At 67.4% G+C, this 56761-nt stretch carries 49 protein-coding genes and 1 pseudogene (2 of these 50 cut by a window edge); 31 read left to right on the top strand and 19 right to left on the bottom strand.

Annotation, left to right across the window (positions count from 1 at the left end; translation table 11 throughout):
- The 3 genes in view from glcF to glcD are tightly spaced (at most 23 nt apart) and all read right to left on the bottom strand, a layout consistent with a single transcriptional unit that may run on beyond the window.
- Positions 1 to 1039, bottom strand: the 5' portion of a protein-coding gene (glcF, locus tag LGM89_RS30380; protein WP_226274880.1) for a glycolate oxidase subunit GlcF. Its footprint begins 182 nt before the window's first position; 1039 of the gene's 1221 nt are visible here — the first part of the coding sequence; the start codon lies at positions 1037 to 1039; the stop codon falls past the left edge of the window.
- 23 nt (positions 1040 to 1062) lie between these two features.
- Entirely contained in the window at positions 1063 to 2139 is a 1077-nt protein-coding gene (glcE, locus tag LGM89_RS30375; protein WP_226274879.1) for a glycolate oxidase subunit GlcE, read from the bottom strand.
- Positions 2139 to 3638 (bottom strand): glycolate oxidase subunit GlcD, encoded by a 1500-nt coding sequence (gene glcD, locus LGM89_RS30370; protein ID WP_226274878.1) that lies wholly within the window; start codon positions 3636 to 3638, stop codon positions 2139 to 2141. Before glcD ends, glcE begins: the two co-directional genes overlap by 1 nt.
- 222 nt (positions 3639 to 3860) lie before the next feature.
- On the opposite strand from glcD, the gene glcC reads away from it, so the two are divergent.
- From glcC to LGM89_RS30355, 3 genes and pseudogenes are all read left to right on the top strand, one after another.
- Positions 3861 to 4631, top strand: a complete 771-nt coding sequence (gene glcC / locus LGM89_RS30365; protein ID WP_226274903.1) for a transcriptional regulator GlcC — start codon at positions 3861 to 3863, stop codon at positions 4629 to 4631.
- Between the two features lie 274 nt (positions 4632 to 4905).
- Positions 4906 to 5355, top strand: a pseudogene (locus tag LGM89_RS30360) (DUF6306 domain-containing protein); the annotation flags it as partial.
- Between the two features lie 181 nt (positions 5356 to 5536).
- Positions 5537 to 6607, top strand: a complete 1071-nt coding sequence (locus tag LGM89_RS30355; protein ID WP_226274876.1) for a S1 family peptidase — start codon at positions 5537 to 5539, stop codon at positions 6605 to 6607.
- 331 nt (positions 6608 to 6938) lie between these two features.
- Here LGM89_RS30355 and LGM89_RS30350 read toward each other — a convergent pair whose 3' ends face one another.
- The 6 genes from LGM89_RS30350 to LGM89_RS30325 all read right to left on the bottom strand — a co-directional run bounded on the left by LGM89_RS30350 (position 6939) and on the right by LGM89_RS30325 (position 14638).
- Complete coding sequence (locus LGM89_RS30350; protein ID WP_226274875.1) at positions 6939 to 7898, bottom strand: hypothetical protein; 960 nt, start codon at positions 7896 to 7898, stop codon at positions 6939 to 6941.
- Between the two features lie 396 nt (positions 7899 to 8294).
- Positions 8295 to 9146, bottom strand: a complete 852-nt coding sequence (locus tag LGM89_RS30345) for a carbohydrate ABC transporter permease (protein ID WP_226274874.1) — start codon at positions 9144 to 9146, stop codon at positions 8295 to 8297.
- A gap of 17 nt (positions 9147 to 9163) precedes the next feature.
- Positions 9164 to 10117 (bottom strand): carbohydrate ABC transporter permease, encoded by a 954-nt coding sequence (locus LGM89_RS30340; RefSeq protein ID WP_226274873.1) that lies wholly within the window; start codon positions 10115 to 10117, stop codon positions 9164 to 9166.
- Positions 10118 to 10171: 54 nt separating this feature from the next.
- Positions 10172 to 11431, bottom strand: a complete 1260-nt coding sequence (locus LGM89_RS30335; RefSeq protein WP_226274872.1) for an ABC transporter substrate-binding protein — start codon at positions 11429 to 11431, stop codon at positions 10172 to 10174.
- A 63-nt stretch (positions 11432 to 11494) separates the two neighbouring features.
- Complete coding sequence (locus LGM89_RS30330; RefSeq protein ID WP_226274871.1) at positions 11495 to 13480, bottom strand: beta-galactosidase; 1986 nt, start codon at positions 13478 to 13480, stop codon at positions 11495 to 11497.
- A gap of 9 nt (positions 13481 to 13489) precedes the next feature.
- A complete protein-coding gene (locus LGM89_RS30325; RefSeq protein WP_226274870.1) occupies positions 13490 to 14638 on the bottom strand; it encodes an ABC transporter ATP-binding protein in 1149 nt (382 codons plus the stop codon).
- Between the two features lie 189 nt (positions 14639 to 14827).
- Here LGM89_RS30325 and LGM89_RS30320 point away from each other — a divergent pair, with 189 nt between their 5' ends.
- On the top strand, positions 14828 to 15868 hold the full coding sequence (locus LGM89_RS30320) for a LacI family DNA-binding transcriptional regulator (protein WP_226207210.1): 1041 nt from the start codon (positions 14828 to 14830) through the stop codon (positions 15866 to 15868).
- 183 nt (positions 15869 to 16051) lie between these two features.
- Here the strand turns inward: LGM89_RS30320 and LGM89_RS30315 are convergent, their stop codons facing one another.
- A complete protein-coding gene (locus LGM89_RS30315) occupies positions 16052 to 16693 on the bottom strand; it encodes a GntR family transcriptional regulator (RefSeq protein ID WP_226274869.1) in 642 nt (213 codons plus the stop codon).
- A gap of 131 nt (positions 16694 to 16824) precedes the next feature.
- Here LGM89_RS30315 and LGM89_RS30310 point away from each other — a divergent pair, with 131 nt between their 5' ends.
- Complete coding sequence (locus tag LGM89_RS30310; protein ID WP_226274868.1) at positions 16825 to 17301, top strand: OsmC family protein; 477 nt, start codon at positions 16825 to 16827, stop codon at positions 17299 to 17301.
- A 24-nt stretch (positions 17302 to 17325) separates the two neighbouring features.
- Here LGM89_RS30310 and LGM89_RS30305 read toward each other — a convergent pair whose 3' ends face one another.
- Positions 17326 to 18276: a LysR substrate-binding domain-containing protein gene (locus LGM89_RS30305; protein ID WP_226274867.1), complete on the bottom strand. Its 951-nt coding sequence runs from the start codon at positions 18274 to 18276 to the stop codon at positions 17326 to 17328.
- 114 nt (positions 18277 to 18390) lie between these two features.
- On the opposite strand from LGM89_RS30305, the gene LGM89_RS30300 reads away from it, so the two are divergent.
- From LGM89_RS30300 to LGM89_RS30235, 14 genes are all read left to right on the top strand, one after another.
- Positions 18391 to 20142, top strand: a complete 1752-nt coding sequence (locus LGM89_RS30300) for an IlvD/Edd family dehydratase (RefSeq protein ID WP_069252773.1) — start codon at positions 18391 to 18393, stop codon at positions 20140 to 20142.
- Positions 20143 to 20245: 103 nt separating this feature from the next.
- Positions 20246 to 21175: a dihydrodipicolinate synthase family protein gene (locus tag LGM89_RS30295; RefSeq protein ID WP_226274866.1), complete on the top strand. Its 930-nt coding sequence runs from the start codon at positions 20246 to 20248 to the stop codon at positions 21173 to 21175.
- Between the two features lie 36 nt (positions 21176 to 21211).
- Entirely contained in the window at positions 21212 to 22141 is a 930-nt protein-coding gene (locus LGM89_RS30290) for a Gfo/Idh/MocA family protein (RefSeq protein WP_089495952.1), read from the top strand.
- Positions 22142 to 22215: 74 nt separating this feature from the next.
- Entirely contained in the window at positions 22216 to 23229 is a 1014-nt protein-coding gene (locus LGM89_RS30285; protein WP_089495953.1) for an arabinose ABC transporter substrate-binding protein, read from the top strand.
- A gap of 20 nt (positions 23230 to 23249) precedes the next feature.
- Entirely contained in the window at positions 23250 to 24794 is a 1545-nt protein-coding gene (araG, locus tag LGM89_RS30280) for an L-arabinose ABC transporter ATP-binding protein AraG (RefSeq protein ID WP_226274865.1), read from the top strand.
- Between the two features lie 32 nt (positions 24795 to 24826).
- Positions 24827 to 25846, top strand: coding sequence for an L-arabinose ABC transporter permease AraH (gene araH / locus LGM89_RS30275; protein WP_089428760.1), 1020 nt, complete (start codon positions 24827 to 24829; stop codon positions 25844 to 25846).
- 51 nt (positions 25847 to 25897) lie between these two features.
- Positions 25898 to 26800, top strand: coding sequence for an SMP-30/gluconolactonase/LRE family protein (locus tag LGM89_RS30270; protein ID WP_226274864.1), 903 nt, complete (start codon positions 25898 to 25900; stop codon positions 26798 to 26800).
- A 171-nt stretch (positions 26801 to 26971) separates the two neighbouring features.
- A complete protein-coding gene (locus tag LGM89_RS30265; RefSeq protein WP_226274863.1) occupies positions 26972 to 27475 on the top strand; it encodes a MarR family winged helix-turn-helix transcriptional regulator in 504 nt (167 codons plus the stop codon).
- 235 nt (positions 27476 to 27710) lie between these two features.
- The gene (locus tag LGM89_RS30260; protein WP_226274862.1) at positions 27711 to 28541 is read left to right on the top strand and encodes a p-hydroxycinnamoyl CoA hydratase/lyase; all 831 of its coding nucleotides are present in this window, start codon (positions 27711 to 27713) and stop codon (positions 28539 to 28541) included.
- Positions 28542 to 28612: 71 nt separating this feature from the next.
- Entirely contained in the window at positions 28613 to 30061 is a 1449-nt protein-coding gene (locus LGM89_RS30255) for an aldehyde dehydrogenase (RefSeq protein WP_226274861.1), read from the top strand.
- The gene (locus tag LGM89_RS30250) at positions 30058 to 31971 is read left to right on the top strand and encodes a feruloyl-CoA synthase (RefSeq protein WP_413227487.1); all 1914 of its coding nucleotides are present in this window, start codon (positions 30058 to 30060) and stop codon (positions 31969 to 31971) included. The genes LGM89_RS30255 and LGM89_RS30250 overlap by 4 nt, the downstream gene beginning before the upstream one ends.
- 211 nt (positions 31972 to 32182) lie before the next feature.
- Positions 32183 to 33388, top strand: coding sequence for a 3-(3-hydroxy-phenyl)propionate transporter MhpT (mhpT, locus tag LGM89_RS30245; protein ID WP_089495959.1), 1206 nt, complete (start codon positions 32183 to 32185; stop codon positions 33386 to 33388).
- 63 nt (positions 33389 to 33451) lie between these two features.
- On the top strand, positions 33452 to 34600 hold the full coding sequence (locus LGM89_RS30240; protein WP_226274859.1) for a porin: 1149 nt from the start codon (positions 33452 to 33454) through the stop codon (positions 34598 to 34600).
- A 33-nt stretch (positions 34601 to 34633) separates the two neighbouring features.
- Entirely contained in the window at positions 34634 to 36358 is a 1725-nt protein-coding gene (locus tag LGM89_RS30235) for a tannase/feruloyl esterase family alpha/beta hydrolase (RefSeq protein ID WP_226274858.1), read from the top strand.
- A gap of 71 nt (positions 36359 to 36429) precedes the next feature.
- Here the strand turns inward: LGM89_RS30235 and LGM89_RS30230 are convergent, their stop codons facing one another.
- Positions 36430 to 36906, bottom strand: a complete 477-nt coding sequence (locus LGM89_RS30230) for an Lrp/AsnC family transcriptional regulator (RefSeq protein ID WP_226274857.1) — start codon at positions 36904 to 36906, stop codon at positions 36430 to 36432.
- Positions 36907 to 37064: 158 nt separating this feature from the next.
- On the opposite strand from LGM89_RS30230, the gene LGM89_RS30225 reads away from it, so the two are divergent.
- Positions 37065 to 38297 carry a diaminopropionate ammonia-lyase gene (locus LGM89_RS30225; protein ID WP_226274856.1) on the top strand — a complete coding sequence of 411 codons (1233 nt, stop codon included), beginning with the start codon at positions 37065 to 37067 and terminating at the stop codon, positions 38295 to 38297.
- 49 nt (positions 38298 to 38346) lie between these two features.
- Positions 38347 to 39522 carry a M20 aminoacylase family protein gene (locus LGM89_RS30220; RefSeq protein ID WP_226274855.1) on the top strand — a complete coding sequence of 392 codons (1176 nt, stop codon included), beginning with the start codon at positions 38347 to 38349 and terminating at the stop codon, positions 39520 to 39522.
- A gap of 150 nt (positions 39523 to 39672) precedes the next feature.
- On the opposite strand, the gene LGM89_RS30215 is transcribed toward LGM89_RS30220, so the two are convergent.
- Positions 39673 to 41031, bottom strand: coding sequence for an aspartate aminotransferase family protein (locus tag LGM89_RS30215; protein ID WP_226274854.1), 1359 nt, complete (start codon positions 41029 to 41031; stop codon positions 39673 to 39675).
- Positions 41032 to 41561: 530 nt separating this feature from the next.
- Between LGM89_RS30215 and LGM89_RS30210 the strand changes: the two genes are divergently transcribed.
- A complete protein-coding gene (locus tag LGM89_RS30210; protein WP_089495965.1) occupies positions 41562 to 42134 on the top strand; it encodes a hypothetical protein in 573 nt (190 codons plus the stop codon).
- Between the two features lie 250 nt (positions 42135 to 42384).
- Here the strand turns inward: LGM89_RS30210 and LGM89_RS30205 are convergent, their stop codons facing one another.
- On the bottom strand, positions 42385 to 42894 hold the full coding sequence (locus LGM89_RS30205; RefSeq protein ID WP_226274853.1) for a GNAT family N-acetyltransferase: 510 nt from the start codon (positions 42892 to 42894) through the stop codon (positions 42385 to 42387).
- A gap of 135 nt (positions 42895 to 43029) precedes the next feature.
- Complete coding sequence (locus tag LGM89_RS30200) at positions 43030 to 43665, bottom strand: helix-turn-helix domain-containing protein (protein WP_047902159.1); 636 nt, start codon at positions 43663 to 43665, stop codon at positions 43030 to 43032.
- Positions 43666 to 43961: 296 nt separating this feature from the next.
- Between LGM89_RS30200 and LGM89_RS30195 the strand changes: the two genes are divergently transcribed.
- The 3 genes from LGM89_RS30195 to LGM89_RS30185 all read left to right on the top strand — a co-directional run bounded on the left by LGM89_RS30195 (position 43962) and on the right by LGM89_RS30185 (position 47095).
- Positions 43962 to 44315: a RidA family protein gene (locus LGM89_RS30195; protein WP_089475899.1), complete on the top strand. Its 354-nt coding sequence runs from the start codon at positions 43962 to 43964 to the stop codon at positions 44313 to 44315.
- A 31-nt stretch (positions 44316 to 44346) separates the two neighbouring features.
- Positions 44347 to 45597, top strand: coding sequence for an NAD(P)/FAD-dependent oxidoreductase (locus LGM89_RS30190; protein ID WP_226274852.1), 1251 nt, complete (start codon positions 44347 to 44349; stop codon positions 45595 to 45597).
- Between the two features lie 106 nt (positions 45598 to 45703).
- Entirely contained in the window at positions 45704 to 47095 is a 1392-nt protein-coding gene (locus tag LGM89_RS30185; protein WP_089433510.1) for an amino acid permease, read from the top strand.
- Positions 47096 to 47316: 221 nt separating this feature from the next.
- Here the strand turns inward: LGM89_RS30185 and LGM89_RS30180 are convergent, their stop codons facing one another.
- On the bottom strand, positions 47317 to 47964 hold the full coding sequence (locus LGM89_RS30180; RefSeq protein WP_089428777.1) for a glycine zipper 2TM domain-containing protein: 648 nt from the start codon (positions 47962 to 47964) through the stop codon (positions 47317 to 47319).
- A 464-nt stretch (positions 47965 to 48428) separates the two neighbouring features.
- Between LGM89_RS30180 and LGM89_RS30175 the strand changes: the two genes are divergently transcribed.
- The 3 genes from LGM89_RS30175 to LGM89_RS30165 all read left to right on the top strand — a co-directional run bounded on the left by LGM89_RS30175 (position 48429) and on the right by LGM89_RS30165 (position 51439).
- Positions 48429 to 49628, top strand: coding sequence for an amidohydrolase family protein (locus LGM89_RS30175; protein ID WP_226274851.1), 1200 nt, complete (start codon positions 48429 to 48431; stop codon positions 49626 to 49628).
- A gap of 85 nt (positions 49629 to 49713) precedes the next feature.
- Complete coding sequence (locus LGM89_RS30170; RefSeq protein WP_226274902.1) at positions 49714 to 50898, top strand: amidohydrolase family protein; 1185 nt, start codon at positions 49714 to 49716, stop codon at positions 50896 to 50898.
- Between the two features lie 67 nt (positions 50899 to 50965).
- Positions 50966 to 51439, top strand: coding sequence for a nuclear transport factor 2 family protein (locus LGM89_RS30165; protein WP_226274850.1), 474 nt, complete (start codon positions 50966 to 50968; stop codon positions 51437 to 51439).
- Positions 51440 to 51538: 99 nt separating this feature from the next.
- Here the strand turns inward: LGM89_RS30165 and LGM89_RS30160 are convergent, their stop codons facing one another.
- Positions 51539 to 52399, bottom strand: coding sequence for a LysR family transcriptional regulator (locus tag LGM89_RS30160; protein WP_069252751.1), 861 nt, complete (start codon positions 52397 to 52399; stop codon positions 51539 to 51541).
- Between the two features lie 522 nt (positions 52400 to 52921).
- Between LGM89_RS30160 and LGM89_RS30155 the strand changes: the two genes are divergently transcribed.
- The gene (locus tag LGM89_RS30155) at positions 52922 to 53725 is read left to right on the top strand and encodes an ABC transporter substrate-binding protein (protein WP_226274849.1); all 804 of its coding nucleotides are present in this window, start codon (positions 52922 to 52924) and stop codon (positions 53723 to 53725) included.
- Positions 53726 to 53764: 39 nt separating this feature from the next.
- A complete protein-coding gene (locus tag LGM89_RS30150; RefSeq protein ID WP_089441378.1) occupies positions 53765 to 54613 on the top strand; it encodes a phytanoyl-CoA dioxygenase family protein in 849 nt (282 codons plus the stop codon).
- 82 nt (positions 54614 to 54695) lie between these two features.
- Here LGM89_RS30150 and hutC read toward each other — a convergent pair whose 3' ends face one another.
- Both hutC and LGM89_RS30140 read right to left on the bottom strand, forming a co-directional pair.
- Positions 54696 to 55433: a histidine utilization repressor gene (hutC, locus tag LGM89_RS30145; protein WP_069252748.1), complete on the bottom strand. Its 738-nt coding sequence runs from the start codon at positions 55431 to 55433 to the stop codon at positions 54696 to 54698.
- 30 nt (positions 55434 to 55463) lie between these two features.
- Positions 55464 to 56006 (bottom strand): helix-turn-helix domain-containing protein, encoded by a 543-nt coding sequence (locus LGM89_RS30140; protein ID WP_226274848.1) that lies wholly within the window; start codon positions 56004 to 56006, stop codon positions 55464 to 55466.
- A gap of 134 nt (positions 56007 to 56140) precedes the next feature.
- Between LGM89_RS30140 and LGM89_RS30135 the strand changes: the two genes are divergently transcribed.
- Positions 56141 to 56761, top strand: partial view of an aldolase gene (locus tag LGM89_RS30135; RefSeq protein ID WP_226274847.1) — the 5' portion only. Its footprint extends 162 nt past the window's final position; the window shows 621 of its 783 coding nt (coding positions 1-621); its start codon is at positions 56141 to 56143; its stop codon lies beyond the right edge, outside the window.

The following is a 56761-nucleotide window of genomic DNA, read 5'->3' as shown; positions in this document are numbered from 1 at the left end:
ACGTGCCGGCCGAGCCGCAGCACAGATGGCCGTCGGCGACATTCGTCAGATCGAAGCCGAGCCGCGTCAGGATGCGCTCGACCGCGCCGCCGAGGCGCTGCGCGTGCTGCAGCGTGCACGGGCAATGCACCGCGATGCGGCGTGGCGTCGACCCGGCCAGCGTGTCGAGCGGCTCGGCCGCGATCACTTCGGCCAGATCGCGCGCGAGCGCGCTGACGCGTTGCGCCTTCTCCGCATAGACGGGGTCGGAGCGCAGCAGGTCGCCGTATTCCTTGACGAAGGCGCCGCAGCCGCTCGCCGTCAGCACGATCGCTTCCGCGCCGGCTTCGATCGCGGGCCACCAGGCGTCGATGTTGCGGCGTGCGCGGGCGAGGCCGGCCTCCTGCGCGTTCAGGTGATATTCGGTCGCGCCGCAACAGCCGGCTTCGCGTGCCGGACTGACGCTGATGCCGAGCCGGTCGAGCACACGCGCGGCCGCCGCATTGGTGTTCGGCGACAGCGACGGCTGCACGCAGCCTTCGAGCATCAGCACGCGCCGTCCATGGCGCACGGACGGGCGCGGCGCGGCCGCGGGGACTGCCGCCGGGATCTTGTCCTGCAGCGTGCCGGGCAGCAGCGGGCGCAGCGCGCGGCCGGCCTTCAGCAACGCGGCGAACGTCGCCGGGCGCGGCACGACATGCCGCAGCCCCGCGCGCAGCAGGCGCTCGCGCGCGGGCCGCTGCGCGCGCTTCTCGGCTTCCGCGCGGCCGATGTCGAGCAGCGTGTGATAGCGCACGCCGGACGGGCAGGTCGTCTCGCAGTTGCGGCATGTCAGGCAGCGGTCGAGATGCTGCTGCGTGCGCTCGCCGCACGGCTCGCCTTCGAGCAGCTGCTTGATCAGGTAGATGCGCCCGCGCGGCCCGTCGAGCTCGTTGCCGAGCACCTGGTAGGTCGGGCAGGTCGCGTTGCAGAAGCCGCAGTGCACGCACGCGCGCAGGATCGCTTCCGCTTCGTCGGCCCGGGCGAGGGCCTTGCTTGCTTCGCTGAGATTGGTTTGCATTGGCGGGTCGGGATCGGGTCGCGTCAGAATTCGGCGTACAGGCGGCCGGGATTGAAAATCGCATGTGGATCGAGCTGCGCCTTGAGCTGCCGGTGTACGCGCAGCAGCGCCGCCGGCAGCGGCTGGAACGGCTCGCGCGTCGCGCCCGGCGTGAAGCAGGTTGCATGGCCGCCCCACTGCGCGGCGAACCGCTGTACGTCGGCCGGCGCGGCATCGCTCTTCAGCCAGCGCTGTGCGCCGCCCCAGTCGACGAGCTGCGCGCCGGGCAAGGCGTCGAGCGGTGCGGAGGCCGGCACCGACACGCGCCACAGCGGGCGCGGATCGTCGAAGAACGGCAGCGCCAGGTCGCGCAGCCGAGCCCAGAACGCATCGTCGCGATCATCCATGCGCTCGCCGCCGATCGTGTCGCGCGCGGCTTTCACCGAGCCCTCGCCGCCTTCGATCCGCACGCGCAGCACGCCGTCCGCGTGGCATGCGCCGGCGAGCGGCAGCCCCGCGCGACGCCATGCGGCGACGCGCTGCACAGCTTCGTCCACGCCAAGCTGTAACGCGAGATCGCCCGTCGCGCGCGGCTTCGGCAGCACCTTCAACGACACCTCGGTCACGACGCCGAGACAGCCGAAGCTGCCCGCGAGCAGCCGCGAGACGTCGTAGCCCGCGACGTTCTTCATCACCTCGCCGCCGAAGCGCAGGTGCTTCGCGTGGCCGGTGATCACGCGGCAGCCGAGCACGAAGTCGCGCACCGCGCCGGCCCACGGGCGGCGCGGGCCCGACAGCGCCGCCGCGAACATGCCACCGACCGTTGCCGTGCCGCCGAACGTCGGCGGCTCGCACGGCAGCATCTGGCCGGCCGCGTCGAGCATCGCTTCAAGATCGGCGAGCGGCGTGCCCGCGCGTGCGGTGACGACGAGCTCGGTCGGGTCGTACGACACGACGCCGCGATGCGTGCGCACGTCGAGCGTGCGGCCTTCGACGGGGCGGCCGAGGAACGCCTTCGTGCCGGCGCCGCGGATGTGCAGCGGCTGGCGATCGTGGATCGCCGCGTCGACCTGCGCGACGAGCGCCGCGCTGTCGTCGATCGATTCGATGTCGCGTCGCATCAGAAGCGCTCCAGTTCGGGAAACGGCAACTTGCCGTGATGGACGTGCATCGCGCCGAATTCGGCGCAGCGGTGCAGCGTCGGGATGTTCTTGCCGGGATTGAGCAGGCCCTGCGGATCGAACGCGGCCTTCACCGCGTGGAAGAACGTGATTTCGTCGGCATTGAACTGCACGCACATCTGGTTGATCTTCTCGCGGCCGACGCCATGCTCGCCGGTGATGCTGCCGCCCGCCGCGACGCACAGCTCGAGAATCTTGCCGCCGAGCGCTTCCGCGCGGTCGAGTTCGCCGGGCCGGTTCGCGTCGAACAGGATCAGCGGGTGCATGTTGCCGTCGCCCGCGTGGAATACGTTCGCGACCGGCAGCCCGTATTCGGCGGACAGCGCGGCGATGCCTTCGAGCACGCGCGGCAACTCGCGGCGCGGGATCGTGCCGTCCATGCAGTAATAGTCCGGCGACATGCGGCCGACTGCCGGGAATGCGTTCTTGCGGCCGGCCCAGAAGCGCTGGCGCTCGGCTTCGTCGCGTGCGACGCGGATCTCGGTTGCGCCCGCGTCGCGCAGCAGCGCGGCGACGCGTTCGGCGTCTTCGTCGACGTCGGTCGGCGAGCCGTCGAGCTCGCACAGCAGGATCGCCTGCGCGTCGACCGGGTAGCCCGCGTGGATGAAATCCTCCGCCGCGCGGATCGCGAGGTTGTCCATCATCTCGAGGCCGCCGGGGATCACGCCTGCGCCGATGATTCGCGCGACCGCCGCGCCGGCTTCCGCGACGTCGTCGAAGCTCGCCATCAGCACCTTCACGCTCGGCGGCTTCGGCAGCAGCTTCACGGTGACTTCCGTGACGATGCCGAGCATTCCTTCCGAGCCGGTGAACAGCGCGAGCAGGTCGAAGCCGGGCGCGTCGAGCGCATCGGCGCCGAGCGTGAGCGTCTCGCCGTCGATCGTCAGGATCTCGACCTTCAGGATGTTGTGTACCGTGAGGCCATATTTCAGGCAGTGCACGCCGCCCGCGTTTTCGGCGACGTTGCCGCCGATCGAGCAGGCGATCTGCGACGACGGATCGGGTGCGTAGTAGAGGCCGTAGGGCGCGGCCGCCTGCGAGATCGCGAGGTTGCGCACGCCGGGCTGTACGCGTGCGATGCCGGCATCGGGGTCGATGTCGAGAATTCGGTTGAACTTCGCCATCACGAGCAGCAGGCCTTTCTCAAGCGGCATCGCGCCGCCCGACAGCCCGGTGCCCGCGCCGCGCGCGACCACCGGCACGCCAAGCGCGGCCGCGACGCGCAGCACCGCGCGCACCTGCTCGACCGTATCGGGCAGCACGACCGCGAGCGGCACCGTGCGGTACGCGGCGAGGCCGTCGCATTCGAACGGCTTGAGCGCCTCGCGTTCGTGCAGCACGTCGAGGCCGGGCGCCGCCGCGTGCAGCGCGGCGACGAGTGTGTCGCGGCCGACGGTCGCGAGTGGGCCGTCGATCCGTTCGTCGTAGATGAAACTCATCGGGGTTGTCTCCGTCTTCTTCATGCGGCGGCCGCGATGGGCGATGCGCCGGATGGACGGGATTCTTGGTGGGCGGCGCGCGCGTGTCCAGACGTGGCGAATGTGGTCATACCAGTTTTTATGAGGCGGCCGGAAATCTGCTGTATCGGTCGCCATAAAACTGAATGGATAAAAGGGTTTGTGGGAAAATCGCCGATATCCTTCCGGAGTGGTCATACCAGTATGGAAACGCAGGATCGAGTGGGGTCGGCGCGGAACGTGGCCGACGTCGTTGCCGAGCGCATCGAGCAGCTGATCGTCGACGGCGTGCTGAAGGCCGGGCAGGCATTGCCGTCCGAACGGCGGCTGACCGAGAAGCTCGGCGTGTCGCGCACGGCCGTGCGTGAAGGGATGAAGCTGCTGCGTGCGCGCGGGATCATCGACACCACGCACGGCAAGGGCTCGTTCGTGGCGAGCCTGACCCCGCAACGCGAAATCACGCCGATGATGCATCTGCTCGGCTCGCAGCCGCGCACGCTGTACGATCTGTTCGAGGTGCGCGGGATGCTCGAGACGGAGGCCGCGCGGCTCGCGGCGCTGCGTGGGACGCCGGCCGATTTCATCCTGATCAAGCGCCGCTATGAGGAGATGACCGCGGCCGATGCGCAGGATCTCGACCCGGCCGCGCGCGCGAAGCTCGATCACGCGTTTCATCTTGCGATCTGTGAGGCGTCGCATAACCCGGTGCTCGTGAATACGCTGCAGTCGTTGACGGATTTGTTGCTGAGTTCGGTGTTTGCGTCCGTGAACAATCTTTATCATCGCGAGCCGCTGAAGAAGCAGATCGATCGTCAGCATGCGCGGCTCTATAACGCGGTGACGGGGCGGTTGCCCGATCAGGCGCGCAAGGCGGCGAGCGAGCATATTCGTCAGTGCGTCGAGTATCTGCGGGAGATCGAGCAGGAGGAGCAGCGGCTGGTGCGATCGACGTTGAGGCTCGAAGGGTGGACTTGAGGTCGGCTGTGCGTGGCGGTGTGTCTTGATGCGCATCATGCACAGTGGGTCGGCTGGAGACGCGTGTCACAGGGCCATGTCAGACTGTGAGCCATTCTTCGTGTGGCCCCCGCTGCTGCCTGCCGTGATGTGTGGACGCCGTCGTGTGTGTAGTGCCTGACGGAACCACGCCGGGCAAATCGGTGCGCCACGCTTCCTGAACGGAGGACATCGCATGTCGAACCGGACCCACGACGACGGGCACGACGCCCGCCCCGCCAAAGCAGCGGAAGAATTCGCTGATGCGCAGCGCGACGTGTTACTTGTGTTGCTGAATGAGCTGCTGGAGGCCGAGCGCGCAGGTGCGCGGGTTGCGTCGGAGACCGTGGCGGAAATCGACGATCCCGAACTTCATCGGTTCGTGGCCGGGATTCGCCAGGATGAGGCGCACTGGTGCGCGGTGCTGGTCGACGCGATTCGGTCGCTCGATGCGACGCCGACGCATGCTACCGGGGCGTTCTATGAGAAGGCGATGGCGATCGAGGATCTGCCGGAGCGGCTGGCGTTCTTGAATTGCGGGCAGCGCCGGGTCGTGCGGAAGTTGCAGGCGTTACTGCCGACGCTTGCGCAGCCCGACATGCACCACGCGCTCACGCAGATGCTCGTGGCGCATGAGAGGAATATTGGGTCGATTGATGCATTGCTGCGGATCAAGGGTAATAGCGCTGGACCGGGGGCGGCGTAGCTGCAGTGCCACGAATAGCGTACTTCGCGGATTTCAATTGAAGTAGCTTTTCACCTCTAACGATCCCGTCAACTGCGGCGGTCCGATGAAATTAAAGTTCACTTCCCTTGTATCGAACACACTCTAAATTGTCTGTTCACCATATACTTGTGTACCAAATATCAAAGAATACGGGGTCAGAATGGCGAGCGTACGCGATGCAGCTGTGGCCTTTAAAATTTGGGCGGTAGAGCACCGTTTGTTCAGTGCACAGTTGGGACCAACGGATACTGCCATTGATCCCGTTGTTGTCAGAGCGGTTGCTCAAGCATTTGATATCGAAAGTCAAGCGGTACAAAAAGCAGTATTCGCTCGACGTGTGACGCTAGTGGCATATAACGAAGCGGACCGGCAAATCCGGGTCTACCTTAACCGAGGTTTCACAAAAACTATTGATGCGAAACTCCCGAAGCGTATTGCCGACGTTGAGGTTGCTTATTTCCAGGGAACGATCGGACAGATTGGCCCGGTACCGACTTCCCTTGCCCCGAGTCCTGCGTATCGGACAGCAGCCGGTAAATATACATGCGGCAGCTCTATTTTCCCTGGGGGGCGCACCGGCGCTGGAACGCTTGGCGCGATTATTAATGTTGCAAATCAAGCGGTTTTATTTGGGTTAAGTAATAACCATGTCGCTGGTCAGTGCAATTACTCTGATCTCGACCATCCGATAGTTGCTCCTGGATCGATTGATATTCGTGCGGGATTCATTGATCCCTTTACGATTGGCCATTTCGCTCGATCCTGCCCTATGCAGTTTGGAACTCCAGACAACGTACCCACGGCTGCCAACTTGGATGCTTCAATTTTTTCCTTGAAGGATGTGGCCAACGTTTCGTCGTATCAAGGAACGTTCTACGATACGCCACCGAACGTCGTACCCATGGCCGACAACTTGGAGGTAAAAAAAGTCGGACGAACGACGGGGTTGACGCACGGAAGGGTTGTTGGCAAGCTGGCTGGCCCGATCCCTGTTGGTGTGTCGGTCGCCGAACTGGGCCTGCAGTCTCAAGTCTACTTTGAAAACGCGTGGGTGGTTGAAGGGCGCGCCGGGGCGTTCTCCGATCGAGGCGACTCTGGATCGCTCATCGTTACCGAAGACGGAACTGCAGCGGTCGGGTTGCTGTTCGCTGGTGACGGGTCTATAACCCTAGCATTACCCTTGCAAGACGTTTTGGCGCATTTTGGTGCCACATTAGCTACAGGACTATGATGAATGCTTCCCAAGCGGCGGCAGCGCTCTTGAGTGAGCTTCACGCACCCAAAGGCGCTGTAACCGTTGTACCTCGACACGAGCATGGCGGCATAGTACTAGAGGTGCTATTGGATGATCGTGCCAGTAGCTATCGCGATCGCGTCCCGTCAAAGTTTTGTGGTTTTCGTACCCGCGTGAATCGCAGGCAGCCGTTTGTCGCTTTTTGCCACTAAAGCTTTGTTGTGTCGTGATAGTCAAGAGCCGCTGATGCGGCTCTTTTTTATTTGCTGCCAGGCACCCCATGCAGCGACAGGTCATTATTTGCTCAATGTGCTGAGTATCGTCACGTCTAATCCACATCAGAAAGCTTTGCTAGTTGTGTGGGAAAAATCAGTCTCATCGTCAGCTGCCGGTTTAGGAACAGACGAAACTTGGCAATCGATTTGGGGGGCTGTGGTGTGGGCTGTCTCATTGCATGCTCCCAGTGTCCGAACGCTAGTATCTCGTCATTTTCGTTGAAGCGTTTGACCCAAGCTGCCTCTCGGCTCCAGATCGCAGCTTGACAGGTTTCGCCGATTCGCTGATCGTTGGCCAGCGCTACAGCCTTTGCACTCTTGAGATTGATAATGTGATATGTGCCCGAGCGTGTTTCTCGCGGGACAACATTTCGCACTTGACCTTGCAGTGCGATGGGGAATGGATTCGCGATATTGCCCGCCCATCGGAATGCCGCAAGGAATTGTTCTGTCTCGTAGTAGAAATCCGGCCAACCGACCGATTGACCCGAAAATACCAGCTCCAGTGAATCTGCGATGCTTGCATCCGCGTCGCAAGCTGCACGAAGTTGAAGGATTCGTTTTGCTGTGCTGAGGTACGTGGCGAGCCGTCGTGTGTTCGACTCCTCGAATTCCGTACTCGTTGCCCGAGGCGGCTTCGTATGCTTGGACTCCTTCGTACTGCTCTTTCCGGAAGTGGGCTCTGGCTCGTGATCGATAGTCAGTAGTCGAAAGCGGTACTTTCCTTTCTTCAGCGATTCGAGCAGTCCGTCGGAGCGTGCGGCTATAGCCGACACTTTTTGTTCGACGGAAAACTTACACGTTTCTTGATGGGTTGTATTGGGTTTCAGCCGGTAAAACGCATGCACCAAGTATGGTTTGCCGTCACGCTCCTTTGGATGGGCGGGAACATGTGAGACGCCTATGCCGCAACCGACGCATCTGAATGGTTCGGTTCCCTGTCCACGCGCTCGTTCGTCCGTTGTGATTTCAGTTCCCGTAGCGTCTAACGCGGATAACATTCTGGTACCCATATGGTCTCCCCGCAGCAGATTAGTATGATGAAAGCATACCGTAAATTCAGGGGCAGATATGGGTGGTGTGCCGAATCAATTGGTGGTTCGCGGTCTGATGGCTAGGCGTGAATGTTAGAAAGCAGTTGCCATTGGTGCTGCCGAGGAAGCGTCGTCACGGCGATGAACTCGTGTTATGGCACACAGGTTTACACCAATTTTTTGAGATCATTGTCCTGAAGGGACTTCACTGTTTTCACGAGATTCCGCATTGAGTGTGTCTGTCGACTGATCGCTCCAGCCGAATGCAGACGGCCTTTGCTGTGCACTCGCCGTTCGACGAAAGCTAAAAAAGCCCGCCGAAGCGGGCAACCTCACGATGCGGAGGGGGAGATACGAATAAGCGTGGTTGCGTGCTTAACCTTTTGTCGCACCAAACGTCAGCCCCGCCACGAAATGCTTCTGCATCGCGAAGAACATCGCGACGGACGGCAACGCCGCTAGAATCGACCCGGCCGAGACGAGATTCCACGACGTCGTCCATTGCCCCTTCAACGCGGCCACGCCTGCCGTAATCGGCGCAGCCTCATCCCCTTGCGTGAGACACAGCGCCCAGAAGTAGTCATTCCACACGAACGTAAAAACGAGAATCGCGAGCGCGGCCAGCGCGGGCCGAATCAACGGCAGCACGATCCGGTAAAACACCGTCCATTCCCCCGCCCCTTCGATCCTTGCCGCCTCGATCAGTTCGAACGGCAACTGCTTGATGAAGTTGCGCAGAAACAGCGTACAGAACCCGGTCTGAAACGCGACATGAAACAGAATCAGCGCCTCGACCGTATTGAACACGCCGAGCCGCAGCGACAAGTCCCGCACCGGAATCATCAACACCTGCACCGGCACGAAGTTACCGGCAACGAACGTCCCGAACAGCGCTGTACTCCCGCGAAACTTGTAGGTCGCCAGCGCAAAGCCTGCCATCGCTGCGAGCGCAATCGACCCGACAACGGAAGGCACCGTGATCTGCACGCTGTTCCAGAAGTAATGCAGCATCGGCGACGTCGTCAGCGCGTCGCGATAGTTCCCGATCATCGAGAAGTGTCGTGGCCAGCCCCAGTAGTGGCCTTCGACCAGTTCCTCGGTCGAGCGCACCGACGTGATGAACACGGCGATCATCGGCAGCAGCCAGATCAGCAGCGCAACCGGCAGCGACAGCTTGTACAGCCTGCGCGACACAGGCTTCCATTGGGCAACGGGAGTCGGAAACATGATGGCCACCGGTCAGGTTATTGCTCGTTGCGCAGCAGGCGGCGCAACTGGAACACGATGTAGACGAGCATGAACGCGAACAGCACGACCGCAATCGACGCGGAATAGCCGAGCCGGTAGTACTTGATCGCCTGGTCGTACATGTAATACGCGAGCACGGTCGAGCTTTCGAACGGGCCGCCGCTCGTCATCACCGAGATCAGGTCGAAGCTGCGCAGCGCGCCGATCACCGTGACGACGATCGCCATGAAAGTGGTCGGCCGCAGTTGCGGCAGCACCACGTGCCACAGCAGCGCGAAGCCGCGCGCGCCTTCCATCCGGGCGGCTTCGATCTGTTCCGGGTTGAGCGACGTGAGGCCGGTGAGGTACAGGATCATGCAGTATGCGGTCTGCGGCCACAGCGCGGCGAACACGATGCCGAACGTCGCATAGCGCGCATCGCCGAGCACCGGGATGCCGTGTCCGGCGATCAGCGCGAGCAGGCCGAACGTCGGATCGTAGAACCACGAGAAGATCAGCCCGACGACCACGCCGGACAGCACGAACGGCGCGAAGAACAGCGACTTCACGAGCCGGATGCCGGCTACCGCCTGGTTCAGGTACAGCGCGAGCGCGAGGCCGAGCGGCGGCGCGAGCATGAAGAGCGCGAGCCAGATCACGTTGTTGCGCAGCGCGGTGTAGAACGTCGGCGCATGCAGCAGTTCGACGTAGTTCGCGACACCGACGAAGGTGCGCTCGGTCATCCCGTCCCAGTTGTACAGGCTCAGCCACAGCGTCGACAGGATCGGCCAGATCACATAGACGGCCACCATCGCGCAAGCCGGAGCGAGAAAGAGCCATGCGGCGCGCTGTTGGCGCCGCACGGCAGGCGACGGGCGACGCGCGGGCACCGCGGTGGCGGCGGATGCACCGCGCGGCGGCGGCGCGGCGCCCGCGCCGGCGGGCGGGGGGGACGTGATCGGACTGGACACGGCAAGCCTCCTGAACGGGCACGGCGGCACGAGGCCGCCGGTTGGGTCACGTGGTCACTTCTTGTAGATGCGCTTGCGGGTCTGTTCGAGTTGCGCGAGCACCGTATCGAGCTGCGCGGGATTCGCGAGGAACTGCTGCATCCCCTTCATCCCCTCGTCGGCCATTTCCTTCGTCATGTCGCGGTCGTAGAACTGCGCGACGCCGCCCTTCGTGTCGGCGAGGATCCGGAAGCCGATACGCGAGATCGGATCGGCCGGCTCCGGCGACTTGCTGTTGGCCGACAGCGAGCCGAGCCCCTCCGCGAGCTTCGCGCCCATCTCGGGCGTTTCGACGAACGCGAGGAACGTGTGCGCGTCGGCCTTGTTCTTCGCCTTCGTCGGGATGTGCAGCGATTCGACCGGGCCGTCCTCGGCGGTCGGCACCTTCGGGTCGATGATCGGGAAGCGGTAGTAGCCCATTTCCTGCTTCACGTTCGGCGGAAAGCCCGCCGCGATGAAGGTGCCCATCAGCATCATCGCGGCCTTGCCCTGGAACAGGAACGGCTGCGCGCCGTCGAGATCGTAGGACAGCGCGTTGTCGATGAAGTAGCCCGCGTCGATCAGCGATTTCCACGTCGTGTAGACCTTCTTCACGCGCGGGTCGGTGTACGGCACGTCGCCGGCCATCAGTTGCTGGTGAAACACGTTGCCGTTCACGCGCAGGTCGAGATAGTCGAACCAGCCGGCGAGGGTCCACGCGTCGCGGCCGCCGACCGCGATCGGCGTGATGCCGGCCGCTTTCAGCTTCTTGCACGCGTCGAGAAACTGGTCCCACGTCTTCGGCTCGTCGGCGATGCCGACCTTGTGGAACAGGTCCTTGCGGTAGAACAGCCCCCACGAGTAGTAGACGGTCGGCGCCGCGTACTGCTTGCCGTTGTACGAGGATGCGTCGCGCGTCGACGCGTACATCGTGCCCCAGCCGTTCTTCGTCCAGTCGCCGCTCAGGTCCTCGAACAGCCCGCGCTTCGCGTAGTACGCCATCCGTTCACCGGCGTGCCAGTTCACGACGTCCGGTGCGACGGTCGTGAGCCAGGAAGGGAGCTGCACCTTGTACGCTTCCTCGTCGACGAAGGTCGCCTTCACGTCGATGTCGGGATGCGCCTTGCGGAACGCGTCGAGCGTCGACTGCCAGACCGCGCGCTGGCTGGCGCCCTTGAACGCGATGTTGATCGTCAGCGTGCCGGCATCGGCGGGCGTCGTCATGCCGAGCGATGCCAGTGCGACAGCGGCGGCCGTGGCGAGCCGGGCGGCGGTGCGAAGGGGGCGATGGGTCATACGTGTCTCCAGTCCTGGGTGTCGTTGTGCGTGACCGGCGCGTCGTGGCGCCGGTCGCGGTTGCTACGAACGGCTTCGATACACGGCCACGTCTTGCGGCCCGACTTGCGCCGTGCCGAGCACGAACGCCGACGGCGGCACCGCGTCGATCGTGTGCGGTGCGTCGCCATAGTTGAAAACGTAGGTCAGGCCGCCGCGCCGGCTTACGCGTACGCCGTCGCCGAGCGGCGCGGGCGCGAGGCCGGCTTCGGCCGCGACATCGGCGAACAGCCGGGTGGTGGTCGCGTCGTCGAACAGCGCGGCCCAGTAGTGCAGCGTGCCGTGCGATACGCAGGCCGGGTGACCGTCGGCGAAGCGTGCACGCACGACGCTGTGCGTGTCGTCGTGCAGTTCGACGAAGTCGCGCCAGTGGCGTGCGTTGCCTGCGAGCGGCGAGCCGTCGCGCAGCGTGCCGTCGATCCGCTCGGTCACGTTCGGCCGCAGCGATTCGACGCGCCATACGCGCACCGGCAGGATCGACGCGAGCGGGCCGGGCGGCAGCGTCGGCGGGATCTGCAGGTCGACGGTCTTCGAACCGGTGCGCGGGCCGAGCACGACATGCGCGCCGGAGGCGGCGAGCCGCGAGGCGAAATCGTTCGGGACGACCGGCAGCGGCGGCACGACGACGAGGCGGTAGCCGTCGAGCGGCGCGTGCGCGGACACGATGTCGACGTCGAGGCCGAGCGAGCGCAGCGCCGAGTAGTACTCGAACGCGAAGCGCGGGTAATGGAAATCGGCGCCCTGCGGCTGCACTTCGAACAGCCACTTCGCTTCGTAATCGAAGACCAGCGCGACGGGAGCGCGCACGGTGCCGTCCGCATCCGCGCCGGCGTCGTGCACGGCCGCGATCTCTTGCGCGACGCGTTGCGCCTCGCGGCCGCCTTCGTCGAGCTTGTCATCGGGGGTGTGGAGGCCCGCATGCATCTGCTCCTGCGCGAACGGCGCCTGCCGCCAGCGGAAGTACGATACGCAGCCGGCGCCGTGCGCGAACGCTTCCCAGCTCCACAGGCGCACCATGCCCGGCAGCGGCGCGGGGTTCCATTGCGCCCAGTTCACGGGCCCGGGCTGCTGCTCCATCACCCAGAACGGCAGCTTCGACATGCCGCGATAGAGGTCGTGATTGAACGACGCGAAATCCGGATGGCCGGTGCGCAGCCAGCGCGCTTTCACGTCGGGTGCGAACCATTGCTCCTCGAGCGCGCCGAGCGGGTAGCTGTCCCAGGTCGCGATGTCGAGGTCGCGCGCGACTTCGTAGTGATCGAACTCGGTGAACAGCTGCATGAAGTTGTGCGCGACCGGGCGGCCGGGCGAATGTGCGCGGATCACGTCGACCTGCATCCGGTGATAGCGCGCGACTTCGTCCGACGCGAAGCGCCGGTAGTCGAGGCGGTGCGACGGGTGAGCCTCGGTCACGGTGCCGACAGGCGCATCGACTTCATCGAAATGGCGATACTCCATGCTCCAGAACACGGTGCCCCACGCGCGGTTCAGCGCGTCGATCGTGCCGTAGCGTGCCTTCAGCCACGCACGGAAACGCACGAGCGCGGCCGGCGAGTAGCTGACGACGGTCTGGTGGCAGCCCAGCTCGTTGTCGGTCTGCCAGTAGCGCACGGCCGGGTGGCGGCCGTAGCGTTCGGCGACCGCCGTGCAGATCTGGCGCGACGCTTCGAGATAGGTCGGCGACGAGAAGTCGTAGTGGCGGCGCGAGCCGAACGCGCGCGGCCGGCCGTCCGCGCCGATCGCGAGGATGTCGGGGTGGCGATCGACCAGCCATTTCGGCGGCGTCGCCGTCGGCGTGCACATCACGATCTCGAGGCCGGCCGCGCCGAGCACGTCGACCGCGCGATCGAGCCAGCCCCAGTCGTATTCGCCCGGCGACGGCTCGATGCGGCTCCACGCGAATTCGGCGATCCGCACCTGCTCGATGCCGAGCGCTTTCATCCTGCGGGCATCGTCGGCCCACATCGTTTCCGGCCAGTGTTCCGGGTAGTAACAGACTCCGAGGCGCATGCCCGATCCTTATGCGTAGTGGTGAACGTGGACGTCGGCGCACGCGGGCACCGCGCGGCCGTCTTCGGTGAAAAGATGGCAGGCCGCGGCCGGCGCATGCACGCGCACGCGTTCGCCGCTGCGCACTTGTGCGTCGCCCGGCACCTTCGCGATGAGCGAGTGGCCGCCGGGCTGGTCGAGATGCACGTAGGTCTGTTCGCCGAGGCGTTCGACGAGTGCGACGTCGCGTGCGAGCGCCGTCGCGTCGTGTTCGGCGCCGAGCGTCAGGTGTTCGGGGCGAATGCCGAGCGTCACGGTGGCGCCCGCGCCGAGCGCCGAGCCGTCACGTGGCAGTACGAAGGTTTCGCCGGACGGCGTGAGCGTGACGGTCGTGCGATGCGCATCGCAGGCGGTCACGACGGCCGGCAGGAAGTTCATGCGCGGCGAACCGATGAAGCCCGCGACGAAGCGGCTCGCCGGGTGGTGGTAGAGGTCGAGCGGCGCACCGACCTGCGCGATGCTGCCGTGCTGAGCGGTATCGGCGCCGGCGTGCAGCAGCACGATCTTGTCGGCGAGCGTCATCGCTTCGGTCTGATCGTGCGTCACGTAGACGACGCTCGCGCGTTCGAACTGCCGGTGCAGCTTCGCGATTTCGATGCGGGTCTGGCCGCGCAGCGCGGCGTCGAGATTCGACAGCGGCTCGTCGAACAGGAATACGCCGGGCTCGCGCACGATCGCGCGGCCAATCGCGACGCGCTGCCGCTGTCCGCCCGACAGCGCCTTCGGCTTGCGATCGAGCAGCGTGTCGAGCTGCAGGATGCGCGCGGCATCGCGCACCTTGCGGTCGATCTCGGCCTTCGGCACGCGCGCGAGCTTCAGCCCGAACGCCATGTTCTCGTAGACCGTCATGTGCGGAAACAGCGCGTAGCTCTGGAACACCATCGCGACGCCGCGTTCGGCGGCCGGCACGTCGTCGACGCGGCGGCCGTCGATCGACAGCTCGCCCGCGCTCAGATCCTCGAGCCCGGCGATCATCCGCAACAACGTCGACTTGCCGCATCCGGACGGCCCGAGGAACACGCAGAACTCGTGCGCGCCGATCTCCAGATCGACGTCGCGAATGACCGGCGCGTGATCGCCATAGGCTTTCTGCACGCGCCGCATCGAGATGCTCGCCATTGTCTCCGCTCCATGTTTTAATGCGCTTAAATCGTTGATTAAGCGCTTAATCATCGCGATCAAAAAAAGAGGCGATGCGATCGCGGCCGAGTCGCGCCCGTCGGTTGGGCGGCAGGGTGTGCGGCGATAGTGCGCCGCTTCGGTGAGCGAAGCAAATACTGGATAGACGTCTCATATAGTGAGCAAGTGATGGCAACCCTGGATGAAGTGGCGCGCCGTGCCGGCGTGACGGCCGCGACCGTGTCGAACGTGTTGCGCGACCGCGGCCGGGTGGGCGAGGCGACGCGGGCGCGGGTGCTGGAGGCCGTGGCGGCGCTCGGGTATCGGCCGCATCTCGCCGCGCGGGCGCTGGCGGAAGGGCGTGCGCCGACGGTCGCGCTGATGGTGTCGAGCATCGCGAACCCGTTCTACCCGGAGTTCGCGCTGGCGGTCGAGCGTGCGGTGCGGCGCAACGGGCAGTTCCTGATCGTCTGCAACACGAACGAAGATCCGTTGCAGGGGCGTGCGTATCTCGACCAGATCGCCGGCACGATCTCCGAAGGCATTCTCGTGACGAATGCGAACCTGCATCTGCCGGATCTGCGCGACGTGGCGGCACGCGGCGTGCCGGTCGTGCTGTGTCTGTGGGAGCGGCCGGAGGCGCCGCCCGATGGATTGCCGTGCGTGGCGATCGATTTCCGCGAGGCGGGGCGGATCGCGACGCGGCACTTGCTCGAACTGGGCCACGAGCGCATCGGCGTGATCGTCGGCGGGTCGGCGAGCGGCGTGCAGGCGGCGCGCTACGACGGCTTCGTCGACGTGATGCGCGAAGCGGGGCTCGATGCGTCGATCGTCGAGGCCGAGCCCGATTCGATCGAAGGCGGCGTGCGCGCGGCGGGGCGGCTGCTCGATGCGCACCCGCGGTTGACCGCGCTGGTCGCGACCAACGACCTGCCGGCGATCGGCGCGATGCATGCGGCGGCCGATCGGGGCCGGCGTGTGCCCGATGATCTGTCGATCGTCGGGATCACCGACATTCACCTGGCGAGCGACACGCGGCCCACGCTGACGACCGTCGCGATCCCGACCGCCGAGGCCGCCGGGCTCGCGGTCGAACTGCTCAATGCGCTGCGCGAGGCGGGTGGTCAGCGCGACGCGGCACCGTGCGTGCGGACCGCGCCGCGACCGAGGCTGGTGGTGCGGGGGACGACCGGGCGTGTGGCGGGCGGGGGCGCGACGCCTTCGGTTTGATGCGTGGCGGCGGCGAGTAGGTTGAGGTCGCTGTCGTGATCGTTGCGACCCGGCGTCGGGTGGCGCTCGCCTTGGCAAACGGCACACGGCGAGCGGCGAGCGGCGAGCGGCGAGCGGTAAGCGGTAAGCGGTAAGCGGTAAGCGGTAAGCGGTAAGCGGTAAGCGGCAAACGCACCGCCGTCCTCACCCGCCTTCGACGAGCCGCATCACGATGCTTCTAGCTGATTCCAGATGCGCGACCGTCATCGAGCGCGCCGCGCGCGCATTGCGTTCGCGGCACGCCTGCAGGATCTCCTCGTGCTCGACCTGGAACGACGGCGTATCGGCGAGCAGCGTGGCCTGCAGGCGCTCGTACCGTTCAACCTGGCTGCGCAGCTCCGCGATCGTCTTCAACTGCCGCGCGTTGCCGCAGCACGAATACAGCAGCGCGTGGAATTCGCGGTTCAGTTCGCCCTGCCGGCGCGGCACGGCCGCATCGCCGAGCAAACGATGGACGAGTTCGGCGCGTGCGAGCGTCTCGTCGTCGAGCCGCTTCACGCTCCGGTAGATTGCGTCGCCTTCGAGCAGCGCGCGCAGGTCGTAGATTTCCTGCACGTCCGACGCGCTCAGCATGCGCACGACGGCGCCGCGATTCCTGAAGATGTCCAGCAAGCCTTCGCGCTCCAGGCGCTGGATCGCCTCGCGCATCGGAATCCGGCTGATGCCGAACCGGTCGGCGAGGTCGCGCTCGACGAGCCGCTCGCCGGCTTCCAGCTCGCCGTTGATGATCATGTCCCGCAACGAGGCGGCGACCGCATCCGCCGTGGAATCGAGTTTGGCTTCCATGCCTGCATGTTCCGTCAATTTGGAATAATGGTATACCAAACGAGAATCCGGTGCCAAAATGACGAACGCAGGCGGGCTTCGCAAAACGACATCCGGCCCGGCCGAAGCCACCCACATCAATGGAGAGCGAGATGGCATCTGGCGAACACACGTATCGCGTCGCAGTAGAGTGGACGGGCAATCGCGGCACCGGCACGTCGGGGTATCGCGAGTACGGGCGCGATCATCTGATCCGGGCCGGTTCCAAGCCGGCTATTCCCGGTTCGTCCGACGCGGCGTTTCGCGGCGACGCCGCGCGCTGGAATCCGGAAGACCTGTTGCTGGCTTCGGCATCGGCGTGCCACAAGCTCTGGTACCTGCATTTGTGCTCGGAAGCGGGTATTCGCGTGCTTGCGTATGTCGACAACGCGGAAGGCACGATGGTCGACAGTGCCGATGAAGGCCGCTTCACGGAAATCGTGCTGCGCCCGCATGTGACGATCCAGGCCGGCGACGATCGCGAACGGGCGGCACATCTGCATCATGACGCGCACGCGAAGTGCTATATCGCGAACTCGGTCAACTTCCCGATCCGCTGCGAACCGGTGATCGAGTTCGCCGCCGCGTAGTCGACTGGAACCGCCGCGGCGACGTCACAGCGCGACACCGTAAACCTCCCCCGCCGCCGCGCGAATCGCATCGGCCATCATCGCGACGGCCGGCGAATGCAGCCGGTCGGTGCGCGTGATGATCCCGAAATCGTCCATCCGGCAATCCATCTCCAGCGGCAGCACCGTGACGATCCCGTGCCTCGCGTAGTAACGCGCGACGTCCTCGGCCAGCACCGCGATCATGTCGCTCTGTTCGAGCAGCTGCGTGATGAACAGCAGCGCGGACGTCTCGACGAGATTCGCCGGCGGCGCAAGGCTCGCGCGCTGGAACACGAGATCGAAGCGGTGGCGCAGCACGCTGCCGGCCGGCGGCACGACCCACGCGGCGCGCTGCACGTCCGCGAGGGACAGCGGCGCTTGCGCGAGCAGCGGATGGCCGGGCCGCACGACCGCGGCGACCGACTCGCCGGTCAGCGGCTCGTAGCGCAGCCGCAGCTTGTCGTGTTCGGCGGAGAGCCGGCCGATCACGATGTCGATTTTTTCCTGTGCGAGATGTTCGAGCAGCACGTTGCTGGTGTCGATCTCGACCGACACGTGCAAGCCGGCATGCGTGCCCTTCACCGCGGCGACGGCCGGCGGCACGAGCCGCAGGCCCGGTGACGTGATCGCCCCCACCGCCACGTGCCCGAGATGGCCGGCCTTCAGCGCAGCCAGCTCCTCGTGCGCCTGGTCGAGGCTGCCCAGCGCCGCGCGCGCGTGGCGGATCAGCGCGTCGCCGTAGAGCGTCGGCCGCATCCCGCGCGGCAGGCGCTCGAACAGAACCGCGCCGATCGATTCCTCGAGTTCGCGCAGCAGCTTCGACGCGGCCGGCTGCGTCATGTTCAGCGCGGCCGCCGCGCGGTGAATGCTGCCTTCGTCGGCGAGCGCGACGACCAGCAGAAGCTGGCGCGTCTTCAGGCGGCCACGGTTTCCCCACGGGCTGGCTTCGGGCATCGTACGGGTTTATATCGATATCGGAATCGATATCGTAATCGCCAAAAACGTCATTAGCCAGTTATCAAAATTCTGCCTAGACTGCGCCGGTATCCCGTCACCACAGGACTGACGATGTCGGCAACGAAACCCAGGCTGCGCTCCACCCAATGGTTCGGCACGAACGACAAGAACGGCTTCATGTACCGGAGCTGGATGAAGAACCAGGGCATTCCCGATCACGAGTTCGACGGCCGGCCGATCATCGGCATCTGCAATACGTGGTCCGAACTGACGCCGTGCAACGCGCACTTCCGCAAGCTCGCCGAGCACGTGAAGCGCGGGATCTCCGAGGCGGGCGGCTTCCCGGTCGAGTTCCCGGTGTTCTCGAACGGCGAATCGAACCTGCGCCCGTCGGCGATGCTCACGCGCAACCTCGCGTCGATGGACGTCGAGGAGGCGATCCGCGGCAACCCGATCGACGCGGTCGTGCTGCTGGCCGGCTGTGACAAGACGACGCCCGCGCTGCTGATGGGCGCGGCGAGCTGCGACGTGCCGGCGATCGTCGTGTCGGGCGGCCCGATGCTGAATGGCAAGCTCGAAGGCAAGAACATCGGCTCCGGCACCGCCGTGTGGCAACTGCACGAAGCGCTGAAGGCCGGCGAGATCGACGTCCATCACTTCCTGTCGGCCGAAGCCGGGATGTCGCGCTCGGCCGGCACCTGCAACACGATGGGCACCGCGTCGACGATGGCGTGCATGGCCGAGGCGCTCGGCGTCGCGCTGCCGCACAACGCGGCGATTCCCGCCGTCGATTCGCGCCGCTACGTGCTCGCGCACATGTCCGGCATCCGCATCGTCGAGATGGCGCTCGAAGGGCTCGTGCTGTCGAAGATCCTCACGCGTGCGGCGTTCGAGAACGCGATCCGCGCGAATGCGGCGATCGGCGGCTCGACCAACGCGGTGATCCACCTGAAGGCGATCGCGGGCCGCATCGGCGTGCCGCTCGAACTGGAAGACTGGATGCGCATCGGCCGCGACACGCCGACGATCGTCGACCTGATGCCGTCGGGGCGCTTCCTGATGGAAGAGTTCTATTACGCGGGCGGGCTGCCGGCGGTGCTGCGCCGGCTCGGCGAAGGCGGGCTGCTGCCGAACCCGGATGCGCTGACGGTGAACGGCAAGTCGCTGTGGGACAACGTGCGCGAAGCGCCGAACTACGACGACGAAGTGATCCGCCCGCTCGACCGGCCGCTGATCGCGGACGGCGGCATCCGCATCCTGCGCGGCAATCTCGCGCCGCGCGGCGCGGTGCTGAAGCCGTCGGCGGCGAGCCCCGAGCTGCTCAAGCATCGCGGCCGCGCGGTGGTGTTCGAGAACCTCGACCACTACAAGGCGACGATCAACGACGAGGCGCTCGACATCGACGCAAGCTCGGTGATGGTGCTGAAGAACTGCGGGCCGCGCGGGTATCCGGGGATGGCCGAGGTCGGCAACATGGGGCTGCCGCCGAAGCTGCTGCGTCAGGGCGTGAAGGACATGGTGCGGATTTCCGACGCGCGGATGAGCGGCACCGCGTACGGCACGGTCGTGCTGCACGTCGCGCCGGAAGCCGCCGCCGGCGGGCCGCTCGCGGCCGTGCGCAACGGCGACTGGATCGAGCTCGACTGCGAGGCCGGCACGCTGCATCTCGACATTACGGATGACGAACTGCAGCGCCGCCTGTCGGACGTCGATCCGACCGCGGCGCCGGGCGTGGCCGGCCAGCTCGGCAAGGGCGGCTACGCACGGCTGTACATCGATCACGTGCTGCAGGCCGACGAGGGGTGCGACCTCGACTTCCTGGTCGGTACGCGCGGCGCGGAGGTACCGAGCCATTCGCATTGAGCGGCTGCGCGGCAGCCGGTTGCGGGCTCTCACGGCCCGCGCAACGTGAAACCGTAAACGCATGACGGCCGGTCGTCACCGAGGCCGAAGCAGGACGCGAACCATGACATCGAGCAGCGCGCCGCGCTATCGCGGCATTTTCCCCGTCGTTCCGACGACGTTTACCGATACCGGCGAACTCGATCTCGCGAGCCAGAAGCGCGCGGTCGATTTCATGATCGACGCGGGCTCGGACGGGCTGTGCATCCTCGCGAATTTCTCCGAGCAGTTCGCGATCACCGACGACGAGCGCGACGTGCTCACGCGCACGATCCTCGAGCACGTCGCGGGCCGCGTGCCGGTGATCGTCACGACGTCGCATTACAGCACCCAGGTGTGCGCGGCGCGCAGCCTGCGCGCGCAGCAGCTCGGCGCGGCGATGGTGATGGCGATGCCGCCGTACCACGGTGCGACGTTCCGCGTGCCCGAAGCGCAGATCTTCGAGTTCTATGCGCGCGTATCCGATGCGATCGCGATCCCGATCATGGTCCAGGACGCGCCCGCGAGCGGCACCGCGCTGTCGGCCCCGTTCCTCGCGCGGATGGCACGCGAGATCGAACAGGTCGCGTACTTCAAGATCGAGACGCCGGGCGCCGCGAACAAGCTGCGCGAGCTGATCCGGCTCGGTGGCGATGCCATCGAAGGGCCGTGGGACGGCGAGGAGGCGATCACGCTGCTCGCCGACCTGCACGCGGGCGCGACCGGCGCGATGACGGGCGGCGGGTTTCCGGACGGCATCCGGCCGATCCTCGAAGCGTGGCGCGAAGGGCGCCATGACGACGCCTACGCGCGCTACCAGGTCTGGCTGCCGCTGATCAATCACGAGAACCGCCAGTCCGGGATCCTCACCGCGAAAGCGCTGATGTGCGCAGGCGGCGTGATCGCGTGCGAGCGGCCGCGGCATCCGATGCCGGAACTGCATCCGGACACGCGCGCGGAACTGCTCGCGATCGCGCGCCGGCTCGACCCGCTCGTGCTGCGCTGGGCGCACTGAACGGTCACCGAACGATTCGCGAAGGAGGCATGCACGATGAGTGATCAGGTTTCGCTGGGGGTCGTCGGCATCGGCAAGATTGCGCGCGACCAGCATCTGCCGGCGATCGACGCCGAACCGGGTTTCAAGCTGACCGCGTGCGCGAGCCGCCACGCGGAAGTCGCCGGCGTGCGCAACTATCGCGACCTGCGCGCGCTGCTTGCCGCCGAGCGCGAGCTCGACGCCGTGTCGCTGTGCGCGCCGCCGCAGGTGCGCTATGCGCAGGCGCGCGCCGCGCTCGAAGCCGGCAAGCACGTGATGCTCGAGAAGCCGCCGGGCGCGACGCTCGGCGAAGTGGCCGTGCTGGAAGCGCTCGCGCGCGAGCGCGGCCTCACGCTGTTCGCGACCTGGCATTCGCGCTGCGCGAGTGCGGTGGAGCCCGCCCGCGCCTGGCTCGCGACGCGCGCGATCCGCGCGGTGCAGGTGCGCTGGAAAGAGGACGTGCGGCGCTGGCATCCGGGGCAGCAATGGATCTGGGAGCCGGGCGGCCTAGGCGTGTTCGACCCGGGCATCAACGCGCTGTCGATCGTTACGCGCATCCTGCCGCGCGAGCTCGTGCTGCGCGAGGCGACGCTCATCGTGCCGAGCGACGTGCAGACGCCGATCGCCGCCGAACTCGATTGCGCGGATACCGACGGCGTGCCGGTGCGCGCGGAATTCGACTGGCGGCACGGCCCGGTCGAGCAATGGGAGATCGCGGTCGACACGGCCGACGGCGTGCTCGCGATCAGCCGCGGCGGCGCGCAATTGTCGATCGCGGGCGAGCCGGTCGAGCTCGGGCCCGAACGCGAGTATCCGGCGCTGTATGCACACTTCCATGCGCTGATCGCGCGTGGCGAAAGCGACGTCGACGTGCGGCCGCTGCGGCTCGTCGCCGATGCCTTCCTGTTCGGCCGGCGCGTGCAGACCGACGCGTTCGGCCGCTGATCACGCGGGCGCGCCGCGGCGCGATCGCACACGACGAATCATTACGGCACAAGCCGATATCAAGGAGACACCGCATGAACCGCACGACTCACACGATCCGCCGCCATACCTTGCGCGCGCTGCTTGCCGCACTGTGCATCGCGCCGCTCGGCATGCAGGGCGCCGCGCGCGCAGACGCACCGCTGAAGATCGGCTTCCTGGTGAAGATGCCCGAGCAGGCGTGGTTCATCAACGAGCAGAACGCGGCGTCCGCGCTTGGCCAGAAGGAGAATTTCTCGGTCGTGAAGATCGGCACGCCGGACGGCGAGAAGGTGCTGGCCGCGATCGACAACCTCGGCTCGCAGGGCGCGCAGGGCTTCGTGATCTGCGCGCCGGACGTGCGCCTCGGCCCGGCGATCGCCGCACGCGCGAAGCGCTACAACATGAAGTTCGTGACTGTCGACGACCAGCTCGTCGATTCGACCGGCAAGCCGCTGCCGAACGTGCCGCACCTCGGGATGTCGGCGACCAAGATCGGCAACCAGGTCGGCCAGGCGATCGCCGACGAGATGAAGCGGCGCGGCTGGAAGCCCGAGGAAGTCGGCGCGCTGCGGATCACGAACTACGAGCTGCCGACCGCGAAGCTGCGCACCGACGGCGCGACGCAGGCGCTGCTCGCGAACGGTTTCCGCAAGGAGAACATCTTCGACGCGCCGCAGAAGACGACCGACGACGAAGGCGGCTTCAGCGCGGCCGCGCCGGTGCTCGCGCGCCATCCGAACGTGAAGAAGTGGGTGGTCTACGCGCTGAACGAGGAAACCGTGCTCGGCGCGGTGCGCGCGACCGAGCAGCTGCACATCCCGGCGGCCGACGTGATCGGCGTGGGCATCAACGGCGCGGGCGAGGCGTTCGCCGAATTCCAGAAGAAGGAGCCGACCGGCTTCTACGGGACGATCGCGGTCAGCTCGACGAACCACGGCAAGGACAGCACGCAGAACCTCGTCGAATGGATTCGCGACGGCAAGACGCCGCCGGCCGACACGCAGACGAGTGGCAAGCTGATGACGCGTGCGAACTGGCAGGCGGTGCGTGCCGAGCTCGGCATCTGAGCGCACGAGGCGAGAACGCGATGACGACGCAGACGATGACGGCCGTATCCGGCAACGATGCCGCCGAGACGCCGCCGGGCGGCCCGCTGCTCGCGCTCGACGGCATCACGGTGACGTTCCCGGGCGTGCGCGCGCTCGACGCCGTGTCGCTGTCGGTGCGCGCGGGCGAAGTGCACGGGCTGATGGGCGAGAACGGCGCGGGGAAGTCGACGCTGCTGAAGGTGCTGTCCGGCGTGAACCAGCCGCAGGCCGGCACGCTGACGCTGAACGGCACGGTGCAGCGCTTCGCGTCGACGCGCGCGGCGCTGGAGGCCGGCATCGCGATCATCTACCAGGAACTGCATCTGGTGCCCGAGCTGACGGTCGCCGAAAACCTGATGCTCGGGCAACTGCCGAGCCGGCTCGGCGTGGTCGACGAACGCACGCTTGCCGCGCGCGCGCTCGATGCGCTGGAGCGGCTCGGCGAGCACATCGATCCGGGTATTCCGGTGAAGTACCTGTCGATCGGCCAGCGCCAGATGATCGAGATCGGCAAGGCGCTGATGCGCGACGCGCGCGTGATCGCGTTCGACGAGCCGACGAGTTCGCTGTCCGCGCGCGAAACCACGCAGCTGTTCCGGATTATCCGCGCGCTGCGCGCGGAAGGGCGCGCGATCATCTACGTCACGCACCGGATGGAGGAAGTGTACGAACTGTGCGACCGCGTGACGGTGTTCCGTGACGGCCGCCGCATCGACACGTTCGATTCCGTCACCGATCTCGACCGCGACCGGTTGATCGGCTGCATGGTCGGCCGCTCGATCGAGGACGTGTACGGCTACCGGCCGCGCCCGGCCGGCGACGTGCTGATCGAGGCGAAGGGGCTGGCGGGGCCCGGGTTGTCCGAGCCGGTGTCGTTCACCGCGCGGCGCGGCGAGATCGTCGGCTTCTTCGGGCTCGTGGGCGCGGGCCGCTCGGAGCTGATGAAGCTGCTGTACGGTGCCGCGCGCCCGAGCGCGGGGCACGTCGAGCTGAACGGCAAGCGGGTGGCGTTCGGGAGCCCGCGCGACGCGGTGCGCGCCGGCCTCGCGCTGTGCCCGGAAGACCGCAAGCAGGAGGGCATCGTCGCGATCGCGTCGGTGGCCGACAACCTGAACATCAGCGCGCGCCGGCATTTCAGCCCGGCGCGGGTGCTGCTCGACGGGCGGCGCGAACGCGAACTCGCGCAACGCTACATCGAGCGGCTCGCGATCAAGACCCGCGACGGCGACACGCCGATCGGCGCGCTGTCCGGCGGCAACCAGCAGAAGGTCGTGCTCGCGCGCTGGCTGGCCGAGCGCATCGACGTGTTCCTGATGGACGAGCCGACGCGCGGCATCGACGTAGGCGCGCGCGCGGAAATCTACAACCTGTTCTACGAACTCGCGGAAGCGGGCCGCACGGTGATCCTCGTGTCGAGCGACCTGGCCGAGGTGATCGGCGTGTCGGACCGGATCATCGTGATGAAGGAAGGGCGGATCGCGGGCGAGGTCGCGAAGGCGCAGGCGACGCCCGACGCGCTGATCAAGCTCGCGCTGCCGCGCTAGCGCCCCGCAACGATCAACCGGATGCAAACGACATGAGCCAGGCAATGCAACCCCAACGCACTTCCCCGTCCCCCGATGCCGCCGTCGTACCTGCGCGAGCGCGCGGCGGCGTGTGGCAGCTGATCAACCGCTCCGGCATCGTGATGGTGTTTCTCGTGCTGTTCGCGACGCTGTCGCTGACCGTGCCGGACTTCCTCACGCCGCGCAACATCCAGGGCCTGCTGCTGTCGGTCACGCTGATCGGCTCGATCGCGGTGACGATGATGTTCGTGCTCGCGCTCGGCGAGGTCGACCTGTCGGTCGCGTCGATCGTCGCGTTCTCGGGCGTCGTCGCGTCGACGCTGATCACCGCGACGCACAGCGTCGTGCTCGGCATCGCGGGCGGCGTGCTCGCGGGCGGCGCGGTCGGGCTCGTCAACGGCGTGCTGATCGCGCGCTGGCGGATCAACTCGCTGATCGTCACGCTCGCGATGATGGAAGTCGTGCGCGGGCTCGCGTTCATCACGTCGAACGGCGACGCGGTGATGATCTCCGAGGAACGCTTCTTCGATCTCGGCGGCGGCTCGTTCCTCGGCATCTCGTATCCGATCTGGAGCAACATCGTCGGCTTCGTCGTGTTCGGCTTCCTGCTGCGCAAGACGGTGTTCGGCAAGAACGTGCTCGCGGTGGGCGGCAACGGCGAGGCCGCGCTGCTCGCGGGGCTGCCGGTGATGCGCATCAAGATCACCGTGTTCGTGCTGCAGGGGCTCGTGACGGGTTTTGCCGGCGTGATGCTCGCGTCGCGGATGAGCCTCGGCGACCCGAAGACGTCGGTCGGTCTCGAGCTCGGCGTGATCTCCGCATGCGTGCTCGGCGGCGTGTCGCTGACGGGTGGTGTCGCGACGATCTCCGGCGTGCTGGTCGGCGTGCTGATCATGGGCTCCGTGCAGGATGCGATGAGCCTGCTGAACGTGCCGACGTTTTACCAATATCTGATACGCGGCGGAATTCTGTTGCTCGCGGTGCTGTTCGACCAGTATCGTCGCAACCAGCGGCGCGCGATGAAGATCTGACCCTGGCGAACGCGCGGCCGCCTGCATAAGCGACAGATATCGGGAGACGGCATGCAACAGATTCATCCGGCGGGGCAGGCGACGCTGCTGGCCGACAGCCGCAACACGCTCGGCGAAGGCGCGACGTGGTGCGACAGGACGCCCGCGCTGTATTGGGTGGACATCGAAGGCGCGCAACTGTGGCGCTGCCGTGCGGATGGCTCCGACCTCACGCCGTGGGCGATGCCCGAGCGGCTCGCGTGCTTCGCGCTGACCGACGACCCGGACGTGCTGCTCGTCGGGCTCGCGACGCATCTCGCGTTCTTCAATTTGCGCAGCGGCGCGTTCACGCGGATCGTCGACGTCGAGCCGGAGCTGCCGACGCGGCTGAACGACGGGCGCTGCGACGGTTCCGGCGCGTTCGTGTTCGGGATGAAGGACGAAGGCAGCGAGCCGCCGCGCGCGGTTGGCGGGTTCTATCGGCTCAATGCCGATCTCACGCTCGAACGGCTTGCGTTGCCTGCGGCCGCGATTGCGAACAGCATCGGGTTCTCGCCGGATGGCACGAAGATGTATTTCTGCGATTCGCTGGTGCGCGAGATTTTCGTGTGCGATTACCGTGCAGGCGGCGATGTCGCGAACGTGCGGCCGTTCGCGCGGCTCACCGATGCCGACGGCGATCCGGACGGCTCGATCGTCGATCGCGACGGCGGCCTGTGGAATGCGCAGTGGGGTGGCCGGCGGGTCGTGCGCTACGGGCCGGACGGTGTCGAGACGGATCGCGTGGCTGTACCGACCGCGCAGCCGAGTTGCACGGCGCTCGACGGTGAGGGCCGCCTGTACGTGACGAGCGCGCGCATCGGGTTGAGTGACGATGCGCTGGCCGACGACCCGCACGCAGGCGGCATGTTCGTCGCGCAGACGCGGCACGCGGGGTTGCCGACGGCGCGGTTTGTGGGAACGCCGCGCGGCTGAGTGCATACGGAAAGCCGTTAATGGGATGCCGCTGACGCAGCGGGTTTCGCGGCCAGGCCGGCGGTCCGCCTGCGCGCGTGAGTGCGCAGCGGCTGTCCGGCATGCCTGGCACCCGCCGTTCCCCTCCCGACGTGCTGGTAAGATGGCCCGCAATTCCATCCCGCCCGCACCATGAGTTCCGCACCAACCAAACCCGCGAATCCGAAGAACGCCACGAAGCCCGCCGCCCGCGCAACGGGCGACAAGCCGAAGGCGCGCGTGCAGCAGCGCCTGACCTACGTGATCGGCGGTCTCGACCGGCTGCTGCGCCGCCACATGACCGACGCGCTCGCCCCGCTTGGCATCACGCTCGCGCAGTACACGGCGCTGTCGGTGCTCGAGGCGCGCGGCGCATCGTCGAACGCGCAACTGGCCGAGCGCTCGTGGATCACGCCGCAATCGGCGAATGAAGTGATGAGCGTGATGGCCGCCCGCGGTTTCGTCACGCGTGAAGCCGACCCGTCGCACGGCCGCATCATCCTGCTCAAGCTGACCGACGAAGGCGCGGCGATGCTGCGTGAATGTGAAGCCGTGCTGCGCCCGCTCGAAAAACGCATGCTCGGTGACATCTCGGCCGACGACGCCGCGCACGTGCAGCGCGCGCTCGAACTGTTCTCGCGCAACCTGCGCGGCTGACCGCTTCCCCGATTTTCACGACACGGGCCCGCCGGGCCCGCGCTCGCTTCGTCCGCGCCATCGACGGCCGCCCGACCGCTCCCTGATTTCCCCGCCGCTTTCTCCGCGTTCCGATCCGGGTTTACACCGGCGCGCGTGCCGCTTGCAATATCAGGTAGCCTGATATTAAATGAAGCCGTCCGCAGCAGGAATGCTGCGCACCGAATCGCACTGGAAACGAACGACAGGAACCGACATGAGCAAGTACGACAACCGCTGGCAGACCGTTGAAGTGAAGGTGGAGGCCGGCATCGCGTGGGTGACGTTGAATCGCCCCGAGAAGCGCAACGCAATGAGCCCGACGCTGAACCGGGAGATGCTGGAAGTCCTCGACGCGGTCGAGTTCGACGACGAGGCGAAGGTGCTGGTGCTGACCGGCGCGGGCGCCGCGTGGACGGCCGGCATGGATCTGAAGGAATATTTCCGCGAGATCGACGGCGGCTCCGACGCGCTGCAGGAAAAAGTGCGCCGCGACGCTTCGGAATGGCAATGGCGCCGCCTGCGGATGTACAACAAGCCGACGATCGCGATGGTGAACGGCTGGTGCTTCGGCGGCGGTTTCTCGCCGCTCGTCGCGTGCGACCTCGCGATCGCGGCCGACGAAGCGGTGTTCGGGCTGTCGGAGATCAACTGGGGCATCCCGCCGGGCAACCTCGTCAGCAAGGCGATGGCCGACACGGTCGGGCACCGCCGCGCGCTGCACTACATCATGACCGGCGACACGTTCACCGGCACCGAAGCAGCGGACATGGGCCTCGTGAACAGCAGCGTGCCGCTGGCCGAACTGCGTGAAGCGACGATCGCGCTTGCGGCGCGGCTGATGGACAAGAACCCGGTCGTGCTGCGCGCGGCGAAGCACGGCTTCAAGCGTTCGCGCGAACTCACGTGGGAACAGTGCGAGGATTACCTGTATGCGAAGCTCGACCAGGCGCAGCTGCGTGACCCGGAGCGCGGCCGCGAGCAGGGTCTGAAGCAGTTCCTCGACGACAAGACGATCAAGCCGGGCCTGCAGGCTTACAAGCGCTGATACAAGCGCGGACGCAGCCGCCGGCTTCCCCGCCGGCGTAATCGCAAGAGACAGGCAAGGCAGGAGACAACATGACCGACAGACGGATGCTGATCGCCGGCGAGTGGTGCAACGCTCGCGACGGCCGCACTTTCGACCGCTTCAACCCCGCGACGGGCGCGCTGGCGTCGCGCGCGCCGGCGGCCGGCCTCGCCGACGCCGACGCGGCGATCGACACCGCGCACCGCGCGTTTCCCGCCTGGTCGGCGCTCGCGCCGACCGAGCGCCGCCGGCTGCTGCTGAAGGCGGCCGACCTGATGGACGCGCGCATCGACGCGTTCATCGCGACCGGCGTGGCCGAAACCGGCGCGACGCCGGGCTGGATCGGCTTCAACGTGACGCTCGCGGCGAACATGCTGCGCGAGGCCGCGTCGATGACGACGCAGATCGCCGGCGACGTGATCCCGTCCGACGTGCCCGGCAATCTCGCGCTCGCGATGCGCGTGCCGTGCGGCGTCGTGCTCGGCATCGCGCCGTGGAACGCGCCGGTGATCCTCGGCACGCGCGCGCTGGCGATGCCGCTCGCGTGCGGCAACACGGTCGTGCTGAAGGCATCCGAAGCGTGCCCCGGCGTGCATGCGTTGATCGGCGCGGTGCTGGATGAAGCGGGGCTCGGCGCGGGTGTGGTCAACGTGATCACGCACGCGGCGGCCGACGCACCCGAACTCGTCGAGCGGCTGATCGCGCATCCGCACGTGAAGCGCATCAACTTCACCGGGTCGACGCATGTCGGGCGCATCATCGCGCGCCACGCGGCGGCGCACCTGAAACCGGTGCTGCTCGAACTCGGCGGCAAGGCGCCGGTGCTGGTGCTCGACGATGCGGATCTCGACGCAGCCGTCGATGCGATCGCGTTCGGCGCGTTCTTCAACCAGGGGCAGATCTGCATGTCGACCGAGCGCGTGATCGTGGCGCGGGCGGTTGCCGATACGCTCGTCGAACGCCTCGCCGCGAAGGCGCGCACGCTGGTCGCAGGCGATCCGCTGGCCGGCCATCCGCTCGGCACGATGGTCGACGCGGCGGCCGCCGCGCGTGCGGCGTCGCTCGTCGAGGATGCGCGGGCGCATGGCGCGAATCTGCCGCTCGGCTGTCGCGTCGAAGGTGCGACGATGCAGCCGGCGATCGTCGATGGCGTGACGCGCGACATGCGCCTGTATCGCGAGGAATCGTTCGCGCCGGTCGTCGCGATCCTGCGCGCGGACAGCGACGACGAAGCGGTCGCGCTTGCGAACGACAGCGAGTTCGGGCTGTCGGCGAGCGTGTTCAGCCGCGATGTCGCGCGCGCGATGGCGGTCGCACGACGGATCGAATCGGGGATCTGCCACATCAACGGGCCGACCGTGCACGACGAGGCGCAGATGCCGTTCGGCGGCACGAAGGCGAGCGGCTACGGCCGCTTCGGCAGCCGTGCGTCGATCGCCGAATTCACCGAGCTGCGCTGGATCACCGTGCAGTCCACGCCGCGGCATTACCCGATATGAGCGAGGCGACGATGAATGTAGCGAAGCCTCCGGGCGAGGCCGCACAAGATACCGGCGGCGTGCGCTATCGCGCGGCGGCCGTCGCCGTCGGCGCGGCCGAGATTCGTCGCGCGGAAAACGGCGCGTGGTACCTGCGTTCGCGCGAACCGCTCGGCGACTACCCGACGCGCCTGACCGACTGCCTCGTGAACGGCGCGCAAGCGCATCCCGATCGCGTGCTGGCCGCGAAGCGCGGCGACGACGGCCGCTGGATCGAGATCACCTACGCGCAGATGCTCGACCGCGCCCGCGCGCTCGGACAGGGCCTCGTCGATCTCGGGCTGTCGGCCGAGCGTCCGCTCGCGGTGCTGTCCGGCAACGATCTCGAGCATCTGCAGCTGATGTTCGCGGCGATGCTGGCCGGCGTGCCGTACTCGCCGATCTCGCCCGCGTATTCGCTGGTATCGACCGACTACGGCAAGCTGCGTCATACGCTCGGCGTGCTGAAGCCGGGTGCGGTGTTCGTCGCCGAACGCGCGCCGTTCGCGCGTGCGCTCGACGCCGTGTTGCCGGCCGATGCGGCGCTGATCGTCGCACGCGACGACGATGCCGATGTCGACGCCGACGGAAAGGGCCGCGCGGTGCCGCTCTCGCACTTGCTCGCCACCCCCCCGCGCACGATCGACGCGATCCACGCGGCGGTCGGCCCCGATCATCTCGCGAAGATCCTGTTCACGTCCGGCTCGACGAAGCAGCCGAAGGCCGTGCCGACCACGCACCGGATGCTGTGCAGCAACCAGCAGATGCTGCGCCAGACGATGCCCGAACTGACGCGCGAACCGCCGGTGCTGGTCGACTGGCTGCCGTGGAATCACACGTTCGGCGGCAGTCACAACCTCGGCATCGCGCTGTACAACGGCGGCACGCTGTATATCGACGACGGCCGCCCGATGCCCGGCCGCTTCGACGAAACCGTGCGCAACCTGCGCGAGATCGCGCCGACGATCTATTTCAACGTGCCGAAAGGCTGGGAAGAACTGACGGCCGCGCTCGAACGCGATGCCGAGTTGCGCGACACGTTCTTCTCGCGCGTGAAGCTGTATTTCTTCGGCGGCGCGGGCCTGTCGCAGGCCGCGTGGGACCGGCTCGACCGCGTGACCCACGCGCATTGCGGCGAGCGGATCCGGATCATGGCCGGCCTCGGGATGACGGAGGCGTCGCCGTCGTGCCTGTTCACGACGGGGCCGCTGATGCGCGCCGGCTATATCGGGCTGCCCGCGCCCGGTTGCGACGCGAAGCTCGTGCCGTGCGGCGGCAAGCTCGAACTGCGTTTCAAGGGGCCGAACGTGATGCGCGGCTACTGGCACGCGGACGTCGATCCGCGCGACGTATTCGACGACGAAGGCTATTACCGCAGCGGGGATGCGGGCGTGTTCGCCGATCCGGCGCGGCCGGAGCTCGGGCTGCTGTTCGACGGGCGGCTGACCGAGGATTTCAAGCTGAGCAGCGGCACGTTCGTCAGCGTCGGGCCGTTGCGCGCGAACGCGGTGTCGAGCGGTGCGCCGTACGTGCAGGACGTGGTCGTCACCGGGATCAATCGCGACGACATCGGGCTGCTGGTGTTTCCGCGCGTCGACGCGTGCCGTGCGTTGGCGCGGCTCGCGGCCGATGCGTCGGTGACCGACGTGCTGCGCGCGCCGGCCGTGCGCGCGGTGTTCGAGCAATGGCTCGTCGAGCTGAACCGGCAGGCGAGCGGCGGTTCGACGTTCGTCGCGCGCATCCGGCTGATCGACACGCCGCCGTCGCTCGATCTAGGCGAAGTGACCGACAAGGGTTCGCTGAACCAGGCGGCCGTGCAGAAGCATCGCGCGGCGACGATCGACGCGCTGTATGACCCGGCGCGGCGCGATCCCGACGTGATTTACGCGTAAGCAGTACGCGCGAGCAGTAAGCAGCAACAAGCACGCACAACGACCGGCCGGCCACGATACCGGCAGGCATGCTTGCGGCCAGTTAATCAGGCTGCCTGATAAAGGCGGCTGTTCGGACGACACCTTGCGCGCCGCATCGCCACTGGCCGGCGACGGCGCGCGGCGGCCGTTACCGGGCCGACCGACTACAAGACATGGGACTGGAGACAGGATGAACACTTACGTTGCCGAAAAACCCACGGTCGCGACCACGCTCGCGCTGTGTTTCGCGATCGCCCTCCTCGAGGGGCTCGACCTGCAGTCGGTCGGCGTCGCCGCGCCGCGCATGGCGCGCGAATTCGGGCTGTCCGTATCGCAGATGGGCATCGCGTTCAGCGCGGGCACCTTCGGGCTGTTGCCGGGCGCGATGCTCGGCGGGCGGCTCGCCGACCGGATCGGCCGCAAGCGCGTGCTGATCGCATCGGTCGTGCTGTTCGGGCTGCTGTCGCTCGCGACCGCGCAGGTATCGACGTTCGCGATGCTCGTCGTCGTGCGCGTGCTGACCGGCATCGGCCTCGGCGGCGCGATGCCGAACCTGATCGCGCTGTCGTCCGAAGCGGTCGAGCCGCGCTCGCGCAGCAGCGCGGTCGCGACGATGTACTGCGGGATCCCGTTCGGCGGCGTGATCGCGTCGGTGATCGGCGTGCTGCTCGCGGGCGACACCGAATGGCGACACATCTTCTACGTCGGCGGCGTGGGGCCGCTGCTGCTCGTGCCGCTGCTCGTGTGGTTCCTGCCGGAATCGCGTGCGTATCTCGACGTAGCGGGCACGCCGGCCGCGCGGTCCAGCGTCGCACGCACGCTGTTCGGCGACGGCCGCACCACGTCGACGGTCGCGCTGTGGGTCAGCTACTTCTGCACGCTGATCGTCCTGTACTTCCTGCTGAACTGGCTGCCGTCGCTGATGGCCTCGCGCGGGCTCGATCGCGCACACGTCGGCCTCGTGCAGATCGCGTTCAACGTCGGCGCGGGGCTGGGTGCGCTCGGCATCGGCGCGGCGCTCGACCGGATGCGCGCGTCGCGCGTGGTGGGCGGCATGTATATCGGGATCGTGCTGTCGCTCGCCGCGCTCGCGGCCGCGCCCGGCTTCGCGTCGCTCGCGGCCGCCGCGTTCGCGGCCGGGATGTTCGTGGTCGGCGGCCAGTCGGTGCTGTATGCGCTCGCGGCGATCTACTACCCGACCGCGATGCGCGGCACGGGTGTCGGCGCGGCGGTGGCCGTCGGCCGGCTCGGTTCCGTCGTCGGGCCGCTCGCGGCTGCGACGCTGCTGGCCGCGGGCCGCAGCGCGCCGGTCGTGATCGGCGCGAGCATCCCCGTCACGCTCGTCGCGGCCTTCGCTGCATTCGTGCTGATTCGCCGCCCGCAAGCCGGCGACTGACGGTTCGTTTTTATCAATGCGCGCCGTCAGAGCGCGCTTACTCAAGGTCTGGAGACGCAACGAATGAAAACGAAGACAAGGAACGGCCTGCTGGCCGCCGGCGCGTGCTGCGCATTTGCCGCGCCGGTCGCGCACGCGCAGTCGAGCGTGACGCTGTACGGGATCATCGACACGGGCGTCGAATACGTGTCGCACGCGAACGCGGCCGGCGACCACGTCGTGCGGATGCCGGGCGTGACGGGCGAGCTGCCGTCGCGCTGGGGGCTGCGCGGCACCGAGGATCTCGGCGGCGGCTATCAGGCGGTGTTCACGCTCGAAAGCGGCTTCAACGTGCGCGGCGGCGATCTCGGCCAGGGCGGCCGGTTGTTCGGGCGCCAGGCGTTCGTCGGGCTGAAGAGCGGTTTCGGCACGCTCGCGTTCGGGCGTCAGTACACGATGACCTATCTCGCGCTGCAGGGCGCGGACATCATCGGCCCTGACATCTACGGGCTCGGCTCGTTCGACGCGTACGTGCCGAACGGCCGCGCCGACAACGCGGTGACCTACGTCGGCGCGTATCGCGGCGTGACGTTCGGCGCCGCGTATTCGTTCGGCCGCGACGGCGCGGGCACCGGCAACTCGCCGGGGCAGGGCACGTGCGCGGGGCAAGTGCCGGGCGACGCGGTGCAGTGCCGCAACTGGTCGGTGATGCTCAAGTACGACAGCGCGTATTTCGGTGCGGCGGCGTCGTACGAGGAACAGCGCGGCGGCACCGGCGCGGCCGCGAACTTCTTCGACGGCGTGGCGCCCGTTCCCTTCACCAGCAGCGGCGGCAAGGACGCGCGCACGCACGTGAGCGCGTATGCGCAGGCGGCCGGCGCGAAGATCGGCGCGGGCTGGATCGGGCGGCGCGTGTCGACCGGTTCGCCGGCCGCGGCGGGTGCGCATTCGGATTTGTTCTTCGTCGGCGCATCGTATGCGGTGAAGCCGGATTTCGTCGTCGACGGCGAAGGCTACCGGATCGTCAACAGCGCGCACGACACACGCGCGACGATGGCCACGCTGCGCGCGACCTATCTGCTGACCAAGCGCACGGCCGTTTATGCGCAATCGTCGTATCTGTGGAACAGCGCGCATGCGCGCTACTCGGTCAGCGGCGGCGGGCCCGGCACGACGCCCGGCGAAGGGATGGGGCAGCTCGGCGCGATGGTCGGCGTGCGGCACATGTTCTGATTCACCGGCGTGACGAACCGAACGGGAGTTATCTTGAACAGGAAATCTGCATTCCTCTGTATTGCGCCGCTGTCCGCCGCCGCGATGCTCGCCGGTTGCGGCGGCGACGACTCGGTGAATTCAGCACCGACGCACCTGAGCGCCGCGACACCGGCCGCGATGGCGCAGACCTGCGACGCGCTCGCCGCGAAGCTCGCGTATGCGAACACGTCGTTCACGTCGGTGACGACCGCGGCTGCCGGCGCGCTCACGGTGGCCGGCAAGCCGATCGCCGAGCACTGCGTGATCGAAGGGAAGATGAACGAGCGCGTGAGCACGGTCGACGGCAAGACCTATGCGATCGGCTTCGAAATGCGCTTGCCGAAGGCGTGGAACGGCCGCTTCTTCTACCAGGCGAACGGCGGCCTCGACGGCAACGTCGTGACCGCGACCGGTGAGATCGGCGGCGGCGGGCCGCTGACCGACGCGCTGAACCAGGGCTTCGCGGTGATCAGCTCGGATTCCGGGCACAGCGCCGCGCAGAACCCGCTGTTCGGCCTCGATCCGCAGGCGCGCATCGACTACGGCTACGGCGCGGTCGATGCGCTCACGCCGATGGCCAAGCAGGTGATCCGGCTCGCGTACGGCAAGGCGCCCGACCGCAGCTATTTCGGCGGCTGCTCGAACGGTGGCCGTCACGCGATGGTTACGGCGGTGCGCAACCCGGCGGACTACGACGGCATCATCGCGGGCGATCCGGGCTTTCATTTGCCGAAGGCGGCGATCGGCGAGATGTACGGCGCGCAGCAGTTCGCGAAGATCGCATCGGCGACCGGCTCGAACGGGCTGCCGGATATCCGCAGCGGCTTCACCGACACGGAGCGGCAGTTCGTCGGCGCGAAGATCCTCGAGAAATGCGATGCGCTCGACGGCGCGGCCGACGGGATGGTGCAGGACGTTGCCGCGTGCCAGGCGCACTTCAGCGTCGATACGGACATCCCGACCTGCGCGAACGGCACGCGCACGGGTGCCTGCCTGACGACCGCGCAGAAGACCGCGCTCGAGAACGTGTTCACCGGCGCACGCAACAGCGCGGGCACGGCGCTCTACGCGGGCTTTCCGTACGATCCGGGCATCGCCGGCGGCGGCTGGGCCGCGTGGAAGCAGTCGAATTCGATCACGCTCGACCCGGCCGCGATGGCGTTCACGTTCATGTCGCCGCCGAAAACCGCCGCGGCGCTCGCGAACCTGCCCGGTTTCGCGCTCGGCTTCGACATGGACAACGACGCGCCGGCGATCTTCGCGACCAGCGGCGTGTACACGCAATCCGCATGGACGTTCATGACGCCGCCCGACGAGACCAACCTGTCCGCGCTGAAGACGCGCGGGGCGAAGCTGCTGGTCTATCACGGCACCGGCGACCCGGTGTTCTCGTTCGACGATACGCGCGACTGGTACTCGCGGGTTGCGCAGGCGAACGGCGGCGATGCGTCGGATTTCGCTCGCTTCTATCCGGTGCCGGGGATGAACCATTGCTCGGGCGGCCCGGCGGCCGACCAGTTCGACCTGCTGACGCCGCTCGTCGCGTGGGTCGAACAGGGGCAGGCGCCGGGTGCGGTGGTGGCCGCTGCGCGCGATGCGACGAACGCGGTGCCGAATGCGGACGTGCCGGCGTCATGGGGCGCGGGGCGTACGCGGCCGTTGTGCCCGTACCCGCAGGTGGCGCGCTACAACGGATCGGGCGACGTGAATTCGGCGGCGAGCTTCAGTTGTCGCTGACGTAGCCGTCGATGGGAGGCGGCCGGCGCATGCATTCGTGCGCCGGTCGCCTCATGCAAGCAACCGCTCACTTACTCGCCCGGTTCGACCGGCACGTCGAGCCCGACCTTCACGCGGCTCATGCTCACCAGCGTCTTGAACCGCTTCACGTTGTTGTTCGCGAAGAACAGCTCGCGCGTGAGCGCGTTGTACTGATCCATGTTGCGCACGGCCAGGATCAGCACGAAATCCCATTCCCCCGTCACGTAGTAGCACTGCTGGATCTGCGGGCAGCGCTCGAAGCTCCGCTTCATCGCGTCGAGCTGGTCGATCTGCTCGCTTTCGACCTCGACGTTGACGACGATCGTCAGCGGATGATCGACCTTGTCCGGCGCGACGACGGCCGTGTAGCGCTCGATCACGCCGTCGTCCGCGAGACGTTTCAGGCGCCGGTTCACGGCCGCGGTCGACAGGTTGACGCGCGCGCCGAGTTCGCTTTGCGGCGTTTGCGCGTCGCGCTGGATTTCCATCAGCAGCTTGCGATCGAACGCATCGAGTGGGGTGGTCATGATGGCGCGTGAAGCCTCGAAAGAATGAGAAATTTTTGCGTGGCGGCCGCCGATTTGGCGATTTTATTGATCCGCATGCGCAATATTATTTTTCGAACCGGCGGCGCGTGCAACCCGTGCGCGCCCGACCCGAACCGACTCACGGAGTGCTGCCCGCCATGCTGATCGCCAACCCCCGCGCCTCGCGCGCCGCCTATCCCCACGCGCTGCGCCGCGTGATGAACATCGCATCGGCCGACGAGAGCGGCGCGTGGCTGTCGCACTGGCCGCTCGTCGGCAACGCGCGCACGCCGCTGCGCGCGCTGCCCGATCTCGCCGCGCGGCTGGGCGTCGCGAGCGTCAGCGTGAAGGACGAGTCGTGCCGCTCGCCGCTCGGCAGCTTCAAGGCGCTTGGTGCGCCGATCGCGCTGGTGCGGCTCGTGAAGCGCCTGCGACGCACGCAGGATCTCGATCCGCAAGGGCTCGTCACCGGCCGCTACGCGGCGGAACTGGCCGACCTGACGGTGATCAGCGCGACCGACGGCAATCACGGCCGCGCGCTCGCCGCCGCCGCGCGTGCGATCGGCTGCGGGTGCGTGATCGTGCTGCACGCAAACGTCGACGCCGAGCGCGAACGCGCGATCTCCGCGTACGGCGCGCGGATCGTGCGCATCGAGGGGAACTACGACGAGTCGGTCGTCTGCGCGGCGCAGCTCGCGCAGGCAAACGGCTGGTATGTCGTGTCGGATACGTCGTACGACGGCTACGAAGCGATTCCGCGCGACGTGATGCAGGGCTATGGCGTGATCGCCGCCGAGGCGGCCGCGCAGGCGGCTGAGGACGACGGGCGGCCGTTCACGCACGTGCTGCTGCAGGGTGGCGTGGGCGGCCTCGCCGCGGGCGTCGCGAGTTACCTGTGGGAGCGCGACGGCGTGCAGCGGCCGCGTTTCGTCGTCGTCGAGCCGCGCCAGGCCGACTGCCTGTACCAGAGTGCGCTCGCGGGGCGCGCGTCCAGGGCGACCGGCAGCGTCGACTCGGTGATGGCCGGGCTCGCGTGCGGCGAGGCGTCGCCGCTGGCGTGGGACTTCCTCGAGATGTGCATCGACTACTTCATGCTGATCGACGACGAAGACGCGGTGCAGGCGATGCGCGGCCTCGCGGTTGGCAGTGAACGCGACGTGCCGCTCGTGGCCGGCGAATCGGGCGCGGCCGGCGTCGCGGGGCTCGAGGTGCTGATGCGCGACCCGGCGCTCGCGCGGCAGGTGGGGCTCGATGCGCACTCGCGCGTGCTGGCGATCAATACGGAAGGCGCGACGGCGCCGTCCGTGTACCGGAACTGCGTCGGCGAAACGGCCGATGCCGTGCTCGCGCGGCAGCGCGCCTGGCTGGACCGCGCGGCAGTGGCGGCCTGAACGACATCCCGACCGATCCCGATCGACCACGACTGACGAGGCCAACGCGATGGACGCAACCGAAGAAAGCACGCTGCAGGGGCAACTGAAGGCCTGGCGCCGTCACTTGCACCAGCATCCGGAGACGGGTTTCGAAGAGGTGAACACGTCGGACTACGTCGCGCGCATCCTGACGACGCTCGGGCTCGACGTGCATCGCGGGATCGGCGGCACGGGACTCGTCGCGAACCTGACGGCCGGCACCGGCAAGCGCGCGATCGGCATCCGCGCGGACATGGACGCGCTGAACATCGCCGAGCACGCGCCGGGCCGCGAACACGCTTCGCGCACGCCCGGCAAGATGCATGCGTGCGGGCACGACGGCCACATGTCGATGGTGCTCGGCGCCGCGCAGCTGCTGGCCGAGCGCAAGGATTTCGACGGCACCGTGCGTTTCATTTTCCAGCCGGCCGAGGAGCACGGCCGCGGCGCGAAGGCGATGATGGCCGACGGGCTGTTCGAGCGCTTTCCGGTCGACGCGATCTTCGGCGCGCACAACATGCCGGGCATGCGCGCGGGCACGTTCTCGACGCGTGCGGGCGGCATCATGGCGAGCGAGGACAACTTCGTGATCCGGATCGACGGGCGCGGCACGCACGCGGCGCGCCCGCACATGGGCATCGATCCGATCGTGATCGGCGCGCAGGTCGTGCTCGCGCTGCAGACGATCGTGTCGCGCAATCTCGATCCGGGCGAGCAGGCCGTGATCTCGTGCACGGAGTTCATCACCGACGGGCTGCGCAACGTGCTGCCGTCGACGGTGACGATCAAGGGCGACACGCGCAGCTATTCGCGCGACGTGCAGGCGCTGCTGGCCACGCGGATGCGCGAGATCAGCGAAGGGATCTGCCGCACGCACGGCGCGGCCTGCACGTTCGAGTACACGCACGAGTTCGCGCCGACGGTGAATTCGCCGGAATGGGTCGACACGGCCGTGCGGGCCGCGGCGCAGGTGGCGGGCGCGGAGAACGTGGACGCGAACGTCCAGCCAATGATGATTTCGGAAGACTTCGGCGCGTTCTTGCAGGCCGTACCCGGCAACTTCGTCTTCATCGGCAACGGCGAGGCCGCCGGGCGCGGCGGCGTGCCGCTGCATAACGCGGGCTATGACTTCAACGACGAGATCCTGTCGATCGGCGCGCGGTATTTCGAGGCGGTGGCGCGGCAGGCGTTGAAGGCGGCGTAGCGCATCGCTGCATGAGGCGGATGCGACGGGAAACGGTTCGCTGTGCGGCGGTCCGTTTCACTGTCACGCGACACGAGCGACGCCGCAGCCGCAGGCAACACATCGTGGCCGCGCTCGCGCGATGTGTTGCCTGCCGCGAATGTCACTGCATCACACCAGCTCGCCGAGACACGCGTCGAACTGCGCGACGAGCCGGTCGACATCATCGGCCGTCGTCTGCGGACATACGAGCATCATGTTGTGGAACGGCGTGATCAGCACGCCGCGATTCAGCAGGTACAGGTGCACGATGTGTTCGAGCTCGCTGTCGAGCTGCGCGCCGGCGATCGTGCCGTTGCGCGGCGGCACGGGCGCGAATTGAAACTCGGTGCGCGCACCGATGCGCGTCACGCACCACGGCAGTTTGTGTTTCGCGATCGCCTGTTCGAGCCCCGTCGCCAGCCGCGCGGCGAGTTCGAACATATGCGCATAGGCCGCGTCGGTCGCGACTTCGGCGAGCGTCGCACGCATCGCATGCATTGCGAGCATGTTCGCGGTGAGCGTCGTGCCGATCCCCGAGTGGCCGGGCGGCGCGTTCAGCTTCGCCTGCTTCGCGCGTTCCGCGAATTCGGCGCTGAACCCGTACACCGCGCACGGCACGCCGCCCGCGATCGGCTTGCCGACCACCAGCATGTCCGGCTCGAGATCGTGCGCGACCGCATAGCCGCCCGGGCCGCTGCTGATCGTGTGCGTTTCGTCGATCACGAGCAGCGTGCCATGGCGGCGCGTCAGTTCGCGTGCCGCCTCCCAGAAGCCCGGATCGGGCAGCACCATCCCGATGTTCGTCATCGCGGGCTCGGCGAGCACGCAGGCGACATCGCCGCCTTTCAGCGCGGCTTCGAGCGCGGCGAGGTCGTTGAATTCGACGACGCGCGTGTTCGCGAGCAGGTCGTAGGACTGCCCGAGCAGGCTGTCGCGCTGCACGGGGCGGCCATCGACGAGATCGACGAACACGTCGTCGACGGTGCCGTGATAGCAGCCGTTGAACACGACGATCGTGTTGCGGCCGGTGGCCGCGCGCGCCCAGCGCAGCACGAAGCGGTTCGCGTCGCTCGCGCTCAACGCGAATTGCCAGACCGGCAGCTTGAAGCGGCGCGCGAGTTCGCGCGACACCCACGCGGCATCCTCGCTCGGCAGCATCGTCGTGTAGCCGCGCATGGCCTGCTCGACGAGTGCCCGCGCGACGGGTTCGGGCGCATGGCCGAACATCGCGCCGGTGTCGCCGAGGCAGAAGTCGGCATAGCGGTGGCCGTCGACGTCGGTGAAGGTCGCGCCGCGCGCTTCTTTCACATACAGCGAGAACGGCGTCGACCAGTCCTGCATCCAGTGCAACGGCACGCCGAACAGCAAGTGCTCGGACGCTTCCGCGGACAGGGCGCGGGAGACCGGCATGGCTTCGGTGAATGCACGGCGCTCGCGATCGAACAGCGCGCGGGCGCGGATGAGGTCGACTCCGTGGCGGGAAGGCAAAGGCAGCTCCTGGGCTGTGAGGATGACGAAGACGATAGCGCGGAGCTCGGGGGGCTGAATAGAGGCGGAATTACGGAGGCGGACGCAGGTGCTCGGACGCGGTGATTCAATGATGCGCATGTTGACGTGCGAGCAGCACGAAGGCCAGGCTCATGTTTCCATTCGATTCAATTTGATTGGGAGATAGCATAGGTAAATAAAAAACGGAAATCGGCATAAAGGTTTCCATGTATTTGATTCCGGTTTTTCGCAACCTATCGTTGACGCATGTCGTTGCGTGAATATGTCCACATGGCTAGGTGAATACTGCCTTACGGGAGGGTGGCGGCAGGGTGGGCAGGCTGGCGAAAGGGTATTGCCGGCCCCGTGCGCGCAATGGCGTAAATGGCATTCCACGGGGATATTGCATTCAAATTTCGAGATACTGGAATATCGACTTTGAATGGAATGGGCGGAATGTTTTGTCCGAATCGAACCGCTCATGGGCGGCGTTCGGATTTCACGAAGCGGCCTGAATATGGAATAGAAAAATGAAGATCGGCAAATACCTCATCGCGGCGGGCGCATGCATTGCATTCACCGGCCTCGCCCAGGCGGGCCCGACGTCGCCGCACGCCGTCGTCAAGACGATCCGGCTGACGGCGCACATTGGCGACAGCCTGTTCGTGTCGACCTCGGGCGATGCGGCCGCCCATGGCGTGGTCGAGCTGAATGCGACGGACGGTTCGCCGCAGACGTTCGGCGCAACGCTGCCGATCCACGTCTACACGACGAATCCCGACGTCCGCGTCGCGCTGCTGCAGCCGCTGAGGCTGTCGAACGGCCGCTACGACATGACCGACGCGAAGGTCGTGCTGGCGGACAAGGCCGGCGGCGCGGACATCGCGCACGACGGCGCGCGCACGCTCACCCTGGTCAAGCCCGGCATCAATGGCTACGACGAAACCCGCAACCTGACGATCCGTGCCAATGCGCCGGCTACGCGCGGGGCAGCCGGGATCAACGGAAGCTATCGGGGCGATCTGGTGCTGATGTTCGAACCGGTCGCGTCGGCGGGGGACGATACGATCCCGGGCGGCGGGGTGGCGGCGGTAGACAAGTAAGGATCTGGCCGGCCGGGTTGCTGCAATAAAAGTTTTTGCGCATAAACCGACAGCGGCACGACTGGCCGCTGTCGTATTGCATGGAAAGTTAACGTGTGCTCACAGTCGGGCTGTTTCGTTCGACGTGTGTTCGGCGCCGGTCCATGGTGTGCCGACGTCGCTGCGAACGACGGGAGCGTCGACGCGCGGTGCCGGTGAGTGGGTGCTCGCTTGGCGGTGCCTGGCGCTTCCCGTTCGCAGCAGCGGCACGCTACGCCAGCGTCTTGACCATGTGGTGTTCGTCGTAGAACCGCCCATCGACGAACATCGAGCGCGGTTCCGTCCCGAACCGCACGAACCCTTGCGACGCATACAGCCGCTCCGCGGTGGCGTTGACCTCGTTCACGCACAGCATCAGTTGCTTGCAGTCCCATTCCCGCGCCGCGTGCGTGGTCGCGCTTTCGAGCAGCGTTTGCGCGATGCCTTGCCCGCGATATGCGGGATCGACGAACACGCCCCAGATCGTCGCCTTGTGCGCGATCTTCACGCGCGCATCGCGGCGCACGCCGGTTATGCCGACGAGCGTATCGCCGTCGAACGCACCGTACACCGCACGTTCACGGGTCGGCGTGATGCGCGTCGCGAATTCGTCGACCGGCACCTGGGATTCTTCGTCGAGCGTCGGCAGGAAGGAGGTGGGGGCGGTGTCGACCGCACGCAGGCGAACGATCTGGAAACGGGCGGCGTCGGCCGCATCGAGCAGGCGGGTGGTGATCGTCATCGGGGTCGTTCCGGTTGATGGTCGTGCATGCCGGCGCGAGCCGCTGGGGCCGCGGGATGCATCGTCCTTATCGTAATAGGAATCCCGGTGTTGCGCGGCGACGTTCGGCACCGCCGCGTGATCGCATTCAGACCGTCAGATCGCGTCGCGCGGCCGCCTGGCATCGCCGTCGACGCAGCACGCGAGCACCTCGGCATCGGTGTCGCCGAGGCTCAGGTACACGTGCCCGACCGCACTGTCGAAATACAGGCTGTCGCCGGCGCCGAGCCGGTACGCATGGCCGTTCTCGAAGCGCAGCTCCAGCTCGCCGCTCAGCACGAACACGAACTCCTCGCCGCTGTGCCGGATGTAGTCGGCGAAGTCCGACAGCTTGCGCGCATGAATGCGCCCGCGCACGGGCACCATCCGCTTGCCGGTCAGGTCGTTCGCGAGCATCCCGTACGCGTAGTTCGGCGTGTCATAGACCATCTGCTGGCCGGCCGGCGTGAACGACGGCGTCATCGCGCCGGCCGGCGCGGGGCGCCCGAACATCGTGTCGAAGTCGAGCGCTAGCGCATGCGTGAGCGCCGCGAACTTGTCGTAGGTGAGCGCGATGTCGCCGCGCTCGGCCTTCGAAATCGTCGACACCGCGATACCGGAGCGCTCGGACAGTTGCGCGAGCGTCAGGCCGCGCGACTTGCGCGCGTCGCGCAGCCGCGCGCCGACCGTCTGGTGGTCGAGCTGCGGCGCGGCGTCGGTGGGCGGCGGAACGGGGACGGTGGATTTGGGCATGCGGATACGGGGCGCGGCGTCCGTGACGTGAATACGGGTTTTATCGTATACGAGAATAAATTTTCTCGTATATGATAATTTTCGTCGAAATCGCCGACGGTGGGCGTGACGGCCACTCTAGCATCGGACGGCGCGAAACTCGCGGGGCCGGTGCGGCCGGCGTGAACGACACGTGTGCGTATCGGCGCAGCTCGCCCGTGCGGCGGTTGCCCGACGATTCCGCACACGGCAGCGGCTTTCCCAGCCATTTATTTTCCCGGCCGGTCGCGGCCGGCCTTGCGAAGGTGCAAACCATCATGTCCAGTGAAATCCAACGTCTGCAGACGAGCGCACGCATGAGCCAGGTCGTGATCGCGAACGGCTTCGTCCACCTGGCCGGCCAGGTGCCCGATACGGCCGGCGCGCCGATCGCCGTGCAGGCGACCGAAATCCTCACGCGCATCGACGCGCTGCTCGCATCGGCCGGCATCGACAAGACCCGCGTGCTGACGGCCAACATATGGCTCAGCGATGCCGCGCACTTCGACGCCTTCAATGCGGTGTGGGACGCGTGGGTGCCGGCCGGCCACGCGCCGACCCGCGCCTGTGTGCAGGCGTTGCTGATGAAACCCGGTCTCGACGTCGAGATCGCCGTGACCGCGCTCGCCTGACGCCCGCGCCGCGCGCCCCGAGGCACTCACGATGACATTCGACACGCTCGTTCTCGGCGGCGGCATGATCGGCGTGTCCGTTGCCGTGCACCTGCAACAGCGCGGCCTGTCGGTCGCGCTCGTCGACCGCAAGGCGCCCGGCAACGAGACGTCGCTCGGCAATGCCGGGCTGATCCAGCGCGAAGGCGTGTATCCGTATGCGTTTCCGCGCGGCTTCGGCACGCTGCTGAAATACGCGTGCAACCGCTCGCCCGATGTCCGATATCACTTTGGCGCGCTGCCGAAACTGATTCCGTTCCTGTACCGCTACTGGCGCAACTCGCATCCGGCGCGCCATGCGGAGATCGCGCGCGCGTATGCGCCGCTGATCGAACACTGCGTGACCGAGCATCGCGCGCTGATCGACGCGTCCGGCGCCGGCGCATTGCTGCGCGAAGGCGGGTGGCTGAAGGTGTTCCGCACGGCCGCGACGCGCGATGCCGAAACGCGTGACGCCGAGCGCTGGCGCGCCGAATACGGCGTGACCTTCGACGCACTCGATGCGGCCGCGCTGCGCGACGCCGAGCCGAACCTGAGCCGCGCGCTGGTCGGCGCGCTGCGCTACACGGGCTCCGATTCGATCAGTGATCCGAATGCACTCGTGACCGCGTATGCGCGCCGCTTCGAGCAGCTCGGCGGCCGCATCCTGACCGGCGATGCGCTGACGCTGTCGGCCGCGAACGGCTGGCGCGTCGACACCGCGCAAGGCCTGGTCGATGCGCGCGCGGCGGTCGTCGCGCTCGGGCCGTGGTCGGACCTGCTGTGCGAACGGCTCGGCTACACGCTGCCGCTCGCGGTCAAGCGCGGCTATCACATGCATTACGCGGCGCAGCCGGGCGCGCGGCTGAACGGGCCCGTGCTCGATACCGACAGCGGCTTCCTGATCACGCCGATGACGCGCGGCATCCGCCTCACGACCGGCGTCGAGCTCGGGCTTTGCGATACGCCGCCGACACCCGTCCAGCTCGCCGCCGTCGAACCGGTCGCGCGCGAGCTGTTTCCGCTCGGCGCGCGCGTCGACGGCGCGCCGTGGCTCGGCCGCCGGCCGTGCACGCCCGACATGCTGCCCGTGATCGGTGCGGCGCCGCGCCACCGCGGTCTGTGGTTCGCGTTCGGGCATGCGCATCACGGTTTCACGCTCGGCCCCGTGACCGGCCGGCTGATCGCCGACCTGATGACCGGCACGCAGCCGTTCGTCGACCCGACGCCGTTTCGCGTCGAACGCTTTCTGCACGGCCGCTGAACCGGCGACCGTGCGCTGCAGCAGGGCGGCCGGCACACGACGCCGGCCGCTCCATCCAGCGGCCGGCCGATCCGGCTCGCCGCGACGATCAACGACTGGAGACAACATGCAACAGCACACGATGCGGCGCGAACTCGGCGCGCGCCAGATTTCGTTCATGGCCCTCGGCATGGCCATCGGCGTCGGTCTGTTCCTCGGCTCGGCGTCCGCGATCAAGGCGGCCGGCCCCGGCGCGCTCGTCGCCTATCTGATCGGCGGCGCGATGATCTTCCTGATCATGCGCGCGCTCGGCGAGATGGCCGTGCATCGGCCGGTGTCCGGCTCGTTCGGTGCGTATGCGTTCGAATATGTCGGGCCGTTCGCCGGCTACGTGGTCGGCTGGAGCTACTGGCTGCTGATGGTCGGCGTCGGCGTCGCGGAGACGACCGCCATCGGCATCTACATGGGCTTCTGGTTTCCGGATGTGCCGCAGTGGCTGTGGGTCGTGTCGGCGATCGCCGCGATCTCGGCGTTCAACCTGCTCAACGTGAAGGTGTACGGCGAGCTGGAGTTCTGGTTCGCGATCGTGAAGGTCGTGACGATCGTGCTGATGATCGCGGGCGGCGCGCTGATCGTGTTCACCGGGATCGGTCATGGCGGCGAGCCCGTCGGGCTGTCGAACCTGTGGCGCCACGGCGGCGTGTTTCCGCACGGCGTGCTCGGGGTCGTGAGCGCGCTGCCGATCGTCGCGTATTCGTTCGCGGGCGTCGAGATGATCGGCCTCACCGCCGGCGAGGCGCGCGAGCCGCAGAAGATGATCCCGCGCGCGATCAACTCGGTGCTGTGGCGCATCCTGATCTTCTACGTCGGCGCGCTGTTCATCATCATGGCGCTGTATCCGTGGCACGAGCTCGGCGAGCATGGCAGCCCGTTCGTGACGACGTTCGAATCGCTCGGGCTGCGGCAGGCGGCCGGCATCGTCAACTTCGTGGTCGTGACGGCCGCGTTGTCGAGCTTCAACTGCATCGTGTTCAGCGGCGCGCGCATGCTGTCGAGCATGGCCGGCAACGGCCTCGCGCCCGCGTCGTTCGCGGCGCTGAGCGCAAGCGGGTCGCCGTCGCGCGCGGTGCGGGCGACCGTGCTGTTCATGTCGGTCGGCGTGGTGCTGAACTATGTGATTCCGGCGCGCGTGTTCGGCTGGCTGATGTCGTTCCTGTCGTTCGACGTGGCCGTGATCTGGGCGATGATCGTGCTGACCCACATGCGGTTCCGGCGCGCGCTGGCCGCGCGCGGCGAGACGGTGGCGTTCCGCATGCCGTACGCGTCGGTCACGTCGTGGATCTGCCTCGTGTTCGTCGCGTTCGTGTTCGTGATGCTCGGCGTCGATCCGTCGACGCGCGGGTCGCTGTATGCCGGCGCGGCGGTGATGGCGCTGATGGCGATTATTTACCGGCGTTCGCGGCACCTGCAGGCGGCAGCGCGGTCGACGCGCGTCGGGCTTGGCGTCGAGCGGGTGTGACGCCGATGCCCGGGGCACCGGTGCGGGTGAGCGTGGGAGTGATCGCGCGACGGGGGCGTTGCGGGCGAGGGTGTCGCGGAAATATCGGCGGCGCGTGATGCGCGCCGCGCGGGCATGAAGATCGAGAGCGAGGTGAAACAGGCGCGCCGTCGCGCCGAACCGGTGCCCGACGCCGAACGCGCGACGAGGCGCCCGATCAGGTCAGGCGCTCCGCATCGGAATCAATAACGCGACAATTGATTGCCGTTGATCTGCACGCGATCGCCCGGACGCAGGTTGCCCGGCGACTGCACGTCGAACGAGCGCATCGTGCCGTCGCTGACCTGCACGTCGATCCGGTAGCTACTCGGGCCTTGCGCGGCGCCCATCTGCTGGCCGATCTGGTTGCCGGCCACCGCACCGCCGAGCGCGCCGATCACGGTGGCCGCATCGCGGCCGTGACCGCGGCCGAACTGGTTGCCGACCAGGCCGCCGACCAGCGCACCGACGACGGTGCCGGCGACGCCCGACGGGCCGACCGAGCCATTGACCGGCTGGATGTTCGAGACCGTGCCGTATTGCGTGCCGTAGCCGTTGCCGTACTGCTGCTGATTGCCGTACTGGTCATACGGCTGCGACCCGTATTGCTGCGGGTTGCCGTACTGATCGTACGGCTGCGGCGCCTGGTTCGGATACGGCTGTTGCTGCTGCACGTAACCCGGTTGCGAATACGCGGGCTGCGCGTAGCCGGGCGTCGCGTATTGCTGCTGTTGCGGATACCCCGGCTGCGCGCCGTAGTAACCCGGCGCGACGCAGGCGGTCAGCGGAAGCGCCGCGACGGCGACGAGCGAGGCGAACAGAACGGTCTTCGTGGAAGGCATGCGCATCATGATGATTCCTGCATCGGCAACGGGTTCGCCGACGAATGCCGGAACGGGTGGCGAACTCGGCGTGAGTATAAGGAATGGCCGGAGGCGCGTCCGGTGCGGCCGGGTAACAACGTGTAAAGTCTGTTGCCGCGTAAATCGCCGCGCGGGCGGCGCGCGAAAGCGACGCCCGGCAAGGGCGTGACACGCCTTCCGGACATCCGCATTCCGGTGATGCCGATACTGCGCGACCTTCGGCCTTTCCGCCGTCTTCCCCGTGATCCCGCCCCATCCCCGTGCCAGGCCCGGCGGCCGCGCGCGCCGCGCATCGCGAAATCGAATGCGCGGCATCGCGACATTTAATTGGCCTCGGGCGACGGCGTCCGATATCGTGGCCGGATTCCCTGTCAACGGTCGCGCCGTGCCGGCTGCGGTGCCTTCCCCTGTCCGCGCCGGCGACGTGCCGCGACCGCCCCACATTCCGAGCCATGACCGATCGTCTCTTCATCAACGCCGTCGACGCCGGCGGCCAGCCCATCCACCTCGTCGTCCGTGACGGCCGCTTTGCCGCGATCGGCGCCGATTGCGCCGCCGCGCCCGGCGCGGAAACGATCGACCTCGACGGCCGCGTCGTGCTGCCCGGCTTCGTCGACGGCCACATCCACCTCGACAAGAGCTTCGTCGGCGATCGCTGGGTGCCGCACGAACCGGTCGGCACGCTGCGCGAGCGGCTCGCGGTCGAGAAGCGCCAGCTCGCGGCCGCGCCGCCGATCGTCGAGCGTGCGAACGCGCTGATCGCGCAGGCCGCCGCCTTCGGCACGGTCGCGATGCGCAGCCACGTCGACGTCGATGCAACCACCGGCCTGTCGAACCTGCAGGCCGTGATGGCCGCGCGCGAGCAATGGCGCGGGATCGTCGATATCGAACTCGTCGCGTTTCCGCAGGCCGGCGTCGTCACGTGCCCGGGCACCGCCGGGATCCTCGACGCGGCCGTGCGCGAAGGCGCGGAAGTGGTCGGCGGGATCGACCCGACGACGCTCGACGGCGATGCGGACGGCCAGCTCGACATCGTGTTCGGCATCGCCGAGAAGCGCGGCGCGAAGATCGACATCCACCTGCACGAGCCGGGTGAAACGGGCATCGCGCAGCTGCTGCGGATCGCGGCGCGCACGCGCGGGGCGGGGCTCGGTGGCCGCGTGAACGTGAGCCATGCGTATGCGCTCGGCCAGGTAAGCGATGACGACGTGCAGCGCACGGCGGCGGCACTGGCGGAAGCCGGCGTGTCGATCCTGACGAATGCGCCGGGCGACTGCGCGTTTCCGCCGGTGCAGGCGCTGCGCGACGCGGGCGTGCACGTGTTCGCGGGCAACGACAACATCCGTGACGCCTGGTGGCCGTACGGCAACGGCGACATGCTGCAGCGCGCGATGATGGTCGGCTATCGTTCGGGCTTCTACACCGACGAAGCGCTCGGCATCGCGCTCGACATGGCGACGCACGCCGGTGCGCGCGTGATCGGCAAGGACAACTATGGAATCGCAGTCGGCTGCGATGCGACGTTCGTCGCGGTGCGTGCGCCGAATGCGGCGGCGGCCGTCGCGGGCGTGCCGGCCGAGCGCTGGGTGTTCCGTCGCGGCGAAAGCGACACCGGCGCGCCGTTCGCTCCCGCGCTGCGCTTCACGCGCTGACCGACCTGACCGGCGGCACGGCATGCGCCGTGCCCCCTTCGCACTGAACGCACTCACTGCACTGACCGACCTCACCGGAACCGACATGACGAACCTGCTGATCCGCAACGTCCGCCCGAACGCCGACGCCGCGCTCGACATCCTGATCGAAGGCGATCGCATCGCGCGCGTCGGCCCGTCGCTCGACGCGCCCGCCGGCTGCGCGATCGAGGACGGCGCGGGCGCGCTCGCGCTGCCCGGCCTCGTCGAAGGCCACACGCACCTCGACAAGACGCACTGGGGCATGCCGTGGTATCGCAACCAGGTCGGGCCACGCCTCGTCGACCGCATCGAGAACGAGCGCCACTATCGCGCGACGAGCGGCCATGACGCGGGCGCCGCGTCGCTCGCGCTGGCGCGTGCGTTCCTCGCGGCCGGCACGACGCGCATCCGTACGCACGTCGACATCGATACCGAAGCCGGGCTGCGGCATCTGCACGGTGTGCTCGCGACCCGCGAGACGCTGCGCGGGCAGGTCGAGATCCAGATCGTCGCGTTTCCGCAATCGGGCGTGCTCAAGCGGCCGGGCACCGCTGCGCTGCTGTCCGAAGCGCTGGCCGCCGGCGCCGATCTGCTCGGCGGGCTCGACCCGTGCGCGATCGAAGGCGATCCGGTCGAAGCGGTGGACGTGCTGTTCGCGATCGCCGAGCGTCACGGCCGCGGGCTCGACCTCCATCTGCACGAGCGCGGATCGATGGGCGCGTATTCGCTCGACCTGATCCTCCAGCGCACGGCTACGCATGGCATGCAGGGCAAGGTGACGATCAGCCACGGGTTCTGTCTCGGCGATATCGCCGAACGCGAGCGCGATGCGTTGCTCGCGCGGATGGCCGAACTCGGCGTCGGGCTCGTCACGACCGCGCCCGCGGCGGTGCCCGTGCCGCCGGTGGCCGCGTGCCGCGCGGCGGGCGTGACGGTCATCGGCGGCAACGACGGCGTGCGCGACACGTGGACGCCGTACGGGTCGCCCGACATGCTCGAACGCGCGATGCTGATCGGCATGCGCAACGATTTCCGCCGCGACGATGCGCTCGAAGTCGCGCTCGACTGCGTGACGCACGGCGCGGCGCGCGGTTGCGGCTTCGACGGTTACGGGCTGCAGCCGGGCAGCCGCGCGGACGTCGTGCTGGTCGACGCGCTGACGTTCGCCGAGGCTGTCGTTGCGCGGCCGGTGCGGCGGCTCGTCGTGTCGTCGGGGAAGATCGTCGCGCGCCACGGCGCGCTGGTCTGAGTGAAGCGTGAGCGCAGCGTCGCCCCGGTATGATCGGGTTTTCAGCGGGATTGCCCGGGAGACGACGATGCGACGCACGACAGCGGCACGGGCCGCACGATGGATGGCGGCGGCCCTGTTCGCCGTGACCACCGCGCACGCGGTGGCGGCCGGGCCAACGGACGCGCAGCAGGAAGTCAACCGGCGGACGGTGCTCGCGTTCTACGAGAAAGGCCTGAACGAGAAGGACGCCGACGCCGCGCTCGCGTACGTCGGCGATCGCTACGTGCAGCACAACCCGAACGCGGCCGACGGCCGCGACGGCTTCCGCAAGTTCGTCGCGTTCCTGCGCGACAAGTATCCGCAGTCGCACAGCGAGATCAAGCGCTCGTTCGTCGACGGCGACTACGTGATCCTGCACGTGCATGCGGTGCGCGAACCCGGCACGCGCGGCAGCGCGATCATGGACATCTTCAAGCTCGAGAACGGCAAGATCGTCGAGCACTGGGACGTCAATCAACCCGTGCCCGAGCAGGCCGCGAACGGGAACACGATGTTCTGACGGGGGCCGGGCGCGTGGGCGTATCGACGTGCCCGCGGTCTCGTTGCATCGGCCGTGCCGGCGGTGTCCTTGACATGGCCGCCGCATCCGGCCTGCTTGCTACTCCTCCAACTCCAGCATCGTCGCGAGCGCCTTCGTCAGTTCGCTGACCATCGGGTCGGCCGTCGGCCGATGCAGGATCGCGATGTCCATGTGCTCGATCGGCGCGAAACCCTGTTTGGCGGTCAGCACGACGTGCTCGTCCGTCACGACGCGCGCGGGCAGCACGCTGATGCCGAGCCCGTCCGCGACGGCGGCCTGGATGCCGCTCAGGCTCGACGTCGTGAAGCTGATCCGCCAGCGGCGGCCGCGCTCCTCGATCGCCTTGATCATGTCGTCGCGATAGAGCCCGCGCGGCGGGAACACGACGATCGGCACCGGGTCGAGATCGATCGTCGGATGCTTCGCGCTGTCGATCCAGCGCAGCTTCTCGGGCCAGCGCACGACGGCCTCGCGGCTGTCGCGCCGCTGCTTGATCAGCACGAGATCGAGCTCGCCGCGGTCGTATGCCGCGCTGATGTCGCGGCTCAGCCCGCACGTCACTTCGAGCTTCACCTGCGGATGCGCGCGCTTGAACGCCGCGAGCGCGTGCGTCGTGCGGCCCGCCGCGAAATCGTCGGGCACGCCGAGCCGGATCGTCAGCGCGACCGTGGCGCCCGACAACGCTTCCAGCATCTCGTCGTTCAGCGCGATCATGCGGCGTGCATAGCTGAGCACCGTCACGCCCGCGTCGGTCGGCCGCACGTCGCGCGTGCCGCGGTCGAGCAGGCGGTGCCCGGCGATTTCCTCGAGCCGGCGCACCTTCTGGCTGACCGTCGACTGCGTCGAATGCAGACGCGCGGACGCCGTCGTGAAGCTGCCGCAGTCGGCGACCATCACGAGCGCGCGCAGCAGGTCGAGGTCGAACAGGGGTCTATTCATTTATGCACTTCTGCGGATTCGAACATTTCATTTCCAAATGCGTGCGACGACTTTTAACATGGCCGGACGGAGTGGGCAATCGCGGTTTCGCCGGACCCGGCGTGGCGTTACGGGGGCTGTTGAGGCGTCTGGCGCATACTCCTGTGGCGGTATAGGGCGCTTTGCTGGAGCGGTCTGAACCGCGCTTGGAAAGTGCTGCGTCAATCGCCTGTGTAGACATCGCCGTTCGCGAATATCCGGGGAAATACGCTGTGTGTCGGATGTGCACCGCGCAGGGTAAACACGGAAAAATCACTCTTTTAGCCGTAGATCAGCCACTGCACTAGCCTTCAGGTTCGCCCCCGCCTTCACCGCCTTTCTATTCCCATTTCCCCGCTTGCGCACAAAAATTGAGCGGTCTAGACTGCAACGCAGTTTCATCGAAGTCCCTGTCTTTCGCGCACCGCGCCGGGCCTGCCGGCGCACCGCTCCCCACCGGACGCCGGCGTTCGCCCGCCGCGTCGAGACCTACAAGGACGCACCATGAACCGCACTGCAAAGCTTCTCGTTACCGCGCTCGCGTTCGCGCCGCTCGCGTCGTTCGCCCAGGACACGTCGACGATCCGCTGGGGCATCGACCCCACGTATCCGCCGTTCGAGGCGAAGCAGCCCGACGGCTCGCTCGCCGGCTTCGACATCGACCTGCGCAATGCGATCTGCGAGCAACTGCATGCGAAGTGCGTGTGGGTCGAGCAGGGTTTCGACGGGATGATTCCGGCGCTGCGCGCGCGCAAGTTCGACGTGATCATGTCCGCGATGACGGCCACCGACGAGCGGCTCAAGCAGATCGACTTCTCGAACAAGCTGTATGCGTCGCCGGGTGCGCTCGTCGCGCCGGTCGGCTCGACGCTGTTGCCGACCGCCGCGTCGCTCGCGGGCAAGCGCGTCGGGATCGACCAGGGCACGACGCAGGAGGCGTACGCGAAGGCCGAATGGGCGACCAAGGGGGTGACGATCGTCTCGTACCAGAACCAGGACCAGGTGTACCAGGATCTCGTCAACGGCCGCCTCGACGCGACCTTCCAGGACAAGACGCAGGCCGGCTACTCATTCCTGAAAACGCCGCGCGGCAAGGGCTATGCGTTCGCGGGCCCCGACGTGACCGACGTGCGGATCACCGGCTACGGCGTCGCGATGGGTGTGCGCAAGGGCGATGAAGCGATGAAGAAGAAGCTGAACGACGCGATCGTCGCGATCCGCGCGAACGGCACGTACCAGAAGATCGCCGCCAAATATTTCGACTTCGACATCTACGGTGCGAAGCAGCAACTGACGTCCGCACCGTGAATCAGTGATTCCGTGATTCACTCCATCGACAGGCACACCATGACGAGTATCCAGGACCGCGTCGCGCAAGCCGTGACACCCGAACTGATCGCCGCGTTCCGCGAGGAAGGCGCGGTCTGCATCAAGGGCATTTTTTCGCCCGACGAAGTCGCCGCGCTGCGCGCCGGCATCGACGCGAATCTCGCGCACCCGAGCGAGCGCGCGAAAGTCGCGAGCCGGCCCGACGATCCGGGCTGGTTCTTCGAGGATTTCTGCAACTGGCAGCACAACGACGCGTATCGCGACTTCATCGTGCGCTCGCCGGCGCCGTCGGTCGCCGCCGCACTGATGGGCACCGAGCACGTGCGGCTGCATCACGACCACCTGCTCGTGAAGGAGCCCGGCACGCGCCAGCGCACGCCGTGGCACCAGGACCAGCCGTACTACAACATCGAAGGCGACGACAACGTCAGCATGTGGATTCCGGTCGATCCGGTGCCGCTCGAATCGACGCTGGAATTCGTCGCGGGCTCGCATCTCGGGCCGTGGCTGATGCCGCGCACGTTCATGGACAAGGAAGCGAAGTGGTTCCCGGAAGGGAGCCTGGCTGACCTGCCCGACATCGAAGGCGACCGCGCGGCGTTTCCGATCCGCCACTGGGCGCTCGAGCCCGGCGACATGGTGTGTTTCCGGATGCTCACGCTGCACGCGTCGGGGGGGACGCAGAACCGTCGGCGCGCGTTCTCGATCCGCTTCGTCGGCGACGATATCCGTCACGCGCCGCGCCGCTGGAAGACGTCGCCCGATTTCCCGGGGCTCGCCGAGCAGCTGCCCGACGGCGCGCCGCTCGATCACCCGCTGTTTCCTGTCGTGTGGTCGCGCGGCGCGGGGCAGGCCCGCGCGATCTGACGCGGGCGGGTGTGCATGACGGACGCGGCGGCCGCTTTCTGACGAAACGGCCGCCGCGTGCTTTTGTACGTGGGGAAAGGGGTCAGGTCGGGTGGCGTCCGGCGCCCGGCTTGAAGCGCGAGCCGAGCCGGTAGCGGTTGCCCGGGTGCAGGAAGTGCACGAACGTGACGGGCTGCCCGTTCGTCCAGGTGCGGCGCGTGAGTGTGAGGCACGGCTCGTCGGCGCGCATGTCGAGCAGCCGCGCCTGTTCGCCGGTCGGCAGCGACGCATCGACGACGTGCTCGATCTCCAGTTCGTCGTGCGACACGTTGTTGAACAGGTACTCGGACGGCGGCTCGACCTGGAAATCCTGGTCGATGAAGCCGGGCGCGGCGGCCGGGTTCACGTAGCGATCCTCGAGCTGGATCGGGCGGCCGTTTTCCTCGTGCACGCACACCACATGAAACACCGGCGTGTTGACCGGCAGGCCGAACGCGGCCGCGACGTCGAACGACGCGGGCTCGCTCGACTGGCTCAGCACGCGGCAGCGATATTCGTGCCCGCGCGCGCGGATTTCGTCGCGGATGTGCGCGATCATCAGCAGGTTCGACTGCGGCTTCACTTCGGCGACGAACGTGCCGACGCCCGCGATGCGCTTCAGCACGCCTTCTTCGGTCAGCTCGCGCAGCGCGCGGTTGACCGTCATGCGTGCGACGCCGAACTGGGCGGCGAGATCGAGCTCGGACGGGATGCGGTCCCCGGGGCGCCAGTCGCCCGCTTCGACGTTCTGGCGAACGAGCGTCTTGATCTGCTGGAACGGTGCGGTGGCCTTCGTGACCATCGGGGATCCTTGCGCGAAAAGGTGACGATGCTAGTCGTCGTGACTGACGATGACCAGGATCTCCGCCTGCGCGGTGCCGAGGCTGCGCGTGCGGTGCGGGATGAGTGCGTTGAAATAGACTGAATCGCCGGTCTTGAGTTGCACCGTCTCGTTCGGAAATTCGATTTCGACGCGCCCCTTGTGCACGAACAGGAATTCCTCGCCTTCGTGCTCGCGGAACGTCGACGCGACGAATTCGTGCGGCGGATGCACGACGAACGGCAACATCTTCTTCGGCGCGACGCCGGCCGCGATGCTTTCGAAGCGGTGGGCCTGGCTGTCGGCTGCCGCGCCCATCGCCGTGCGCTCGCCGGCGCGCGTGACCGTGATCAGCTCGCGATTGCGGCTTTCCGAGAACAACTGCTCGACGTCGACGTTCAGTGCCTTCGACAGCTTCAGCGCGACCGCGATCGACGGCACGCTCAGGCCGCGCTCGACTTTCGACAGGTAGCTCTTGGTGAGGCCCGTCTCGTCGGCCAGCACGTCGAGCGTCCAGCCCTTCTGTTTTCTGAGCAGCTTCAGGCGAATCGTCATGGGGCGCCAGGTGTCCTTCGAAAAACCGATTGTAACGCATGACACTATGTGTCCTATGGTGTATCGTGTGTCATGTTTTGCCGGGAAAGCGGCCGCGGACGGCGCGACCGACCCGATCCATTCAGGAGGTGAACATGGCGGAAACGCTGAATCTGGCGAAGGAGGCGCTGGTCGCGCTGGCGGAGCGGCGTCTGGACAACGCGGTGGGCGACAGCGGCTGGTCCGCGCGGCAGAAGCTCGCGCTCACGTGCCGGATCCTGTTCGACGCCGGTCACGATTCGGGCCTGGCCGGGCAGATCACCTGCCGCGCGGGCGAGGCCGGCACGTACTACACGCAGCGGCTCGGGCTCGGTTTCGACGAGATCTCGGCGGCGAACCTGCTGCGCGTCAACGAGGATCTCGACGTTGTCGACGGCGAAGGCATCCCGAATCCGGCCAACCGGTTCCACACGTGGATCTACCGCGAGCGCCCGGACGTAAACTGCATCATCCATACGCATCCGGCGCATGTCGCGGCGCTGTCGATGCTCGAGCAGCCGCTCGTCGTATCGCACATGGATACCTGCCCGCTGTACGATGATTGCGCGTTCCTGAAGGACTGGCCCGGCGTGCCGGTCGGCAACGAGGAGGGCGAGATCATCTCGAAGGCGCTCGGCAGCAAGCGCGCGATCCTGCTGTCGCATCACGGCCAGCTCGTGGTCGGCAAGACGATCGAGGAAGCGTGCATTCTCGCGCTGCTGATCGAGCGGGCCGCG

The sequence above is a fragment of the Burkholderia sp. AU31624 genome, assembly GCF_020420065.1.
In the GTDB taxonomy this organism is placed as follows: domain Bacteria; phylum Pseudomonadota; class Gammaproteobacteria; order Burkholderiales; family Burkholderiaceae; genus Burkholderia.
The sequence above is the reverse complement of the archived record's forward strand: the minus strand, read 5'-3'. Positions and strand labels throughout refer to the sequence as shown.

Excerpts from the sequence above, each read along its gene's own strand:
- glcE (WP_226274879.1), bottom strand. The coding sequence starts at position 2,139 with ATGCGACGCGACATCGAATCGATCGACGACAGCGCGGCGCTCGTCGCG.
- glcD (WP_226274878.1), bottom strand. The coding sequence starts at position 3,638 with ATGAGTTTCATCTACGACGAACGGATCGACGGCCCACTCGCGACCGTC.
- glcC (WP_226274903.1), top strand. The coding sequence starts at position 3,861 with ATGGAAACGCAGGATCGAGTGGGGTCGGCGCGGAACGTGGCCGACGTC.
- LGM89_RS30355 (WP_226274876.1), top strand. The coding sequence starts at position 5,537 with ATGGCGAGCGTACGCGATGCAGCTGTGGCCTTTAAAATTTGGGCGGTA.
- LGM89_RS30350 (WP_226274875.1), bottom strand. The coding sequence starts at position 7,898 with ATGGGTACCAGAATGTTATCCGCGTTAGACGCTACGGGAACTGAAATC.
- LGM89_RS30345 (WP_226274874.1), bottom strand. The coding sequence starts at position 9,146 with ATGTTTCCGACTCCCGTTGCCCAATGGAAGCCTGTGTCGCGCAGGCTG.
- LGM89_RS30335 (WP_226274872.1), bottom strand. The coding sequence starts at position 11,431 with ATGACCCATCGCCCCCTTCGCACCGCCGCCCGGCTCGCCACGGCCGCC.
- LGM89_RS30330 (WP_226274871.1), bottom strand. The coding sequence starts at position 13,480 with ATGCGCCTCGGAGTCTGTTACTACCCGGAACACTGGCCGGAAACGATG.
- LGM89_RS30325 (WP_226274870.1), bottom strand. The coding sequence starts at position 14,638 with ATGGCGAGCATCTCGATGCGGCGCGTGCAGAAAGCCTATGGCGATCAC.
- LGM89_RS30320 (WP_226207210.1), top strand. The coding sequence starts at position 14,828 with ATGGCAACCCTGGATGAAGTGGCGCGCCGTGCCGGCGTGACGGCCGCG.
- LGM89_RS30315 (WP_226274869.1), bottom strand. The coding sequence starts at position 16,693 with ATGGAAGCCAAACTCGATTCCACGGCGGATGCGGTCGCCGCCTCGTTG.
- LGM89_RS30310 (WP_226274868.1), top strand. The coding sequence starts at position 16,825 with ATGGCATCTGGCGAACACACGTATCGCGTCGCAGTAGAGTGGACGGGC.
- LGM89_RS30305 (WP_226274867.1), bottom strand. The coding sequence starts at position 18,276 with ATGCCCGAAGCCAGCCCGTGGGGAAACCGTGGCCGCCTGAAGACGCGC.
- LGM89_RS30300 (WP_069252773.1), top strand. The coding sequence starts at position 18,391 with ATGTCGGCAACGAAACCCAGGCTGCGCTCCACCCAATGGTTCGGCACG.
- LGM89_RS30295 (WP_226274866.1), top strand. The coding sequence starts at position 20,246 with ATGACATCGAGCAGCGCGCCGCGCTATCGCGGCATTTTCCCCGTCGTT.
- LGM89_RS30290 (WP_089495952.1), top strand. The coding sequence starts at position 21,212 with ATGAGTGATCAGGTTTCGCTGGGGGTCGTCGGCATCGGCAAGATTGCG.
- LGM89_RS30285 (WP_089495953.1), top strand. The coding sequence starts at position 22,216 with ATGAACCGCACGACTCACACGATCCGCCGCCATACCTTGCGCGCGCTG.
- araG (WP_226274865.1), top strand. The coding sequence starts at position 23,250 with ATGACGACGCAGACGATGACGGCCGTATCCGGCAACGATGCCGCCGAG.
- araH (WP_089428760.1), top strand. The coding sequence starts at position 24,827 with ATGAGCCAGGCAATGCAACCCCAACGCACTTCCCCGTCCCCCGATGCC.
- LGM89_RS30270 (WP_226274864.1), top strand. The coding sequence starts at position 25,898 with ATGCAACAGATTCATCCGGCGGGGCAGGCGACGCTGCTGGCCGACAGC.
- LGM89_RS30265 (WP_226274863.1), top strand. The coding sequence starts at position 26,972 with ATGAGTTCCGCACCAACCAAACCCGCGAATCCGAAGAACGCCACGAAG.
- LGM89_RS30260 (WP_226274862.1), top strand. The coding sequence starts at position 27,711 with ATGAGCAAGTACGACAACCGCTGGCAGACCGTTGAAGTGAAGGTGGAG.
- LGM89_RS30255 (WP_226274861.1), top strand. The coding sequence starts at position 28,613 with ATGACCGACAGACGGATGCTGATCGCCGGCGAGTGGTGCAACGCTCGC.
- LGM89_RS30250 (WP_413227487.1), top strand. The coding sequence starts at position 30,058 with ATGAGCGAGGCGACGATGAATGTAGCGAAGCCTCCGGGCGAGGCCGCA.
- mhpT (WP_089495959.1), top strand. The coding sequence starts at position 32,183 with ATGAACACTTACGTTGCCGAAAAACCCACGGTCGCGACCACGCTCGCG.
- LGM89_RS30240 (WP_226274859.1), top strand. The coding sequence starts at position 33,452 with ATGAAAACGAAGACAAGGAACGGCCTGCTGGCCGCCGGCGCGTGCTGC.
- LGM89_RS30230 (WP_226274857.1), bottom strand. The coding sequence starts at position 36,906 with ATGACCACCCCACTCGATGCGTTCGATCGCAAGCTGCTGATGGAAATC.
- LGM89_RS30225 (WP_226274856.1), top strand. The coding sequence starts at position 37,065 with ATGCTGATCGCCAACCCCCGCGCCTCGCGCGCCGCCTATCCCCACGCG.
- LGM89_RS30220 (WP_226274855.1), top strand. The coding sequence starts at position 38,347 with ATGGACGCAACCGAAGAAAGCACGCTGCAGGGGCAACTGAAGGCCTGG.
- LGM89_RS30210 (WP_089495965.1), top strand. The coding sequence starts at position 41,562 with ATGAAGATCGGCAAATACCTCATCGCGGCGGGCGCATGCATTGCATTC.
- LGM89_RS30205 (WP_226274853.1), bottom strand. The coding sequence starts at position 42,894 with ATGACGATCACCACCCGCCTGCTCGATGCGGCCGACGCCGCCCGTTTC.
- LGM89_RS30200 (WP_047902159.1), bottom strand. The coding sequence starts at position 43,665 with ATGCCCAAATCCACCGTCCCCGTTCCGCCGCCCACCGACGCCGCGCCG.
- LGM89_RS30195 (WP_089475899.1), top strand. The coding sequence starts at position 43,962 with ATGTCCAGTGAAATCCAACGTCTGCAGACGAGCGCACGCATGAGCCAG.
- LGM89_RS30190 (WP_226274852.1), top strand. The coding sequence starts at position 44,347 with ATGACATTCGACACGCTCGTTCTCGGCGGCGGCATGATCGGCGTGTCC.
- LGM89_RS30185 (WP_089433510.1), top strand. The coding sequence starts at position 45,704 with ATGCAACAGCACACGATGCGGCGCGAACTCGGCGCGCGCCAGATTTCG.
- LGM89_RS30180 (WP_089428777.1), bottom strand. The coding sequence starts at position 47,964 with ATGATGCGCATGCCTTCCACGAAGACCGTTCTGTTCGCCTCGCTCGTC.
- LGM89_RS30175 (WP_226274851.1), top strand. The coding sequence starts at position 48,429 with ATGACCGATCGTCTCTTCATCAACGCCGTCGACGCCGGCGGCCAGCCC.
- LGM89_RS30170 (WP_226274902.1), top strand. The coding sequence starts at position 49,714 with ATGACGAACCTGCTGATCCGCAACGTCCGCCCGAACGCCGACGCCGCG.
- LGM89_RS30165 (WP_226274850.1), top strand. The coding sequence starts at position 50,966 with ATGCGACGCACGACAGCGGCACGGGCCGCACGATGGATGGCGGCGGCC.
- LGM89_RS30160 (WP_069252751.1), bottom strand. The coding sequence starts at position 52,399 with ATGAATAGACCCCTGTTCGACCTCGACCTGCTGCGCGCGCTCGTGATG.
- LGM89_RS30155 (WP_226274849.1), top strand. The coding sequence starts at position 52,922 with ATGAACCGCACTGCAAAGCTTCTCGTTACCGCGCTCGCGTTCGCGCCG.
- LGM89_RS30150 (WP_089441378.1), top strand. The coding sequence starts at position 53,765 with ATGACGAGTATCCAGGACCGCGTCGCGCAAGCCGTGACACCCGAACTG.
- hutC (WP_069252748.1), bottom strand. The coding sequence starts at position 55,433 with ATGGTCACGAAGGCCACCGCACCGTTCCAGCAGATCAAGACGCTCGTT.
- LGM89_RS30140 (WP_226274848.1), bottom strand. The coding sequence starts at position 56,006 with ATGACGATTCGCCTGAAGCTGCTCAGAAAACAGAAGGGCTGGACGCTC.